General features: G+C 60.9%; 54 protein-coding genes and 3 tRNA genes (2 of these 57 running past the window's edge). 26 read left to right on the top strand and 31 right to left on the bottom strand.

Annotated features, from left to right (window positions below):
* Together prfA and hemA are read right to left on the bottom strand one after the other, a co-directional pair.
* Nucleotides 1-583, bottom strand: partial view of a peptide chain release factor 1 gene (gene prfA, locus ACFC20_RS04780; RefSeq protein ID WP_375192001.1) — the 5' portion only. The gene continues 506 nt to the left of window position 1, outside the view; the window shows 583 of its 1089 coding nt (coding positions 1-583); its start codon is at nt 581-583; its stop codon lies beyond the left edge, outside the window.
* Nucleotides 580-1869: a glutamyl-tRNA reductase gene (hemA, locus tag ACFC20_RS04775; protein ID WP_375192000.1), complete on the bottom strand. Its 1290-nt coding sequence runs from the start codon at nt 1867-1869 to the stop codon at nt 580-582. Before hemA ends, prfA begins: the two co-directional genes overlap by 4 nt.
* Before the next feature lie 244 nt (nt 1870-2113).
* Between hemA and ACFC20_RS04770 the strand changes: the two genes are divergently transcribed.
* The 9 genes from ACFC20_RS04770 (at nt 2114) to ACFC20_RS04730 (ending at nt 9220) form a co-directional block, all read left to right on the top strand.
* Nucleotides 2114-3862, top strand: a complete 1749-nt coding sequence (locus tag ACFC20_RS04770; protein WP_375191999.1) for a tetratricopeptide repeat protein — start codon at nt 2114-2116, stop codon at nt 3860-3862.
* Nucleotides 3859-4491, top strand: coding sequence for a lipoprotein insertase outer membrane protein LolB (gene lolB / locus ACFC20_RS04765; protein ID WP_375191998.1), 633 nt, complete (start codon nt 3859-3861; stop codon nt 4489-4491). Before ACFC20_RS04770 ends, lolB begins: the two co-directional genes overlap by 4 nt.
* Complete coding sequence (gene ispE, locus ACFC20_RS04760; protein ID WP_375191997.1) at nt 4488-5351, top strand: 4-(cytidine 5'-diphospho)-2-C-methyl-D-erythritol kinase; 864 nt, start codon at nt 4488-4490, stop codon at nt 5349-5351. Before lolB ends, ispE begins: the two co-directional genes overlap by 4 nt.
* A 19-nt stretch (nt 5352-5370) precedes the next feature.
* Nucleotides 5371-5445, top strand: a tRNA-Gln gene (locus ACFC20_RS04755).
* 52 nt (nt 5446-5497) lie between these two features.
* Complete coding sequence (locus ACFC20_RS04750) at nt 5498-6448, top strand: ribose-phosphate diphosphokinase (RefSeq protein WP_091991677.1); 951 nt, start codon at nt 5498-5500, stop codon at nt 6446-6448.
* Between the two features lie 165 nt (nt 6449-6613).
* Complete coding sequence (locus ACFC20_RS04745) at nt 6614-7258, top strand: 50S ribosomal protein L25/general stress protein Ctc (protein ID WP_375191996.1); 645 nt, start codon at nt 6614-6616, stop codon at nt 7256-7258.
* A 30-nt stretch (nt 7259-7288) separates the two neighbouring features.
* A complete protein-coding gene (gene pth, locus ACFC20_RS04740) occupies nt 7289-7879 on the top strand; it encodes an aminoacyl-tRNA hydrolase (protein ID WP_375191995.1) in 591 nt (196 codons plus the stop codon).
* Between the two features lie 81 nt (nt 7880-7960).
* Nucleotides 7961-9052: a redox-regulated ATPase YchF gene (gene ychF / locus ACFC20_RS04735; protein ID WP_091991681.1), complete on the top strand. Its 1092-nt coding sequence runs from the start codon at nt 7961-7963 to the stop codon at nt 9050-9052.
* A gap of 91 nt (nt 9053-9143) precedes the next feature.
* A tRNA-Met gene (locus tag ACFC20_RS04730) sits at nt 9144-9220 on the top strand.
* A gap of 80 nt (nt 9221-9300) precedes the next feature.
* Here ACFC20_RS04730 and ACFC20_RS04725 read toward each other — a convergent pair.
* Complete coding sequence (locus ACFC20_RS04725; protein WP_375191994.1) at nt 9301-10026, bottom strand: hypothetical protein; 726 nt, start codon at nt 10024-10026, stop codon at nt 9301-9303.
* Nucleotides 10027-10281: 255 nt separating this feature from the next.
* On the opposite strand from ACFC20_RS04725, the gene ACFC20_RS04720 reads away from it, so the two are divergent.
* From ACFC20_RS04720 to ACFC20_RS04700, 5 genes are all read left to right on the top strand, one after another.
* On the top strand, nt 10282-10464 hold the full coding sequence (locus ACFC20_RS04720; protein WP_375183424.1) for a hypothetical protein: 183 nt from the start codon (nt 10282-10284) through the stop codon (nt 10462-10464).
* Nucleotides 10465-10559: 95 nt separating this feature from the next.
* Entirely contained in the window at nt 10560-11837 is a 1278-nt protein-coding gene (locus ACFC20_RS04715; protein ID WP_375183423.1) for an O-acetylhomoserine aminocarboxypropyltransferase/cysteine synthase family protein, read from the top strand.
* Nucleotides 11838-12011: 174 nt separating this feature from the next.
* Nucleotides 12012-13067 carry a lipoyl synthase gene (gene lipA / locus ACFC20_RS04710; protein ID WP_375183422.1) on the top strand — a complete coding sequence of 352 codons (1056 nt, stop codon included), beginning with the start codon at nt 12012-12014 and terminating at the stop codon, nt 13065-13067.
* 8 nt (nt 13068-13075) lie between these two features.
* Nucleotides 13076-14296 carry a methyl-accepting chemotaxis protein gene (locus ACFC20_RS04705; RefSeq protein ID WP_375191993.1) on the top strand — a complete coding sequence of 407 codons (1221 nt, stop codon included), beginning with the start codon at nt 13076-13078 and terminating at the stop codon, nt 14294-14296.
* 48 nt (nt 14297-14344) lie between these two features.
* On the top strand, nt 14345-16846 hold the full coding sequence (locus tag ACFC20_RS04700; RefSeq protein WP_375191992.1) for an RND family transporter: 2502 nt from the start codon (nt 14345-14347) through the stop codon (nt 16844-16846).
* Nucleotides 16847-17264: 418 nt separating this feature from the next.
* Here the strand turns inward: ACFC20_RS04700 and ACFC20_RS04695 are convergent, their stop codons facing one another.
* Nucleotides 17265-17732 carry a Spy/CpxP family protein refolding chaperone gene (locus ACFC20_RS04695; RefSeq protein ID WP_375191991.1) on the bottom strand — a complete coding sequence of 156 codons (468 nt, stop codon included), beginning with the start codon at nt 17730-17732 and terminating at the stop codon, nt 17265-17267.
* Nucleotides 17733-17974: 242 nt separating this feature from the next.
* On the opposite strand from ACFC20_RS04695, the gene ylqF reads away from it, so the two are divergent.
* From ylqF to fnr, 3 genes are all read left to right on the top strand, one after another.
* Complete coding sequence (ylqF, locus tag ACFC20_RS04690; protein ID WP_375191990.1) at nt 17975-18844, top strand: ribosome biogenesis GTPase YlqF; 870 nt, start codon at nt 17975-17977, stop codon at nt 18842-18844.
* Between the two features lie 110 nt (nt 18845-18954).
* Complete coding sequence (fabB, locus tag ACFC20_RS04685; protein WP_375191989.1) at nt 18955-20169, top strand: beta-ketoacyl-ACP synthase I; 1215 nt, start codon at nt 18955-18957, stop codon at nt 20167-20169.
* 147 nt (nt 20170-20316) lie between these two features.
* Nucleotides 20317-21066, top strand: a complete 750-nt coding sequence (gene fnr, locus ACFC20_RS04680; RefSeq protein ID WP_375191988.1) for a fumarate/nitrate reduction transcriptional regulator Fnr — start codon at nt 20317-20319, stop codon at nt 21064-21066.
* Nucleotides 21067-21098: 32 nt separating this feature from the next.
* Here the strand turns inward: fnr and ACFC20_RS04675 are convergent, their stop codons facing one another.
* Nucleotides 21099-21977: a sugar nucleotide-binding protein gene (locus ACFC20_RS04675; protein WP_375191987.1), complete on the bottom strand. Its 879-nt coding sequence runs from the start codon at nt 21975-21977 to the stop codon at nt 21099-21101.
* A 166-nt stretch (nt 21978-22143) separates the two neighbouring features.
* Between ACFC20_RS04675 and ACFC20_RS04670 the strand changes: the two genes are divergently transcribed.
* A complete protein-coding gene (locus ACFC20_RS04670) occupies nt 22144-22500 on the top strand; it encodes a hypothetical protein (RefSeq protein WP_375191986.1) in 357 nt (118 codons plus the stop codon).
* A gap of 18 nt (nt 22501-22518) precedes the next feature.
* Here ACFC20_RS04670 and alr read toward each other — a convergent pair whose 3' ends face one another.
* The 8 genes from alr to rnr all read right to left on the bottom strand — a co-directional run bounded on the left by alr (nt 22519) and on the right by rnr (nt 30802).
* Nucleotides 22519-23595 carry an alanine racemase gene (gene alr / locus ACFC20_RS04665; protein ID WP_375191985.1) on the bottom strand — a complete coding sequence of 359 codons (1077 nt, stop codon included), beginning with the start codon at nt 23593-23595 and terminating at the stop codon, nt 22519-22521.
* The gene (dnaB, locus tag ACFC20_RS04660; RefSeq protein WP_375191984.1) at nt 23595-25001 is read right to left on the bottom strand and encodes a replicative DNA helicase; all 1407 of its coding nucleotides are present in this window, start codon (nt 24999-25001) and stop codon (nt 23595-23597) included. Before dnaB ends, alr begins: the two co-directional genes overlap by 1 nt.
* A 233-nt stretch (nt 25002-25234) precedes the next feature.
* On the bottom strand, nt 25235-25681 hold the full coding sequence (gene rplI / locus ACFC20_RS04655; RefSeq protein ID WP_091991708.1) for a 50S ribosomal protein L9: 447 nt from the start codon (nt 25679-25681) through the stop codon (nt 25235-25237).
* Between the two features lie 20 nt (nt 25682-25701).
* Nucleotides 25702-26568 carry a hypothetical protein gene (locus tag ACFC20_RS04650; RefSeq protein ID WP_375191983.1) on the bottom strand — a complete coding sequence of 289 codons (867 nt, stop codon included), beginning with the start codon at nt 26566-26568 and terminating at the stop codon, nt 25702-25704.
* A 26-nt stretch (nt 26569-26594) separates the two neighbouring features.
* Nucleotides 26595-26825, bottom strand: coding sequence for a 30S ribosomal protein S18 (gene rpsR, locus ACFC20_RS04645; protein ID WP_007154918.1), 231 nt, complete (start codon nt 26823-26825; stop codon nt 26595-26597).
* Between the two features lie 25 nt (nt 26826-26850).
* Entirely contained in the window at nt 26851-27267 is a 417-nt protein-coding gene (rpsF, locus tag ACFC20_RS04640) for a 30S ribosomal protein S6 (RefSeq protein WP_375191982.1), read from the bottom strand.
* A 244-nt stretch (nt 27268-27511) separates the two neighbouring features.
* Nucleotides 27512-28249, bottom strand: a complete 738-nt coding sequence (gene rlmB / locus ACFC20_RS04635) for a 23S rRNA (guanosine(2251)-2'-O)-methyltransferase RlmB (RefSeq protein ID WP_375191981.1) — start codon at nt 28247-28249, stop codon at nt 27512-27514.
* A gap of 15 nt (nt 28250-28264) precedes the next feature.
* Entirely contained in the window at nt 28265-30802 is a 2538-nt protein-coding gene (gene rnr / locus ACFC20_RS04630; RefSeq protein WP_375191980.1) for a ribonuclease R, read from the bottom strand.
* Between the two features lie 255 nt (nt 30803-31057).
* On the opposite strand from rnr, the gene ACFC20_RS04625 reads away from it, so the two are divergent.
* Nucleotides 31058-31144, top strand: a tRNA-Leu gene (locus ACFC20_RS04625).
* Between the two features lie 180 nt (nt 31145-31324).
* On the opposite strand, the gene ACFC20_RS04620 is transcribed toward ACFC20_RS04625, so the two are convergent.
* The 4 genes from ACFC20_RS04620 to mpl all read right to left on the bottom strand — a co-directional run bounded on the left by ACFC20_RS04620 (nt 31325) and on the right by mpl (nt 36699).
* Nucleotides 31325-33205 (bottom strand): hypothetical protein, encoded by a 1881-nt coding sequence (locus ACFC20_RS04620; protein ID WP_375191979.1) that lies wholly within the window; start codon nt 33203-33205, stop codon nt 31325-31327.
* Nucleotides 33206-33342: 137 nt separating this feature from the next.
* Nucleotides 33343-34482 (bottom strand): acyl-CoA dehydrogenase family protein, encoded by a 1140-nt coding sequence (locus ACFC20_RS04615; RefSeq protein ID WP_375191978.1) that lies wholly within the window; start codon nt 34480-34482, stop codon nt 33343-33345.
* Nucleotides 34483-34609: 127 nt separating this feature from the next.
* A complete protein-coding gene (locus ACFC20_RS04610; protein WP_375191977.1) occupies nt 34610-35257 on the bottom strand; it encodes a flavin prenyltransferase UbiX in 648 nt (215 codons plus the stop codon).
* Between the two features lie 47 nt (nt 35258-35304).
* Nucleotides 35305-36699, bottom strand: coding sequence for a UDP-N-acetylmuramate:L-alanyl-gamma-D-glutamyl-meso-diaminopimelate ligase (gene mpl / locus ACFC20_RS04605; RefSeq protein ID WP_375191976.1), 1395 nt, complete (start codon nt 36697-36699; stop codon nt 35305-35307).
* A gap of 155 nt (nt 36700-36854) precedes the next feature.
* Here mpl and ACFC20_RS04600 point away from each other — a divergent pair, with 155 nt between their 5' ends.
* The gene (locus ACFC20_RS04600) at nt 36855-38117 is read left to right on the top strand and encodes a 6-phosphofructokinase (protein WP_375191975.1); all 1263 of its coding nucleotides are present in this window, start codon (nt 36855-36857) and stop codon (nt 38115-38117) included.
* Between the two features lie 109 nt (nt 38118-38226).
* On the opposite strand, the gene ACFC20_RS04595 is transcribed toward ACFC20_RS04600, so the two are convergent.
* Nucleotides 38227-38481, bottom strand: coding sequence for a GrxA family glutaredoxin (locus ACFC20_RS04595; protein ID WP_375191974.1), 255 nt, complete (start codon nt 38479-38481; stop codon nt 38227-38229).
* Between the two features lie 154 nt (nt 38482-38635).
* Between ACFC20_RS04595 and ACFC20_RS04590 the strand changes: the two genes are divergently transcribed.
* Entirely contained in the window at nt 38636-39079 is a 444-nt protein-coding gene (locus tag ACFC20_RS04590) for a YqaA family protein (protein WP_091991730.1), read from the top strand.
* Here the strand turns inward: ACFC20_RS04590 and ACFC20_RS04585 are convergent.
* Nucleotides 39019-40464 carry an ABC1 kinase family protein gene (locus tag ACFC20_RS04585; RefSeq protein WP_375191973.1) on the bottom strand — a complete coding sequence of 482 codons (1446 nt, stop codon included), beginning with the start codon at nt 40462-40464 and terminating at the stop codon, nt 39019-39021. The genes ACFC20_RS04590 and ACFC20_RS04585 overlap by 61 nt on opposite strands.
* Nucleotides 40465-40714: 250 nt before the next feature.
* On the opposite strand from ACFC20_RS04585, the gene ACFC20_RS04580 reads away from it, so the two are divergent.
* A complete protein-coding gene (locus tag ACFC20_RS04580) occupies nt 40715-41806 on the top strand; it encodes a GGDEF domain-containing protein (protein ID WP_375191972.1) in 1092 nt (363 codons plus the stop codon).
* Nucleotide 41807: 1 nt separating this feature from the next.
* On the opposite strand, the gene lipB is transcribed toward ACFC20_RS04580, so the two are convergent.
* From lipB to ACFC20_RS04530, 10 genes are all read right to left on the bottom strand, one after another.
* Nucleotides 41808-42446 carry a lipoyl(octanoyl) transferase LipB gene (lipB, locus tag ACFC20_RS04575; protein WP_375191971.1) on the bottom strand — a complete coding sequence of 213 codons (639 nt, stop codon included), beginning with the start codon at nt 42444-42446 and terminating at the stop codon, nt 41808-41810.
* Nucleotides 42447-42451: 5 nt separating this feature from the next.
* Nucleotides 42452-42721, bottom strand: coding sequence for a YbeD family protein (locus ACFC20_RS04570; protein WP_375191970.1), 270 nt, complete (start codon nt 42719-42721; stop codon nt 42452-42454).
* Nucleotides 42722-42751: 30 nt separating this feature from the next.
* Nucleotides 42752-43918, bottom strand: a complete 1167-nt coding sequence (locus ACFC20_RS04565) for a D-alanyl-D-alanine carboxypeptidase family protein (protein WP_375191969.1) — start codon at nt 43916-43918, stop codon at nt 42752-42754.
* 66 nt (nt 43919-43984) lie between these two features.
* Nucleotides 43985-44878 carry a septal ring lytic transglycosylase RlpA family protein gene (locus ACFC20_RS04560; RefSeq protein WP_375191968.1) on the bottom strand — a complete coding sequence of 298 codons (894 nt, stop codon included), beginning with the start codon at nt 44876-44878 and terminating at the stop codon, nt 43985-43987.
* A gap of 159 nt (nt 44879-45037) precedes the next feature.
* A complete protein-coding gene (gene rodA, locus ACFC20_RS04555) occupies nt 45038-46180 on the bottom strand; it encodes a rod shape-determining protein RodA (protein WP_375191967.1) in 1143 nt (380 codons plus the stop codon).
* Nucleotides 46180-48075, bottom strand: coding sequence for a penicillin-binding protein 2 (mrdA, locus tag ACFC20_RS04550; protein WP_375191966.1), 1896 nt, complete (start codon nt 48073-48075; stop codon nt 46180-46182). The genes rodA and mrdA overlap by 1 nt, the downstream gene beginning before the upstream one ends.
* A 9-nt stretch (nt 48076-48084) precedes the next feature.
* A complete protein-coding gene (gene rlmH, locus ACFC20_RS04545; protein ID WP_375191965.1) occupies nt 48085-48555 on the bottom strand; it encodes a 23S rRNA (pseudouridine(1915)-N(3))-methyltransferase RlmH in 471 nt (156 codons plus the stop codon).
* Between the two features lie 2 nt (nt 48556-48557).
* Nucleotides 48558-48908: a ribosome silencing factor gene (gene rsfS, locus ACFC20_RS04540; RefSeq protein WP_375191964.1), complete on the bottom strand. Its 351-nt coding sequence runs from the start codon at nt 48906-48908 to the stop codon at nt 48558-48560.
* 70 nt (nt 48909-48978) lie between these two features.
* Nucleotides 48979-49629, bottom strand: coding sequence for a nicotinate-nucleotide adenylyltransferase (gene nadD, locus ACFC20_RS04535; RefSeq protein WP_375191963.1), 651 nt, complete (start codon nt 49627-49629; stop codon nt 48979-48981).
* A gap of 5 nt (nt 49630-49634) precedes the next feature.
* Entirely contained in the window at nt 49635-50891 is a 1257-nt protein-coding gene (locus tag ACFC20_RS04530) for a glutamate-5-semialdehyde dehydrogenase (protein ID WP_375191962.1), read from the bottom strand.
* Nucleotides 50892-51051: 160 nt separating this feature from the next.
* Between ACFC20_RS04530 and ACFC20_RS04525 the strand changes: the two genes are divergently transcribed.
* The 3 genes from ACFC20_RS04525 to ACFC20_RS04515 are packed head-to-tail and all read left to right on the top strand — an operon-like array spanning nt 51052 to nt 54511.
* The gene (locus tag ACFC20_RS04525) at nt 51052-52056 is read left to right on the top strand and encodes a GGDEF domain-containing protein (RefSeq protein ID WP_375191961.1); all 1005 of its coding nucleotides are present in this window, start codon (nt 51052-51054) and stop codon (nt 52054-52056) included.
* Nucleotides 52053-53051 carry a GGDEF domain-containing protein gene (locus ACFC20_RS04520; protein ID WP_375191960.1) on the top strand — a complete coding sequence of 333 codons (999 nt, stop codon included), beginning with the start codon at nt 52053-52055 and terminating at the stop codon, nt 53049-53051. Before ACFC20_RS04525 ends, ACFC20_RS04520 begins: the two co-directional genes overlap by 4 nt.
* Nucleotides 53048-54511, top strand: a complete 1464-nt coding sequence (locus tag ACFC20_RS04515; RefSeq protein WP_375191959.1) for a bifunctional DedA family/phosphatase PAP2 family protein — start codon at nt 53048-53050, stop codon at nt 54509-54511. Before ACFC20_RS04520 ends, ACFC20_RS04515 begins: the two co-directional genes overlap by 4 nt.
* A gap of 15 nt (nt 54512-54526) precedes the next feature.
* Here the strand turns inward: ACFC20_RS04515 and ACFC20_RS04510 are convergent, their stop codons facing one another.
* Both ACFC20_RS04510 and ACFC20_RS04505 read right to left on the bottom strand, forming a co-directional pair.
* Nucleotides 54527-55105, bottom strand: coding sequence for an LON peptidase substrate-binding domain-containing protein (locus ACFC20_RS04510; RefSeq protein ID WP_375191958.1), 579 nt, complete (start codon nt 55103-55105; stop codon nt 54527-54529).
* Nucleotides 55106-55157: 52 nt separating this feature from the next.
* The gene (locus ACFC20_RS04505; RefSeq protein WP_375191957.1) at nt 55158-56414 is read right to left on the bottom strand and encodes an HDOD domain-containing protein; all 1257 of its coding nucleotides are present in this window, start codon (nt 56412-56414) and stop codon (nt 55158-55160) included.
* 159 nt (nt 56415-56573) lie between these two features.
* On the opposite strand from ACFC20_RS04505, the gene ilvD reads away from it, so the two are divergent.
* Nucleotides 56574-56898, top strand: the beginning of a protein-coding gene (gene ilvD / locus ACFC20_RS04500; RefSeq protein WP_375191956.1) for a dihydroxy-acid dehydratase. The gene runs 1511 nt beyond the window's last position; 325 of the gene's 1836 nt are visible here — the first part of the coding sequence; the start codon lies at nt 56574-56576; the stop codon falls past the right edge of the window.

The raw sequence follows: 56898 nt of genomic DNA, 5'->3' as shown, positions 1-56898 counted from the left end.
GGGATTCGGTTTCAGGCACCCGCTGCACGCGGTGGGCGCCAGACTCGAACTTGAGAGTGCCGTAAACGCCGTCGCCGGCCACCCGGGCGATAATCTCCTTATAGCCCCCGTGCTCACCCTCGCTCTCGCTAAGCACTTCCACCTGCCAGCGCCGGCGCTCGGCATAGCGGCAGTACATCCGGAACAGGTCGCCGGCAAAAATCGCGGCCTCGTCGCCGCCGGTTCCGGCGCGGATCTCCAGGAACACGTTCTTGCCGTCATTCGGGTCCTTCGGCAGCATCAGGCGCTGGAGTTCCTCGTCCAGTTCCTCACTCTTCTGCCGGGCCAGAGTCAGCTCTTCCTCGGCCATCTCGCGCATGTCGGCGTCGCCGTCCTTGGCCAGTTCCCGGGCCGCCTCGATGTCGCTGAGCGAGCTGCGCCAGGCCTCGAAGCACTGCACGATGGGCTCAATCTCGGCAAATTCCCTGGAAAGCTCCCGGAACTTGTCCTGCTGGGCAATGATGGAAGAATCGCTGAGCAAAGCGCTGACTTCCTCGAAGCGGTCTGTCAGTTGCTCGAGGCGGGATTGGATCGATGGCTTCATAGTTTTTCCGGAGTGGTCGTCGCGTCCGCGTCCAGTGCATCCAGCTGGTGCAATTCACGCAGCCACTCTGTCACCTCGGTTCGACCTTCGGTTGTGGCCTTGCGAACCTGAACCGAGGGTTCGTGCAGAAGCTTGTTGGTCAGGCCCCGCGCCAGACTGCGCAGCACGGTTTCGGGGTCACCGCCGTTGCGCAGGGCTCTCAGGGCTTTATCGATTTCGTTGTCGCGCAGCAGTTCCGCACGCTGCCGGAACTGCTTGAGGGTGGAAACAGCATCCAGGGCCCGGAGCTGATTGAGGAAATCCTGAACCCCCGCAGCCACCAGGTTTTCCGCTTCCCGGGCCGCGCCCTCACGGGAACGGATGTTCTCTTCAATCACCTGGCGCAGGTCGTCAACGGTGTACAGGTACACATCGGCAAGCGAACCCACCTCCGGCTCGATATCCCGGGGTACTGCAATATCCACCATGAAATAGGGCCGGTGCTTGCGCCGCTTCAAGGCACGTTCAACGGCGCCCTTGCCCAGAATGGGCAGAGGACTGGCGGTGGAGGAGATGATGATATCCACATCCGGCAGGTGCTCCGGGATTTCGGACAGCACAATGCCTTTGCCACCGCGTGATTCCGCCAGCGCCTGCGCGCGCTCAAGGGTACGGTTGGCCACCAGAAAATCGCGGACGCCGGCATCGGCCAGATGGCGAGCCACCAGCTCGATGGTTTTGCCGGCACCGATCAGCAGCGCCTTGTTGCGGGACATGTCGGCAAAAATGTGGTGCGCCATGCTCACCGCCGCGTAGGCGACTGATACCGGATTCTCGCCGATGGCCGTCTGGGTCCGCACCCGCTTGGCCACCGAAAACGTATGCTCAAACAGACGTGACAGGAAGGAGCCACTGGCCCCGTGTTCCCGCGCCAGGGCATAGGCGTCTTTGAGTTGCCCCAGAATCTGGGGCTCACCCAGCACCATGGAATCCAGCCCGGCCGCCACACGCATCATGTGCCTCACGGCATCTCCATCCCGATGCATGTAGAGCGCTTCTTCAAGCTCGGCCGTCTCAAGGCCGTGGAAGCCTGCCAGCCACCGCAGCACCATGGGCGCACAGTCATCATCGCCCGCCAGGTAGAGCTCGGTGCGGTTGCAGGTGGACAGGATGGCGGCCTCGCTGGCGCCGGAGGTCGCGCGCAGCTCGGCAAACGCCTCGGCCATACGCTCAGGCGTGAACGCCACCCGCTCCCGAAGCTCTACGGGGGCGGTGCGATGATTGATGCCGAGCGTTAAAAGTGCCATGGGCGGGATGTACGACCTTTTACCGGAAAGATGTCAAAACCTTCACAATGCCTGCCATTTTAACGATCAGAAGGCCTTGCTGCCACCTGAAAGCTCGGACGCTTCGGCAAGTGCGGACAGGTTGGGCAAGATCAGACGCTTATGCCATTATAGGGGCTCGGCCTGAGCCCGAACCTTATCTATCCCGGTTCCACAGGTGGGGCGGCTATTCTGACGCGTTTTTCGACAGATCATGGGAAGTTGCATGCATAAATCCGTACCCTTGTTCCTCACCTCCCTTTTTGGCCTGACCCTGGCGGGTTGTGCAAGCCTGAACGGCACCGATGAGCCACCCGCCCCGGAGCCGGCGAGCGCCAAGGCTGAGCAGACCAAGTCGCCTGCACCCATTGAATACGCCGACTTCGAGCCGGAAACCCTCTACCTGCTGCTCTCTGCCGAAATTGCGGCCCAGCGGGGCCGCTTCGACATCACCCTGGTGAACTATCTCAATGCCGCCAAACAGTCCCGGGACCTGGGCGTTATTGAACGGGCCATGCGCATTGCCCAATCGCTGAACGGGGACAACGCCCAGAAGCAACTGGCGGAGCTGTGGCTTGAGGTGGATCCGGACAACCTGCAGGCCCACCGCATTTCCGCCATCCAGGCCGTCAAGGGCAGCGACCTCCAGACCGCCATGCACCACATGGAACAGATCATGAACCAGGGCGGCGATGCGGATTTCGACAGCCTTGCAGCCATGGCCAGCAACCTGCCAGAGGAGAACCAGCAGGAACTGCTCTCACTCTATAAAGAGATGGCGGACCGTCACCCCGACACGCCGGAACTCGAATACAGCATTGCCCTTTTGCTGAAGGTGACCGGCCAACCCCGGAAAGCCCTGGAACAACTGGAACCCCTGCTTGAGGAGAACCGCAACTTCCAGCCCGGCATCATCCTCAAGGGGGATCTGCTTTACCAGACCGGACAGGAGAATAAGGCACTCGATTACCTGCTCACCAACACCCGGCGGTTTCCCGCCAACCGCCAGATGGGCACCCTGTACGGCCGCATGCTGATCAACGAGGGCGAGCTGCAGGCAGCGCAGGACGAATTCGCCCGGCTGGTAACACGTTATCCCGACACTCCGGGGCTGCGCCTTTCCCACGCCCTGGTGGCCCTCGAAAACGGGCAAACCCAACTGGCCCGTGAGGAACTGACCCGCCTGCTGGAACAGGGCCACCACGTGAGCGAGGCCAACTATTACCTGGGGCGCATTGAGGACCAGGCAGGCAATACCGAGCAGGCCATCGGGTATTACCAGAGCGTGGAGGAAGGCAACTACTATTTCCCCGCACTGGCCCGTGCAAGCGCCTTGCTGGCCGAGAACGGCCAGCTCGAACAGGCCATCGACCGGATTCACCGGTTGCGCGAGGCCAACCCCCGGCAGGCCGAGAACTTCTGGCTTCTGGAAGTGAACCTGCTATTGGATGAGAAACAGCAGCAGGAAGCCCTGACCACTGCAACCGAAGCCCTTGAGCAGTATCCGGACAACATCGAGATCCGTTACGCCCGCGCCATGCTCTACGACACACTGGGCCAGACCGCCGAAGCGGAGGCGGATCTGCACCGCATCATTGAGCAGGAACCGCAGAACGCCGTGGCCCTGAACGCCCTCGGCTACATCCTGACCACGCGCACTGACCGGCTCCGGGAAGCCCGGGGGTATATCGAACAGGCCCTCAAACTGGATCCGGACAACCCGGCCATTCTGGACAGCATGGGCTGGGTCCTGTTCCTGGAAGGTCGACTGGATGCTGCTCTGGACTACCTGGCCCGGGCCTGGGATGCCTACCCGGATCCGGAAGTGGCGGCCCATTACGGGGAGGCCCTCTGGATGAGCGGGGCCGAGGACCAGGCCCGGATTATCTGGCAGGAAGGCCTGGAACAGGACAGCAGCCACGAGGTCCTGCGGGAGACCATTGACCGCCTGACCAACGGTAGCGAGCTGCAATGAGTCTGATCCGCTCACTGGCGGCCGCGGCACTGGCTGCCACGCTCGGCGCCTGCACCAGCATCCAGGTTGGACCCCTGCCGGAAGGCATGACCGACCAGCCGCCGGCAGAGTGGGCGGCCCGATCTGCCCGCCTGGCGCAACTGGACCAGTGGGAACTGAGCGGCAAACTGGCGGTGCGCCAGCCCTCGGACAGCGGCACGGCGATTATCAACCACTGGATCCAGGACGGAGAGGCCTACGACCTGGCCCTGTCCTCCTCCTTCCTCGGCATGGGCAGCACCACCCTCAGAGGCGTCCCCGGATTCATTGAACTCACCCTTGCCAATGGCGAAACCTACCGTTCGTCCGAACCCGAAGCGCTGGTAGCCGCTGCCACCGGCTGGCAACTGCCCCTGGACGACCTCGTCTGGTGGATTCGCGGCCTGCCCTCCCCGGCCAGCGACTACCGGCTGCTGTTCGAAGAACAGGGCAGACTGGCAATGATCCGCCAGGCCGGCTGGGAGATCCGTTACGACCGCTGGCAGCCCTTCCTGGCAGACTATCCTGAGCTGCCGGCCCGGATTACCGCGCTCAAGGACGACAAAAGAGTCCGGGTGGTGATCAGCGACTGGCAGGAGCAGGCGCCGTGACGCCGGATCTGGTCCTGCCCTCGCCGGCCAAGCTGAACCTGTTCCTGCACATTGTCGGTCGCCGGCCGGACGGCTATCACGAGCTCCAGACGCTGTTCCAGTTCCTCGACTACGGTGATGAACTTGGCTTTACGCTGACGCCGGAACAGCCCGGGGTGCGACTGGCGGAACCCCTTGCCGGCGTTCCCGACACCGACAATCTTGTTATCCGCGCCGCGCATGCCTTGATGAGGCAAGTCTCAGCTTCCCTGACCGGAGTCACCATCCATGTGCGCAAGCACTTGCCCATGGGCGGTGGCCTGGGCGGTGGCAGCTCCAATGCGGCCACCACCCTTCTCGGCCTCAATCATCTGTGGCAGCTGGGCCTCAATCTGGACGAGCTGGCCGACCTCGGCCTTAGCCTGGGTGCGGACGTACCGGTGTTCGTGCGCGGCCATGCCGCCTTCGGAGAGGGTGTGGGCGAAAAGCTCACGGAGGCCCATCCACCGGAGGACTGGTTCGTGGTTCTCAAGCCTGCATGCAACATCAACACTGGCAAGATTTTTTCCGAGCAAGGGTTGACAAGGAACACCCCTAGAATCAAAATAGCGCCCGCTTTTGAGGGAGACGCCTCGAGGTACCGAAACGACTGTGAGGATGTAGTTCGCAAACTGTATCCTGAGGTTAACCAGAGCCTGGACTGGCTTTCACAATTCGGACCTGCAAGATTAACCGGAACCGGGGCTTGCATCTTTGGACGTTTCCCGACAGAATCCGCAGCCCGGATTATCTGGGAAAGCAAACCCTCCGGCGTCACGGGGTTCGTAGCTAAAGGGGTGAACATCTCACCTCTGCACAAAAAGCTAACAGAGCTGGAATGATGCCAAAAAAGCACGATACTGGGGTGTCGCCAAGTGGTAAGGCAACGGGTTTTGATCCCGTCATGCGCAGGTTCGAATCCTGCCACCCCAGCCACCTTTCTCCCGCTTCTTCTGAATCAAACGCCGATACTGAGAAGGATGCCGTCGTGTCCAAACTGATGATCTTCGCAGGCAACGCCAATCCTGAGCTCGCCCAGGCCATTGCCCGCAAACTCCACATTCCCATGGGTCAGGCCACTGTAGGCCGTTTCAGCGACGGAGAAACCACCGTCGAGATCAATGAGAATGTCCGCGGCCATGATGTCTTCATCATCCAGCCGACCTGCTACCCCACCAACGACAACCTGATGGAACTGATCGTGATGGCCGACGCGCTTCGTCGTGCCTCCGCCACACGGGTCACCGCGGTTATCCCCTACTACGGGTATGCCCGCCAGGACCGCCGGGTACGTTCCACCCGCGTTGCCATCAGCGCCAAGGTGGTCGCAGACATGATTTCCAGCATCGGCGTTGACCGGGTTCTGACCGTTGATCTGCACGCCGACCAGATCCAGGGTTTCTTCGACATTCCGGTGGACAACATCTACGCCACGCCGGTGATGCTTGAAGACATCTTCAAGCAGCGTTTCGAAAATTTCGTAGTGGTCTCCCCCGACGTGGGCGGCGTGGTTCGCGCCCGGGCCGTGGCCAAACGCCTCGACGACGCCGATCTCGCCATCATCGACAAGCGTCGCCCGAAGGCCAACGTTTCCCAGGTCATGCACATCATCGGCGATGTGAAAGACAAGACCTGTATCCTGGTGGATGACATCATCGATACCGCCGGCACTCTGTGCAAGGCCGCCAACGCCCTGAAAGAGCACGGCGCCGCCCGGGTTGTTGCCTATATTACCCACCCGGTCCTCTCCGGCCCGGCCATTGATAACATCAATGCCTCACAGCTGGACGAACTGGTGGTGTGCGACACCATCCCACTGGGTGACAAAGCGAAGAATTGTGATAGAATCCGCGTCCTCGGAATGGCCGGACTGCTGGCGGAGTCCATTCGTCGCGTCAGCAATGAAGAGTCCATCAGCGCCATGTTCGAGAATGCCTGAGCGGCCTGCCGGCCCTATTATTCAGGCATAACAAGCAGTTACCGGGTCGGGAGCCTACACAGGCTCCCGACTCTTTTAGTCAGCCGGAAAAATCCGGCTTTTCGAGAACAGCATCCGGAGCCAGCCTGGTCGCGGGCCCTCCAGATGCCGATTGAGGTACATAGCATGTCTCAGGATTTTGTGATTGAAGCATTTCCTCGTGACGATCAGGGGAGAGGTGCGAGCCGCCGCCTGCGTCGCGAGGAGCGTAAAATTCCGGCCATCATCTATGGTGGCGGAAAAGACGCAACACCGGTTGCCATCTGGCACAACGAACTGAAAAAGGCCCTGGAAAACGAAGCATTCTTCTCGCACATTCTGACCATCGAGCTTGGTGGCAAGAAGGAAAGTGTGATTCTGAAGGATCTGCAGCGTCACCCGTACAAGCCGATCCTGACCCACGCTGACTTCCTGCGCGTCGACAAGGACCATGAGATCCACGTGAACGTTCCGGTTCACTTCCTCAACGAGGAAGCCGCTCCGGCCGTGAAGCTTCAGGGTGGCGTAGTTTCCCACCAGATGACCGAAGTGGAAATCATCTGTCTGCCGCAAGATCTGCCCGAGTTCATCGAAGTGGATCTGATGGGCGTGGAAATGGACCAGGTGGTTCACCTGAGCGACCTGAAACTGCCCAAGGGCGTGCGTATTGCGGCTCTGCAGCAGGGCGAAGACCACGACCTGCCGGTTCTCTCCATCCACAAGCCCAAGGGCGCCAAGGCTGACGAAGCCGAAGAAGGCGACGAGGGCGAGGAAGGCGAAGACAAGGAGTAATCACTCCTGCGCGAACGGGAGCGACGGTAAATGGCACAGGATATCCTCATGGTGGTTGGCCTGGGAAACCCGGGCCCTGACTACGAGAATACCCGCCATAACGCCGGCGCCCTGTTCGTCGATGCTCTGGCCCGCAGCGCGGGCCAGACGCTCCGTCCGGAAAAGAAGTATCATGGGCTCTACGCCCGCATTCAGTGGCAGGGCCTGGATCTGCATCTGCTCAACCCCACCACGTTCATGAATCGCAGCGGCCTGGCCATCAAGGCCCTGGCAGACTTTTTCAAGATTGCCCCGCACCAGATTCTTATTGCCCACGACGAACTCGACCTGCCTCCTGGCACCGCCAAACTCAAGAAAGGCGGCGGCCACGGCGGACACAACGGTCTGCGCGACGCCATCGCCCATCTGGGTACCAACGAGTTCCAGAGGCTGCGCATTGGCATTGGCCATCCCGGCGACAGCCGAAAAGTCACCGGTTTTGTACTTGGCCGCCTGGGCAAACAGGAAACCGAAGAACTCAACGCCGTGATCGATGAAGTCCTGCGGGTACTGCCGGATGCAGCCAATGGCAAACTCCCGGCCGCCATGAACCGCCTGCACAGTTTCAAACCCGGGGTCTGACATTCCCCTTACTCGCTTACGCACCCCCACACCGGTATAATCCGCGCAAATTTTCAGCACCAGCAGAAGCAGAGGCATTCCATGGGATTTAACTGCGGCATCGTCGGCCTCCCTAACGTCGGCAAATCCACCTTGTTCAACGCATTGACCAAATCCGGTATCGGCGCGGAAAACTTCCCCTTCTGCACCATCGAACCCAACGCCGGGGTGGTGGCCATGCCCGACCCACGACTGAACAAGCTGGCCGAGATCGTCAAACCCCAGCGGGTCGTGCCCACCACCATGGAATTCGTGGACATCGCGGGTCTGGTGGCCGGCGCCTCCAAAGGTGAAGGCCTGGGTAACCAGTTTCTGGCCAACATCCGCCAGACCGACGCCATTGCCCACGTGGTACGCTGCTTCGAGGACGGCAACGTGATCCACGTGGCCAACAAAGTGGACCCGGCCTCGGATATCGACGTGATCAACACCGAGCTGGCCCTTGCCGACCTGGAAACCGTGGAGAAAGCCATCAAGCGGGTGCAGCGCGTCGCCAAGAGCGGCGACAAGGAAGCCAAGGCCCAGCTCGAGATGTTCGAGAAACTGCTGCCGGTTCTGAATGAAGGCAAGCCGGTGCGCAGCATGAACCTCGACAAGGACCAGATGGCCCTGATCCGCGAGCTGTGCCTGCTCACCGTCAAGCCCACCATGTACATTGCCAACGTCAACGAAGACGGCTTCGAGAACAATCCGCACCTGGACACCGTGCGCAAGATTGCCGAATCCGAAAACGCCGTGGTGGTGCCCATCTGCAACAAGCTGGAAGCCGAGATCTCGGAACTGGAAGACGATGAAAAAGCCATGTTCCTGGATGAAATGGGCATGGAAGAGCCGGGGTTGGATCGGGTGATCCGCGCCGGCTACAGCCTCCTGGGCCTGCAGACCTACTTCACCGCCGGCGTGAAAGAAGTGCGCGCCTGGACCGTGAAAATTGGCGCTACCGCCCCCCAGGCCGCCGGCGTCATCCACACCGACTTCGAGCGCGGCTTCATCCGTGCTGAAGTGGTCAGCTACGACGATTTCGTGCAGTTCAATGGCGAAGCCGGCGCCAAGGATGCCGGCAAGTGGCGCCTGGAAGGCAAGGACTACATCGTCCAGGACGGCGACGTTATTCACTTCCGCTTCAACGTGTAATTTTTCAGGAAAAACCAGCCCCAAGTCTTGACAGACTGGGCCCAAATACTGAAAATACGCGCCTCGTTTGGGGCGTTGCCCGAGACGAAATGGCAAGGTAGCTCAGTTGGTTAGAGCACAGCACTCATAATGCTGGGGTCGGCGGTTCGACTCCGCCCCTTGCTACCAGTATTCTGAAAAGCCCGTCGCGAAAGCGCCGGGCTTTTTTTGTGCCATATCGGCTCGGGAACGGATTCCATAGCGGGACCTCAAAGCCCCATGCCGTCGGCGCCCAACGGCTTCTTTTCCGAGATGAACCGACACTCACGAACTGAACGCCTGATTTGATTGGTCAGATTGGTGCTGGCTCCTTCATGGGAAATGTAGAGTGACAGGTCGACCCAGGCAGCTGTTCGCTCGTAGTAGTCACCCTCAAAACCATCCATGTAATAATCAACGAGTACCCAGGGCAACACGACCACGTCCACGCGCCCACGGATCAGCATCTCAACGGCCTGCCCCCAATCCGAGACATGAGTTACGCTCGGATCCTCTCCCCTCAAGAGCTGGTCGCCCACAAACCGACGGACGAATCCGTAGCGGAGACCAATCAGACTATCGAGTGGGGGCAGGTCTTCAACCAGCAGATAGACATACTCCGTCTGAAATAGCAGACCGCCAAAGTCTGCGTATTCATCCCGTCGCGATGTCTGGACCAGGGGCAAGCCGGCTGCGATTCCACCCTTGTCGAGCTGGTAGAGGATCTGGGCGAGTGGCATCTCGACGAATCGGAAATTGCCTTCCACGCGGCTGAACACGCATTCGTAGTAAGGCGAGAAGCGTCCTACCAGCTCACCCTCGGCGACGGCAATCTCGCGCTCAATGCCCTCAAAAACCCCGACCACATAAGGTGTCTCGGGATTCGCAAATGAAAGCTTGGAGGCAACAAGCAAGACGAGAAACAGGACTGGCTTCAAACGGGAAACTCGATCCATGATAAGACTCCACGGCATGCGTTCCTTACATGCACTACGAACACTCGGTCAGGACGTCTTACTGCGATTGACGATCATCCGTTGGCGTCCTGCACACAACTGTAGTTGCCCCACCAGTAATTTCCACTGCCCCGAAGAGGGTGATCCAGAGACAGCAAGAAATGGAACGTGACTTAAACAAACTTTGACAATGTCCCGCCCCGTATTCGGATAGGATTGAATCTTTCTCCAATGCGATGAAAGGCAGTGCGCATTATGAAATCCCGCCACGCTCTCACGGTTTTCCTGGCCGTCGTTCTGGTGCCCGTCGCTCTCGGGTTCTCCGGCGCGAGCGTAAAGGCCGCCCTGCTGTCCATCGGCGTGTTCTGGGCCTGCCTGGGCATCTTCTTCTACCCCACCATAGCCGACTACGTGCGAGCCCGGAATCGTCACCGCTGACGCTGATGCCCCCCACGATGCTTAGCCGGTAAAGTCTGTGTCATACTCTCGGTCCTGAACGCCAGAACAACAAACCACCAGCAAGGATCGTTGACATGAAACCGGAAACTCTCGCCCTGCACGCAGGCTTCAAGAGCGACCCCACCACCCGGGCCGCCACCACGCCGATTTACCAGACCACGTCCTACACCTTCGACGACACCCAGCACGGGGCCGACCTGTTCGACTTGAAGGTCCAGGGCAACATCTATACCCGCATCATGAACCCCACCAACGCCGTGCTTGAAGAGCGGATGACCGAACTCGAAGGCGGCGTGGGCGCACTGGCGGTGGCCTCGGGCATGGCTGCCATCACCTATGCCCTGCAGACCATCTGCAAGGTGGGTAACAACATCGTCAGCACCAGCCAGCTTTACGGTGGTACCTACAACCTGTTCGCCCATTCGCTGCCAAATCAGGGCATCGAGTGCCGAATGGTGCGCCACGACGATTTTGACGCCGTGGAGAAAGCCATCGATGCCAATACCCGCGCCCTCTTCTGCGAATCCATCGGCAACCCGGCGGGCAACGTGGTGGATATCCAGCGCTGGGCGGAGATTGCCCACAAGCACGGCATTCCGCTGATGGTGGATAACACCGTGGCCACACCCTTCCTGTGCCGCCCCTTTGATCATGGGGCCGACATCGTGATTCACTCGCTCACCAAGTACATTGGCGGGCATGGCACCACCGTGGCCGGGGTGATTGTGGATTCCGGCAAGTTCGACTGGAAGGCCAGCGCCGACAAGTTCCCGATGCTCAATGAGCCGGACCCTTCATACCACGGCGTGGTCTACACAGACGCCCTGGGTCCGGCGGCCTTTATCGGGCGTTGCCGCGTGGTACCCCTGCGCAACACCGGTGCTGCCCTGGCGCCGTTCAACGCGTTCCTGATCATGCAGGGGCTGGAAACCCTGGCCCTGCGTATGGAGCGCCATTGCCAGAACGCCGAGAAGGTGGCCAATTACCTGCAGGAACACCCCGCGGTGGAGTGGGTCAACTACGCTACCCTGGCCAACAGCCCCTATAAGGCAACCTGCGACAAGATCTGTGGCGGCAAGGCATCAGGGATCCTGAGCTTTGGCATCAAGGGCGGCCGGGAAGCCGGCGCCAAATTCATCGACGCCCTGGAGCTGATTCTGCGGCTGGTGAACATTGGTGATGCCAAGTCCCTGGCCTGCCACCCGGCCACCACCACCCATCGCCAGCTGAATCCCGACGAGCTGAGAAGCGCTGGCGTGAGTGAAGATCTGGTGCGCCTGTCCATCGGCATTGAACACGTGGACGACCTGATTGCCGATATCAGCCAGGCCCTGGACAAAGCCCAGGCCTGAGGGACGCCCGCCGCCGTATACCCGCCCCGGAAACGGGGCGTATTTGACAAGGATCAAAGGGTACGACGAAAGTCGTGCCCTGCACCCCCGTGATTGCCACTACCCGCCTTGTATCTGATCTGGCAGCCCATTACTCTTAACGGTCCCCACGTTTTTATTGAGAGTCCGGTTGTAATGAGCGACAGCGCCAAGCCCCGCGTTACCAGTGGTTCCAAATTCCGCAGCGAGCACGGCTTTTCCGCCATCAAGGACGGCGTCAAGCGCTCCTCCAGACCGGAGGCCGAAGAGGCGGAGCAGAAGCCACAACGCAAACCCAAATGGTTGCGGGCACGCATGCCCGGTGGCGAACGCTACGAGGCCGTGCGCAAGAACGTCAGCGAACATCGCCTGAGCACCGTGTGCCAGGAAAGCCACTGCCCCAACATCGGTGAATGCTGGACCGCCGGCACCGCCACCATCATGGTGATGGGCTCGGTGTGCACCCGGGCGTGCAAGTTCTGTGCAGTAGACACCGGCAACCCCAAAGGCTGGCTGGATCCTGAAGAGCCGGAGAACACGGCCAAGTCGGTGGAGCTGATGGGCCTGCGCTACATCGTGCTCACCTCGGTTGACCGGGATGATCTGGACGACGGCGGCGCCGCCCACTACGCGGCCTGCGTGTCGGCCATCAAGCGGCGCACGCCGGAAGTGGCGGTGGAAGCCCTGACACCGGACTTCGATGCCGTCATGTCCGACGTCGAAAAAGTGGTGGATTCCGGCCTGGACGTGTTCGCCCAGAATGTGGAAACGGTCAAGCGCCTGACCCGCCGCGTGCGTGACCCGCGCGCTGGTTATGAGAAAACCCTGCGGGTTCTGGAACACGCCAAGAAGCATCGCCCGGACGTGCTCACCAAAACCAGCCTGATGCTGGGCCTGGGTGAAACCGAGGAGGAGATCCTCGAAACCATGGACGATCTGCGTGCCATCGGCGTGGACATCCTGACCCTGGGCCAGTATCTGCGCCCTACCCAAAATCACCTGCCGGTGGAACGCTACGTGACCCCGGAAGAGTTCAACCGCTATCGGGAAATCGGCCTTCAGAAAGGCTTCATGGAAGTGCCCTCTGGCCCCATGGTTCGCTCCAGTTACCGGGCCGACAAGGTATTCGACAAAAACAATCTTGGTCTCGCCGTGCCCGAGGTCCCCCAGACCTCCAACGCCATGCAGATACCGGTGAAGGCCATCGACTGAGACCCTCCATGCTCACATTGCTGCGAAATGCCCGGCTGAAGTACAAGTTCTGGTTGCTGAACATTGTCGTTTTTGCAGTTCTCTGCCTTCTGGTGCTCTACGCCATGGATACCATGGCCGGGCAAACCGGTCGGCCTTTTGCCGATGTCTTCCGCGATACCGCGCCGGGGTTTGCCCTCGTGGTCGCGGTGCTGATGGTTCTGGAGATGGCCGGCTCGCAGCTGTTGATCTCTTTTATCGAGCGGCATGTCAACCGCCTGAAAGACACCATGGTTTCTGTCCAGGGCTCGGGCAATCTCAGCGAGCGGGCCCACGTGGACTCCACCGATGAGATCGGCCAGATGGCCAGTGCCTTCAACGCCATGCAGGACCGCACGGGCACGGTGGTTCGAAGCATGAAGGAGGCCATTGATCGTCTGCATCACGAAGTTCAGGAACTCACCACCGCCGCCGAGGCCCGACGGGACGACCTTAGCCGGCAGCAGGCCGGTGCCGACCGCTCGGCGGAAGTCATCGAGACCATGCTGCAGAGCTTTACCGGCATTGCTGAACAGGCCGGTATTGCCAAAACCCTGTCCCACGAAGCCCGGGATACCGCACGGGATGGCAGCCAGCGGGTGGGCCAGAGTGCCGACAGTATTCGCCGGCTGGCGGACGTGGTGCGCAGCTCCGCCAGCAGTGTCGAGGCCCTCGCCGAAAACAGCCACGCGATCAGTCATGCCGTTACCGAAATTCGCGGTATCGCCGAGCAGACCAACCTGCTGGCCCTGAACGCCGCCATCGAGGCAGCCCGGGCCGGTGAGCAGGGCCGGGGATTCGCGGTTGTGGCCGACGAAGTTCGCAAGCTGGCCCAGCGGGTTCAGGACTCCACCGACCAGATCCAGGGCACCATTGACCGCCTGCTGGCAGCCATGGACACCGCCGTGCAGCAGATGACAGGCAGCTCCGAGGACGCCACCCGCTGCGTTGAGGAATCTGAACAGGGACGCCGCGCCCTGGAAGCCATCAACGAAGTGGTGGGCCGCATCGACCAGACCAACCAGGAAATCGCCAACGTCTCAGCGCACCAGACCGCCGGTACCGACGACGTGCTGGCCAATGTCCAGGGAATTCGCGAAACCACCCAGAACATGGTCACCCAGCTCGCCGAGAGCGCCGATATGAGTCTTCGGCTGAAGCAACTGATCGATTCTCTCGAAGAAGCGGGTTCAAAGGTCACGGTTCACTGAGGTTTGTGGCACACTCTGCACTCGTTTTCACCGGCAGAGTAGTGGTTCATGAATCGTCTTCGCGCCCTGTATGATCGCCTGATCCTTCCACACCCATTGCTTGTGCTGGCCGTTTTCGGGGCGCTGCTCGCCCTCGCGGCACTGCGGTTCAGCGAGTTCCGTCTGGACGCCTCCGCCGAATCCCTGGTACTTGAAAACGACCGGTCACTGGAACAGTACCGCCAGGTCAACCGCCGCTTTACCACCTCCGATGACTTCCTGGTGGTGACCTACACGCCCGATGGTGAACTGTTCTCCGAGGAAGGGCTTGCGCGGCTCGCCAGCCTGCGCGATGAACTGCAGGCGCTGGACGCCGTGGGCTCCACCAACAGCATCCTCAGCGTACCCCTGTTGCACAGTCCTGACCTCACCCTCGACACCGTCGACAGCGAGATCAAAACCCTTGACCAGCACGACGTGCCACCAGACACGGCCAGGCAGGCGTTGCTGAACAACCCGCTCTACCCCAACCTGCTTATCAGTGAAGATGGCCGCACCACCGCCATTCAGGTCAACCTGCCGACACCGGATCGCTACTTCGAGCTGCTCAGGGCACGCAATGATCTGCGGGACAAGGCCAGTACCGGTAACGCCTCGGAATCCGAACTGGCCGAGCTGGAGCGGGTCCAGCAGGCGTTCATCGACTATACCGAAACCCTGGGCGTGGAACGGGAAGCCACTATCCGGACCGTGCGGGACATTCTGGACAAGTACCGTGATCACGCCGAGATCCACCTGGGCGGCGTGCCGATGATCGTGGCCGACATGATCCGCTTCATCGAGAACGACCTGTCCACCTTTGGCCTGGGCGTGCTGGCCTTCCTGCTGCTGACACTGGCCATCATCTTCCGCCAGTGGCGCTGGGTACTGGTGCCCATGCTGTGTTGCGGCTTCACGGTATGGCTGATGATCGGCTTCCTGGGCTGGACCCAGTGGCCGGTGACGGTCATCTCATCGAACTTCATTTCCCTGCTGCTGATTATGACCCTGTCGCTCACCATCCACCTGATCGTGCGCTACCGGGAATTCCAGCACGACGAACCCCAGGCCAGCCCCCGGGAGACGCTGCGCAACACGGTGCTGGCAATGATCAAACCCTGCTTCTACATGGCCATCACCACCATCGTCGCCTTCGGCTCCCTGACTTTCAGCGGTATTCGCCCGGTCATTGATTTTGGCTGGATGATGACCCTTGGGCTGACCGTGGCGTTCCTGATCACCTTCCTCATATTCCCGGCGCTGCTGTCCCTGCTGCCACCGCCTATCGACAGCCATGTCACCGCCAACCGGGTGCCCTTTACCGACGCCTTTGCCCGCTTCACCGAACGCTTCGGCAATACTGTGCTGGTCGGATCTGCGGTGATTGCAGCATTGTGCGTGGTCGGCCTGACCCGGCTGTCGGTTGAGAACAGCTTCATCGACTACTTCAAACCCTCCACCGAAATACACCAGGGCATGATCACCATCGACAACCGTCTGGGTGGCACCACGCCTCTGGATGTGGTGATCACCGACGACCCGCCCCCCGAGGGCGCAGGCGGCGATCCGTTTGCCAGCGACTGCGACCCGTTCGTGGAGGACTGCGGCGCAGGCGAGGAATACCGGGACACCTGGTACACCTACCAGAAAATGCAGGAACTGGAGGCGGTTCACGAATACCTGGACGGCCTGCCGGAAACCGGCAAGGTGCTGTCCATCAACACCACCCTGAAACTGCTGGCGAGGATCAACGAAGGCGAACCCCTGAACGCCCTCGAGCTCGCCTTCGTACCGGCAGCCGTGCCCGACGATCTGCAGGATGTGCTGCTGACGCCGTACATCTCTGAGGAGCACGACCAGGCCAGGTTCAGCGTCCGCATTCTGGAAACCATGCCGGATCTGAAGCGGGAAGCCCTCCTGAACCGGATCCGCAACCACCTGACCACGGAACTGGGCTACGACCAGGACCAGATCATGCTGGCCGGCATGACGGTGATGTACAACAACATGCTGCAGAGCCTGTTTGATTCCCAGATCAAGACCATCGGCGTGGTGTTTGTGGCCATCATGCTGATGTTCCTGATCCTGTTCCGCTCCCTGAAACTGGCCCTGATCGGCATCGCTCCCAACCTCATCGCCGCCGGCTCGGTGCTGGGCCTGATGGGCTGGCTGGACATCCCCCTGGACATGATGACCATCACCGTGGCTGCCATCACGGTGGGCATCGCGGTGGACGACACCATCCACTACATCCACCGCTTCAAAACCGAGTTCCGGAAAGACGGCGACTACATCGCCACCATGCACCGCTGCCACCGAAGCATCGGCCAGGCGATGTTCTTCACCTCGCTGACGATCATCTCCGGGTTCTCGATTCTGGTGCTGTCGAACTTTATCCCGACCATCTACTTTGGGCTGTTTACCGGGTTTGCCATGTTCATGGCCCTGGTCGGAGCGCTTACCCTGCTGCCTCGGCTCATTGTTCTCGTTAAGCCCTTTGGCTTGGGTGGGGCTTCGGGCTTGGGCTCTTAGCCTTCTTGCTGGGTGGTAGCTCGGCGGGTGTAGGCCTTTGCCAGAACCGCTACGAGCACATCCATGTGCGCTTGACGTCGGCCATCCATGGCCGCCGACATTCTGGCAAAGGCCTACACCCGCCAAGCTCCGAACTTCAGAGTGATAGGAGACAAACGGACCAGCCAAGCTCCAGGCCGGCAAACCATTCGGTTGGTATAAACGTGGGCTCTGCAGAACAGGGGTGTTGGCCCCTCCCAAAAATGTCTGTGGCCAAGGATGGCCACAGCCAAGCGCACATGGATGTGCTCGTAGCGTTTTTTGGGAGGGGCCAACACCCCTGTTCCTCCCGCCAAACCAGCAGGCTACCAACCGAAAAAAAGGGCCACACCCAAGGATGCGGCCCTTCTCCAACAACAGGTCTGACTGAAAGTCAGGCTTACTGCATGCCCTGACCTTGCCCCTGCTGCATCTGCTGTTGCATCTGACGACGCTGCTGCATTTGCTGCTGCATCTGCTGCATACGCTTGTCCAGCTCGTCACGCTGCTCCTGGGTGAACACATTATCCACTTTCGCCTGCATGAGCGTGGACAGCGCGGCAATTTCACCGGTCAGGTCGCCCAGCTTCTCCGCTTTCTCGCGGATCGCTCCTTCATCAAAGTCCGACTTGATCTCGCTCTGCATCTGCTGCTGCAGCGCACGGGCTTCCTGGCGCAGTTCTCCGATCTCACCCTGCATCTCATCGATGATCGCGCGGATTTCCTTTTGCTGGTCTTCGGTCAGCCCCACCATCTGGGCCAACTGGTCAACCTGATCCGGTTGCCCGCCAGAGGCCTGCTGGGCCATGGCCGGAACGGACAGGCTCAGGGCAACCAGTGCGGTACCAAACAGTTTTCCAAGTTTCATAAATGTCTCCGTTACTGTTGGTGGTCGCTGCCTTGGGACCACCTCGGTGCGTTGGTTTCATCGTTCAGGACCTACACCCTAAAGCATACGCCTACCGGTTTTCACCCCGATCAGCCCTCTTTTTATACATACTTCGCAGAAACCCGGGCCAGATCCCGCCACACACGGGGGTTCAAACAAATGTGAAAGTTTGGTCATTCCGCTTCATAATGGCGCCGTTTATTCATTCCCGGAGCAACACAATGGCCATCAACTGGTTTCCAGGGCACATGCACAAGGCCCGCAAGGAGATCAAGAAAGTCATGCCGCAGATGGATCTCATCATCGAGGTTCTGGACGCGCGCATTCCGTTCAGTAGCGAAAATCCGTTGGTGCCGGCCCTGCGCGGCGATACCCCGCTGATCAAGGTGCTGAACAAGCGGGATCTGGCCGATCCGGAGGTGACCTCCCAGTGGCAGACCTGGCTGGAGAAAGAGCGCGGGGTGCGGGCGGTTACCCTCACCCACAACCAGCGCAACGAGGCCCTCGACATTCTGAAACTGGCCGAGGCCATGACCCCGACCCACGATCGGCAGAAGAGCGCGCTGCGGGTGATGATCCTGGGCATTCCCAACGTGGGCAAGTCCACGCTGATCAATACCCTGGCCGGTCGACCGGCTGCCAAGACCGGTAACGAGCCGGCGGTGACCCGGGCGCAACAGGCCATCAAATTGCCCCACAACATTCTGCTTTACGACACGCCCGGCTTTCTCTGGCCCAAGCTGTCGCCCGAGGCCTGCGGCTACCGGTTGGCGATCACCGGTGCAATACGAAGCGCGGTGCTCGATTTCGAGGATGTTGCCCTTTTTGAGGCCGACTTTCTGCTGGCCGCCTATCCGAAACTGGTCAAAGCCCGCTACGGCTTTGAGGAACTGCCCCGGGATGGACTGGCGCTGATGGACGGCATCGCAGCCAAACGCCGGTTTTTCAGTCGCGGAGGCGTGCCCGACCTGCACAAGGTGTCCGAGGTGCTGTTGAACGAATTCCGGGCCGGCACACTCGGGCGCATCTCCCTGGAAACGCCGGAGATGGTGGAGCGGGAGCGACGCGAACTGGAAGAAGCCGGCGAGTAACCGCCCCTTACCAAGGTCAAATATCGTATCCGGCGCAAACAGCCTAGACTGTCGGACAGGGTAAATGATCACAGGGTTGGCCAATCGGGTCGGCCGGTAAGGAGGAATGTATGAGACGCGTCGTCGTCACCGGCATGGGCATTGTGTCCTGCCTCGGCAATTCACTGGACGAGGTAACGCAGAGCCTGAAGCAGGGGAAATCCGGCATCCGCTTCAATGAAACCTACAGGGAGATGGGCTTTCGCAGCCAGATTGCCGGTTCCGTGGATGTCGATACCTCCGTTATCGACCGCAAGATCCGCCGCTTCATGGGCCCTTCGGCCATGTACAGTTTCCTGGCTATGGAACAGGCCATTGCCCAGGCGGGCCTGACTGAAGACCTGATCTCGAACGACCGCACCGGCCTGATCGCCGGATCCGGAGGCGCTTCCTGCTCCAGCCAGGTAGAAGCCACCGATATCATGCGCGAGAAGGGCGTGAAACGCATTGGCCCGTACATGGTGCCCCGGATCATGACCAGCACCGTCTCTGCGTGTCTCGCTACCGCCTTCAAGATTCGCGGCGTGAACTATTCCATGTCTTCAGCCTGTGCCACCAGCGCCCACTGCATTGGCCACGCCATGGAGCAGATCCAGGCCGGCAAGCAGGACATCGTTTTCGCTGGCGGCGGTGAAGAAGAGGACTGGAGCCTGACCATGATGTTCGACGCCATGGGCGCGCTCTCCACCAAATACAATGACGCCCCGGACACCGCCTCACGGCCTTTCGATACCGGTCGCGACGGTTTTGTCATTGCCGGTGGCGGAGGCATGGTGGTGCTCGAGGAACTGGAGCACGCGAAGAAGCGCGGAGCGACTATCATCGCGGAGCTTACCGGCTACGGTGCCACCTCCGACGGCTATGACATGGTAGCCCCCTCCGGTGAGGGTGCCCAGCGCTGCATGCAGCAGGCCATGGCCACCATCCGCAGCAAGATCGACTACATCAACGCTCACGGCACCAGCACGCCCGTGGGCGACGTTGCCGAGATGGGTGCGGTGCGCAAGACCTTTGGCACCGACATTCCGGCCATTTCTTCCACCAAGTCCCTTTCGGGCCACTCTCTTGGCGCCGCCGGTGTTCAGGAGGCCATTTATTCCCTGCTGATGCTGGAGCACGGCTTTATCGCTGGCACCAAAAACCTGGCGACGCCGGATGAGAAAATCGGCGACCTGCCGATTGTCGGGCCCGAGAGCAAAGAAGCGACCCTGAACACCGTGATGTCGAACAGTTTCGGCTTTGGCGGCACCAATGCGTCGCTGGTTTTCGAGAGACTCCAGGACTGAGCTGGGCGCGAGCGCTTTGATAAGGGCCTTCGGGCCCTTATGTTATAAAATTATAATCTAAGATCGTTCGTCTCGATCATTGGCAAGTACAGCGATCCGTATTAAGGTGAGAGCTTGATAAGGATCAATTCGGACACTGCTCTCCCCATGGCCCAGAGTATCCCCTTTCGTCAAGCGTCTCCCCTGAAAGCATCCTGCCACCAGTGCAGCCTGAGTAACCTCTGCCTGCCGCTGGCGATCGAGGAGAACGACCTCGACAGGCTGGAGGACATTGTCCAGCAGGGGCGCATCTTTAACCGGGGTGAACACATTTTTGATCAGAGCACGCCCTTTCGCTCCTGTTTTGCGGTCAAGAGCGGCTCGGTCAAGACCTCTATTATCACCGAGGGTGGTGAAGAGCAGGTAACCGGGTTCTTCATGCCAGGCGAGCTGATTGGCCTCGACAGCATTGGTGGCAGTCACTACGCCTGCACGGCAAAGGCCCTGGAGCGCACCAGCGTGTGCGAGTTTCCGGTGGACAAGCTCGAAGACCTGACCGTCAAGCTGCCGGAACTGCAGCACCACATGTACCACCTGATGAGCCAGGAAATCCAGAACAGTCACCAGTTAGCCATGCTGTTGAGCAAGAACACGGCGGAAGAGCGTATCGCGGCGCTGCTGCTGTCCCTGTCCAGCCGGTTCCGGCGTCGACGCATGTCACCCACCAACTTCAGCCTGCCGATGGCCAGAAACGACATTGCCAATTTCCTGGGATTGGCCGTCGAAACCGTCAGCCGGGTATTTACCCGGTTTCAGAATCAGGGAATCATCAAGGCTCGGGGGCGTGAAGTCGAACTGCTGGATGTCGAGGCACTGCAGATGGTGACTCGTGAGTTCTCCAGGCAGTGCAACACCTGAGAACCTGCTAACGGGCCCTTGCCACCAACTTTTCAGCTGGTGGCTTCTCCCTCCACTTCCCTGCCGTTGGTCTGCCTGAGCGTCGCCAGCTCGTCCACCAGCCCAGAGCGCCAGGGAAACTGCTTGATTCCGAAGGTATTGCGGATCTTGGTACACACCAGGGTTGTGTTCAGCGGCTCCAGGTTTCCCCAATCCGGCACTGCATCCACCACGCGGATACCCTCCGGAATTCCCGGCAATCCGGCAATGGCCAGGCCCAGCTCGTACAGGTTTATTTCCTCCGCCCCGGCGTATTGATAGGTACCCCAGACCTCTGCCCCGCAGTCGATCTGCAACACCATCGCCGCAATCACCCTCGCCAGATCCCGTACCGCCACCGGCTGTCCCCGACAGCGTCCCGGCAATGACAGGGTCACATTGGCACCGGTGCTGGCCTGCACCTTGCGGATGAACCGCGCCAGGCTCCATCCCGTGCGCAGGATGATGTGCCTGGGCAAGAGCGTCCTCAAGGCCTGTTCACACTCCCACTGCCAGTTGCCCAGCTCATTGACCGGCTGACCGGGGTTGGAGGTGATATAGCCGCTTTGCTTGCGACCGTCGAACACATAGCAGGACGACAGCTGGATCAGTGCCATGCCACGATCCCGGGCGAACTCGGCCATGGCCACCGGCAGCGAAAACGCAGCCAGGTGGGCACTCTCCGGGTCGCTCTCCGCCACTTCAGGATCGGCCATCCAGAGGGCATTTACAATCAGGTCGGTATCCTCGGGTATCCAGTTCTCCAGGGCCTTGAGATCGGCGTTGGAAGGATCGCTGACCAGCAGCGGGCTGACCTGCAGGTGCGTCTGTCGCAGGCGTTCCAGCAAAACCTTCCCCAAGGGGCCGTAATCGTGAACTACAAGTACATGCACAAGGAGTCAATGCCTCCGGATATCACTGATATGACGGTTGTCCGGAACCGGTCTGGCCAATGGCTTCCACCGTCCGGTCTCTAAACTGGAGCCCAGTCTGAAACTTTCGTGTCTGTGATAGGCGCTTTGCTATCGCTTTCAAGAGCATACAACAACAGGAACCGTCATGCTGAAACAACAAAGCCACATTGTCGCCCCGATTCCCGATGATCTGCGCACCCGCGCCCTGTATACCGTGAATGAGCTGCGCGAACGGGGCAAGGCCGACAAGGAAGCCATCGATAAACTGTTCAACCTGATCGTGGACATGACCGAACAAGGTCTGGACTTCTTTTTTCTTGAGCCGCTACGTCGTCTGCACGCCAGCAACATGATGATGGGCATGGCCAGGATGGGCATTGGCAGCATGCTCAAGGGCAGCAAGATGGTCGTTCACAAGGTGCTGAAAAAGCTCGACGACCAGAGCCTGGCCGCCATTCTCGATTTTATCGAGGATATCATTCACGAGCCGGAACCGGCCTGAACGCCCAGCCGGTGAACGCTAGCGGTATTGCCGTCTTACCCGGGCGGTAATACCGGTCAAAAGTTCGTAGGCTATGGTGCCGGCATAGGTGGCCACTTCATCAACGCCTACCGTGCTGCCCCAGAGCTCGACGCTGTCGCCCTCCTTCGCGTCTGGCGCTCCGGTCAGGTCCACCGCGAGCATATCCATCGATACCCGCCCGATCAGCCGGATGCGCTGGCCGTTGATCGCCGCCGGCGTGTTGGTGCCGGCATGCCGCGGGTAGCCATCGCCATAGCCAATCGCCACCATGCCCATCCGGGTGTCCCGGTCGGCCACCCAACTGGCGCCATAGCCCACCGACTCGCCAGCGGGCACCATTCGGGTACTGATCAGTGGTGCTTCCAGAGACATGACCGGCTCCAGGCCCAGCTGCCGACCGGTCTTGCCGATCATCGGAGAGCCGCCATACAGCATGATGCCGGGCCGACTCCAGTCGTACAGCGGTTGCCCCGGAAGGAAGTGGGCTGCCGAGTTGCCAACGCTGCGCATACGGTCCGGCCAGGCCGCCGTGGCCTGCTCGAACACCTCGGTCTGCCTTACCGTCATGGAGCTGTCCACGTCATCGGCGCAGGCAAAGTGAGTCACGAACCCCTCAAACGTTGCCAGCGCCCCGGCCCGATCAAGCCTTTGCATGACGTTTGCTAACTCTTCAGGGTGAAAACCCAGCCGGTTCATACCCGAGTTGACCTTTAGCCAAAGTCTGGGCCGGTTCCGGGAGTCGGCCAGCCAGGTCAGTTGCTGCCAACTGTGCAGCACCGGCTCGAAGCCCTGCTCTGCACAGTTGGCAAGGTCTGGTTCGGCGTGCACCCCCTGCAGCAACACCACCGGCTGTGCCAACCCCGCCTCGCGAATAGCCACGGCTTCCTCAAGACAGGCAACCGCGTATTTCGGCGCCAGATCAGCCAGCGCGGAAGCCACCCGGGCAATGCCGTGCCCGTATCCGTCGGCCTTGACCACCGCCATCACCCGGGCGTTACCGGCCCGCTGACAGGCAGTGCTGTAGTTGTGGCGCAGGGCCTCCAGATCAATCCGCGCGACGGTCGGGCGTGGCATCAATACTCCCCGCCGTAATCGCTGTAATCGCCGTGGGCCAGGTCCTCGAATTTGGTGTACTTGCCGATGAACGCCAGGCGGATGGTGCCGATCGGCCCGTTCCGCTGCTTGCCGATGATGATTTCGGCAATGCCCTTGTCGGGCGTGTCTTCGTTGTAGACCTCATCCCGGTACACGAACATGATGACGTCAGCATCCTGCTCGATGGCGCCGGACTCCCGCAGGTCCGAGTTGACCGGGCGCTTGTTGGGCCGTTGCTCCAGGCTTCGGTTCAGCTGCGACAGGGCCACCACCGGGCAGCTCAGTTCTTTGGCAATACCTTTGAGTGACCGGGAGATTTCCGAAATCTCGGCGGTCCGTCCCTCGGTGTTGCCCGGCACCCGCATCAACTGCAGGTAGTCGACCATGATCAGGCCAATCTTGCCGTCGTTCTCACGGGCAATGCGACGTGCCCGGGAGCGCATTTCCGTCGGGCTCAGGCCCGGCGTGTCATCAATGTACAGCGGTTTGTCCTTGAGCAGGCTGACCGCCGAGGTCAGCCGGGGCCAGTCGTCTTCCTCGAGCTTGCCGCCGCGCACCTTGGTCTGGTCGATTCGCCCCAGGGAGGAGAGCATACGCATGGCCAGGGCGTCCGCGGGCATCTCCATACTGAACACCAGTACCGGCGTGCCGGTGCTGATCAGGGCGTTCTCCACAATGTTCATGGCAAAGGTGGTCTTACCCATGGAGGGTCGACCGGCCACGATGATCAGGTCTGAAGGCTGCATGCCGGACGTCTGTTCGTCCAGGTCCTTGAAACCCGTGGTCAGGCCCGTGGTCTGCTCGCCGGATTCGAACAATTCCTCAATCCGGCTCAGGGTCTTGGCCAGAATCGGATTGATGGCCTGGGGGCCGGAGCCCTCCTTGACCCGGGCCTCGGCAATCTGGAACACACTGCGCTCGGCCTCGTCGAGGATCTCGTTGCTGTTGCGGCCCTGGGGATTGAAGGCGGAGTCAGAGATCTTGCCCGATACCTCCACCAGCTGGCGCAGGATGGAACGTTCCCGGACGATGTCGGCATAGGCCCGGATATTGGCTGCCCCGGGCGTTTTCTCGGCAAGTTCAGCCAGATAGGCCAGGCCGCCGGCATCTTCGATGTCGCCGGCCCGCTCCAGAAACTCCGCCAGGGTAACCACGTCCAGGGGTTCGTTTTCGCTGGCCAGGCGCTCCACGGCGCCGAAGATGAGCCGATGATCCTGGCGATAGAAGTCGGCGGCCGAGATCACTTCGGAGATTTCGTCGAAGCGCCGGTTATCGAGCATCAGGCCACCCAGGACCGCCTGCTCGGCTTCCACGGAATGCGGCGGAACCTTGATACGACTGGTTTCGAGATCGGTACTCGCGGGCTTGAGATTGGGCTTGGCCATGCACACTTCTTCAGTTGGACGTCGGAACCACAACAGTGTAAGCGACCTGTGGCGACAATGGGAGAGGGTTACAGCAAGGTAACAGGATATCAGACAGCAACAGGCCCGAAAGCCGCCAGGGGCGGATCGGGCCTGTTGGACCGGCCTGGTACCGCCTCCGCAGAGGCGGCTAGGGCCGCCAGCAATCTACCGGGTCGGGAGAGAGTCCCGATCCACCTTCCGGGGAAAGCGGATTACTCGGCAACAACCGCCAGCTTGATGGTCACTTCCACATCGGAGTGCAGCTGAAGCTCGATGTCGTACTCGCCAGTCACCCGGATCGGGCCTTCCGGCAGACGAACTTCGCTCTTCTCGATTTCAGTGCCACCGGCAGTAACGGCGTCAGCGATGTCACGGACACCGATGGAACCGAACAGCTTGCCTTCCTCACCTGCCTTGGAAGTGATGGTGAAGGAGGCGCCTTCCAGGGCTTCGGCACGGGCCTGGGCAGCGGCCAGCTTCTCAGCTGCAGCCTTCTCAAGCTCGGCGCGACGCTCTTCGAACGCCTTCAGGTTTGCTTCGGTGGCAGGAACGGCCTTGCCATAGGGAAGCAGGAAATTACGACCGTAACCGGCCTTGACCTTGACCTTGTCACCCAGGGCGCCAAGGTTTGCTACTTTCTCGAGCAGAATAACTTCCATCTCGTTAACCTCTTCGTGCTTTATTCAGCCGGCCCGGCGGGTTGTATACGCCTCCGGATATCCAGCCAGCTATCCACAAAAGCCAGAACTACTAACAGAATCATCAGGGTCGGGCCCAGCAGAACCAGTGCCACGTAAAACAGCGCCAACCACTGTCCGCTCAGCTTCTTGATACCAACCACGCCGTGAACCAGAGCCAGACTGGCCAGGAACAGCGGGGTTCCCGCAGCCCAGGCCAGCAGCATGGAGTTGAGCCCGAGTACCGGCCCTACCACCATGGTCACCGCGCACAACACCGCAATCGGGGGCGACAGACGCAGACCGTGGAATTCCTTGCGGAATCCGCCAGGGTTATAAAGCCCTGCCTGCCAGGCCCGCGCCAGCATGGTCATGCCCACACCTGTTGCCAGGTAGGTGCCCGCCATGCTCGCGTTCATCGTGTCCCGGATCACTTTCTCAAGATCATCTCCGAGACTCTTCGCAATTTCGGCATTGTACTGCTGGTAAAAGCTCACCCCGGCCTGGACCAGATCGTCCAGCAAACCCGGGTAGATCACAGGCAACATAAGACCTGTGACGATTCCGAGGAAACTCCCTCCAAGAAGGGCCTTTTCCCAGGACAGTGTGGTTCGCAAAAGCGCTGCCATCAGCATGACCTGAAGCAATACCGCCAGGGCGGTCGGGTCCTGCCCGAAAATGCTCCAGCCCAGGGCCGGTAGCAAGGCCCAGAGGCCAATATTAAGCCCCTGACTGATGCCAAGCCTGAGGATCACCAGGCCGACAACTGCTGCGCCAATCCAGAACAGCAAAGGTACCGCAGTCGTGACTGCTGCTACCCCGCCGGCCTGCAGGGGACCGCGCATTACATACTGTGCCAGTGCACGCATGGTCCCGGGTCCTGTGTTTCTGTTACTTAGTTATCGTGGCTGTCCGAGTACGGCAGCAGTGCCAGGTAGCGGGCGCGCTTGATAGCGGTGGCCAGCTGACGCTGATAACGTGCTTTGGTGCCGGTGATGCGGCTGGGCACGATTTTGCCGGTTTCAGTGATGTAGCCTTTCAGGGTGTCCAGATCCTTGTAATCGATCTCCTTGACACCCTCTGCCGTGAACCGGCAGAACTTACGACGTCTGAAAAAACGAGCCATATCTTAACTCCTCAACTCCGGTTGATTACTCTTCTTCGTCCTGGGATTCAGCCTGACGACGGTCGTCGGATTCGGCTGAACGGCGCGGACGGTCGTCTCCGCCGGAACGACGGTCCTCACGGGACTCGGCGGCTTTCATCGGAGACAGATCGGTAACGGCTTCATCGCGACGCAGGATCAGGTCACGGATGATGGCGTCGTTGAACCGGAAGTTGTGAGTCAGCTCGTCCATCGCAGCCTGTGAACACTCGATGTTCATCAGCACGTAGTGAGCCTTGTGGATCTTGTTGATCGGGTAAGCCAGGTGACGACGGCCCCAATCTTCCAGGCGATGTACCTTGCCGCCATCTTCAGTGATGACGCTGGTATAACGCTCGATCATCGCGGGCACCTGCTCGCTCTGATCCGGATGTACCATAAATACGATTTCGTAGTGACGCATGAGTTCTCCCTACGGTTTAAACAGCTTTCTTTTCACCTGCGGCGCAGGGCTCTGCACCCGGCGAACATGAAAGCAAGGAGTTGACAGCATCGGCTGCCGGTTTCTTTTTGCTTTATCAATAAGGCTTTACAAGAAAGGCTTGATCAAAAGCTCGGTTCAGCACCGCCCGCGTTCAGGCAATACAAAACCGCCCCTTGAAAAAGGGGTCACGTATTCTAGGCGGGTAACGGTCAGTGTGCAAGGGTTAACCAAGTCTCTGGCGCAGGGCCTCGTACAGACACACGCCAGTCGCCACCGAAACGTTGAGACTGTCAACATGGCCAAGCATGGGGATGTTGATCAACTGATCGCAGTGCTCACGGGTAAGCCGGCGCATGCCCTTGCCTTCCGCACCCATCACCAGGGCCACAGGCCCCTTGAAGTCCGCCTGGTACAGCGTTGCCTGGGCTTCCCCGGCAGTGCCGATCAGCCAGACACCCTGGTCCTGCAGGCTGCGCAGAAAGCGCGCAAGGTTGGTTACCCGCACGAAGGGCACGGTTTCTGCCGCGCCACAGGCCACCTTGCGGGCCACCGGGGTGAGCGATGCCGACTTGTCCTTGGGCACGATCACCGCCTGAACGCCCACGGCATCGGCGGTTCGCATGCAGGCGCCCAGATTATGCGGATCAGTCACCCCGTCGAGCACCAGCAGAAAGGGCGGTTTATCACTGGCGGCGAGCTGGGCCAGGAGATCGTCTTCGGTCCACTCCCGACTCTCACTGACCGCGGCGACGATGCCCTGATGGACGCCGGACACCCGCTCGTCAAGCTCGCGACGATGCACTACCTGCCAACGCACACCCAGACCGTCCAGGGCGTCGGTAATACTCTTGACGCGCTTGTCCTGCCGACCGGTCTGGATCCACACCTGTTGCAACCGCTCGGGCTCGCGCTTGAGCACTGCTTCAACCGCATGCCAGCCAAATACAAACTCTCCGGACACTGCTTCGATTTCCTTTTATTTGGCAGACTTGCGGGGTTTCCGGGGTTTTCCGCCCGACGGAGATTTGCCCCGACCTTTACCCGAGGGCTTCCTGGCAGCTTCCCGGGCCGCCTCGGCAACAAGCTTGTCCTTGGCACTGCCAGAGCCTTTCTGCCTGCCTGACTGGCCGGCGCGCGCCCTGTCCTGTCTCGAAGAGGCGCCGCCACCTTTCTTGCGGCTGCTTTTATCATGCGCACCACCGTCACCGCGCTGACCGCCCTTGCCGCGACGCTCGCGCTTGGACACATCCAGAGCGTCACGATCGGCCTTGCGCCGTTTGGGCGTACTGATCAGTTCCAGATCGATCTTGCGATCTTCCAGATCCACGCGCACCACGCGCACCCGCACCTCGTCGCCGAGCCGGAAGCTGACCGCCGTGCGCTCGCCAATGAGGCGGTGCTTGGCGGCATCGTGGTGGAAGTAGTCGCCGCTGAGCGTCGACACATGCACCAGCCCCTCGATGTAGATATCCGACAGCTCGACAAAGAAGCCGAACGGCACCACCGAGGCAATAATGCCGTTGAACTCCTCACCCACGTGATCCCTGAGGAACTCGCACTTGAGCCATGCCATCACGTCCCGGGTGGCATCGTCTGCACGGCGCTCGGTCATGGAGGCGTGCTCACCGAGTTGCTCCATCTGCGCATAGTCATATGGGTACACCGCCAGCTCCGGGTCAGTGACCTTCGGTGTGACCACATCCTTGGTGACTTCCGGCTTGTGGATACGGGACTTGATGGCCCGATGCACGATCAGGTCCGGGTACCGGCGGATGGGCGAGGTAAAGTGCGTGTAGCTCGCAAAGCCCAGTCCGAAGTGACCGCTCTCTTCAGGGCTGTAGACGGCCTGGCTCAGGGACCTGAGCATCACCATCTGGATCACATTGGCATCGGGCCGGTCGGCCACTTCGTTCAGAAGAGCCTGGTAATCGGCCGAAGTCGGCTTGTCACCACCACCCAACTGAAGACCCAGCTCGCCCAGGAACAGACGCACCGCGTTGAGGCGCTCCTCGGAGGGCCCTTCGTGAACGCGGTAAAGCGCAGGCACCTGGTGTTTCTTCAGGAAACGGGCCGTTGCCACATTGGCGCAGAGCATGCACTCTTCGACAATCTTGTGGGCATCGTTGCGGTGCACCGGCACGATTTCCTCAATCTTGCGCTCGGCGTCGAACACGATCTTGGTTTCGGTGGTCTCAAAATCAATCGCGCCACGTTCGGTACGCGCCTGACGTAGCAGCTTGTAGAGGTCGTACAGGTTGTGCAGGTGCGGCAGCAGGTCGGCATACTGGGCCGACAGCCGGTAGCCCTGTTCGCTGTCCGGATGCTCCAGCATGGCGCTGACCTTGTTGTAGGTCAGTCGGGCATGGCTGCGCATCACCGCCTGGTAGAAGGTGTAACCACTGATGTTACCAGCGGCACTGATGGTCATGTCGGCCACCATGCACAGGCGATCCACGTCCGGATTAAGGGAACACAGGCCGTTGGACAACTTCTCCGGCAGCATCGGCACCACGTGATCCGGGAAGTACACCGAGTTACCCCGACGAAGGGCTTCCTCATCCAGCGGCGACCCCGGCCGCACATAATGCGACACGTCGGCAATGGCCACCACCAGCCGGTAACCGCCCCGTGGCCGTGGCTCACAATAGATGGCGTCGTCAAAGTCGCGGGCGCTCTCATCATCGATGGTCACCAGACGCATGTTGCGGATATCCACGCGATTGGCCTTGTCCTTCTCCGCAACTTCCGAGGGAATCGAGGCCGCCTGCTCACCCACCGCCGGTGGCCAACTGTGGGGAATATCGTAGGACCGGATGGCGACGTCGATTTCCATGCCGGGTGCCATGTGCTCACCCAGTATCTCGATGACTTTGCCCGTGGGCTGGGTGCGGATGGTCGGCTGGCGCAGGATTTCCACTACCACGTACTGGCCGTGGTAGGCCTCGCCAATGTGCTCCTCCGGCACCAGCACTTCGTGGTTGATCCGTGCGTTTTCCGGCACCACAAACGCAATACCACTTTCCTTGAACAGGCGCCCGACAGTCTGGGTGGTTCGATGCTCAAGCACTTCCACTATCACGCCTTCACGGCGACCCCGGTCGTCGACGCGGTCTACCCGGGCGGCGACCCGGTCACCGTGAAACACCTGGCGCATTTGCCGGGCGGTCAGGAATAAATCAGAGCCACCGTCGTCGGGCACCAGAAACCCGAAGCCGTCCTTGTGACCGATCACCCGACCCGTCACCAGGTCGGCTTCCTCTATGGGCAGATAGGCGCCACGACGGTTGCAGATCAACTGACCATCCCGACACATGGCAATCAGGCGCCGGCGCAGGGCCTCAATGCCCTCTTCGGAGGTCTGGCCAAGCTCCTGGCACAGGGTTTCGTGGGTCGCGGGGGCGCCCCGCTCTTTCAGATGCCCGAGAATGAATTCCCGGCTCTGGATTGGATTTTCGTACTTCTGGGCCTCACGGCTGGCGTGAGGATCCCTGTCATTTTTCTTCCTGGAAACCATTCGGATCCTTGTTTTGATTCCGCGCCACTGCGGCGCGACTTACATTCATTTGCACGGAGTATAACGTCGGTACGGAGTTCCTGCCTATCAACCCCGGCAGAATAGGCACAAATACCTGCCCGGTTTTTTGCGAAAAAATGTTTGACAGCCCTGATCGGAATTATTAAAGTACGCGCCATCGGTTGAGGGGCAAACCTCAACGATCGCGGAAACGTCGAGTTTTCAACAAACTAACGGCAATTCTGTGAATCACCTGCCGAGGTGGTGAAATTGGTAGACACGCTAGCTTCAGGTGCTAGTGGGGGCAACCCCGTGGAGGTTCAAGTCCTCTCCTCGGCACCACTTCCTCCCTCAGGAAGTGGCGATAAAATCCAGCAAACCGGCTACCGACGCCCCATCCTGCTGCGATCACTCAACAGATTTGTTTACCGCCAGACACTCTTTATCCAGGTTCGATCCAGGCTCGATCCACGAAAATTCCGATGCAGACGGTGGCGCCGTTCGTTTTTCCGTGCCTGCTGACTATTGCAGCAGCCCTACCAGATAGTCCGACAACGTCTCATAACTGTAGACAACCCGCGCGTAGGCACTGCTGGCTTCAGCCTCGAACTCACGGCCACAATCACCGGGCAGGGTGTAGGCCCTGAGAAAAGCTTCCTGAATAAGATTCGGTTGACTGGCCACGAACCCGCTTGCACCGCTCACCGGGTAGCGCATGGCCCACTTGAAGCCGCCATTGCCCGTAACTCGTCCGTCGGCCAGCTTCAGGGGATCCAGAAACCCGTAACTGAGCAGGCGAAGATCTTCATGCTCGCCCGAGGCAAAAGTCCGGGTGTCGAACTGTACCTCAAGATTGGTAAAGCCCGAGGGCTGGGGTTCATAGCCTGCAAAGGCATAGCTCTGAACGCCCGTCACCACCTGATCCGCACCAACTGCCTGTTCATCCACCGCACAGGTGACAACGTCAGAGAGAAACCTGACCGACTCCTGCTCCGCACCGCCCTGCTCAATACCATACCCCGGGAAAACCTCGGTAGCATTGGTAAGCCGGGGCGTCAGGATGCGCTCGGCGCCATTGGCGTATCGGGCCGTCACTGACGCCAGCACGCCGTTTTCCCGGGTCCAGCTGTAGACAATCTCCGGAGTGCCTCCCAGTTCGCTGGACTCAGGCTCTGCGCCCTGCGACAGATGGCAAGAGGTAACGGTATCAAAGGTGATGGTCTGCGCGTCCCAGTCAAACACCAGACGCTCGTCCGTGCCGGCCGCCTCATAGCTGACCCGGCTCTGGGCCGAGAGCGAGGCCGATGGCAACCACTGGGTTTCAAGAACCCCCATGCGGCCGTTCACCCGGATTACCCGGGCAAGTTCACGAAGCGTAGGTGCCATACACCCCTGGGCTGAGACGGAGCGGATTCGGCCATCCTCGGTGTAATCGAATGCCAGTTCCGCGGAAATCTCGAGCCCCGAGGTGCTCGCCGGGAGCGTGCCCCCGGAAGCCGGCTCGGCATACACTAACTGTCGGGTCAGCAGCACTGGATCTGTCAGCTCCAGCGTCACCTCCGGGAGTGCGAGGGCATCCGCATCCACGTTGGCATAATTGCCGCCGCCAGCGGCAGCATCCACCACGTCAGCCACACTGCCTGCGTTCTGCACCAGCGACACACCCAGAAGGAAGGCCGCCTCCTTGCTCAGGAAACGCTCTGTACCAGCGCTGCCGGGCTGCGCCAACAGCGTGTTGTACTCGTCGGGAAGCTGGCTGGCCATGAACCGGGCCAGGGCCCGCGCATAGGCGTGGGCGCGCTCATCCCCCGCAAGAATATAGTCACGCACCAGGTTCAGGCCCGCCAGGCCTTCCAGTGAAGGTATGTCTGATAGCGAGGCCAGACCAACCATCTGACGGTACCGGTCGAGCGTGGTCAGGGGGGTTAGGTTACGGTTACCGGGTGCTGCCGACATCAGATAGGCCCGGGCAACCGGAACATCTCCATTGCGGGTTTCTTCCAGTGTGGTGCCCGGTATGGCCACGGCAAACAATGGGTAATCCCGGGGATCAAGATCCGGCCCTACCCCGGGCGGAAGCACCAGCCCGGAAATATCCAGCGAAAATACACCGCCGGGGCCACTCATGGCCGTGGGTTCGCCAGCGGTCAGTGTCACCTCCCGGCCGTTGTCCAGCTCGAGGACCAATGGCCCCGGGGTGTACTGGCTGTCGCCGTCCATGTCCAGCCACACCCGCGCCCGGTTGAGGTAACCGTCGATAACCTTGCCGGTATAGGGCGCAGGCTGGCTGTACTCAACGCCGTCGAACTCACGACCATCCACGGGCAACTCGTCGGATTCCTTGCCGCAACCGGCAAGCGTGAGGGAGACAGCAGTAACAGACAGGCAGATCAGGCGTTTCATCGCGGCAACCGTTTATCCTTGTTTGATGCCGCTACTTTAGGGGATGTCCTGGCCGGAGACCTTGATAGGTTTGGCAATTTGTAAAGTTAGGTAACCGGGCATCCCGGAGCCGCCGTAGTACCGGGATGCCCTCAGGCTCAGAAGGAGCGGGCCACGATTTCCTTCATGATCTCGTTGGTACCGGCATAGATGCGCTGCACCCGAGAATCCGCCCAGGCCCGGGCAATCGGGTATTCCCACATGTAGCCATAGCCGCCGTGCAGTTGCACGCACTCGTCCATGACCTTGCATTGCAGGTCGGTGGTGAGCTGCTTGAGCATGGCGGCGGTCGGAATATCGAGTTTTTTCTCCAGGTGCAGTTCCAGGCAGCGATCGGTGAACACCCGGGCGGCGGTAATCTCCGCTTTCATTTCCGCCATCTTGAAGCGCGTATTCTGGAAGGCGATGACCGGTTTACCGAAGGCCTTGCGTTCCTTCACGTAATCCAGGGTCCACTGCCAGGCGGCTTCCGCCGCGGCCACCGCAGCCAGTGCTACCTGCAGGCGCTCGGCGGGCAGTTCCTGCATCAGCTGGAAAAAGCCCTGCCCTTCCATGCTGCCCAACAGGTGAGTCGTTGGCACCTTCACATCCTGGAAGAACAGCTCCGAGGTGTCCTGGGCCTTCATGCCTACCTTGTTCAGGTTCTGGCCCTTCTGGAAGCCCTCCCAGGCTGTCTCCACCAGCAGAAGGCTGGTGCCCTTGGCGCCTTCCTTGGGATCGGTCTTGGCCACCACGATCACCAGGTCGGCCATCTGGCCATTGGTGATGAACGTTTTCGAGCCGTTGAGGATGTAGTGGTCGCCGTCCTTGACGGCCGTGGTCTTGACGCCCTGCAGGTCGGAACCGGCACCGGGCTCGGTCATGGCGATGGCGGTGATCATTTCGCCGGACACCAGCTTGGGCAGGTAGTGCTGCTTCTGTTCCTCGGAGCCGTAGTTGAGGATGTAGGGGGCAACGATGTCCGAGTGCAGGCCCCAGCCGATTCCGGAAAGCCCCAGCCGGGACACCTCCTCCATGACCACAGCACTGTAGCGGAAGTCGGCGCCCACGCCGCCGTACTCCTCGGGAATGGTTGGACACAGGAAACCGAGCTCGCCGGCCTTCTGCCAGAGCTCCCGGCTGACTTGCCCGTCTTTCTCCCACTGGTCATGGTAGGGCACGGCTTCCTGTTCCAGAAACTTGCGAACGGAATCGCGGAAACCTTCCAGGTCAGCATCAAAGAGAGTACGTGGAATCATGGTGAACCTCAGTGAATAACGGGTGTTGTGATTGTCGTTCACCAAGTCTCGGCCCAGAGGCCCGCACGCTCAATGATGAAAAGCATCAATCGGGCTGACCAAAACCATCGTTGACCCGTTGGGAGAATCAGCGGTCGCGACGGGCCTCAGCGCGCGCCTCGCCCCAGCGGGGCATCAGATCCTGGGGCAGGTCCAGATGGTCGAGTATGCGGGCAACGATGAAATCCACGAGGTCATCCACCGACCCCGGCTTGTGATAGAAGCCCGGGCTGGCAGGCATGATAACGGCCCCCATGCGGGTGAGCCTGAGCATGTTCTCCAGGTGCACTTCCGAGAAAGGCGCCTCCCGGGGCACCAGGATGAGGGTGCGGCGCTCTTTCAGGGCAACGTCGCCGGCCCGCTCGATCAGGTTGTTGCTGGCGCCGGTGGCCAGCGCAGAGAGCGTGCCGGTACTGCAGGGACAGACCACCAGCGGCGCTTTTTCTCCGGAGCCGGAGGCCGGTGGCGCGAACCAGTCTTCCCGACCGAACACCAGCACCTGACCCGGTTCGGCATTGGCATAGGCCGAGAGCGTCTCCTGCATGGCCGGAGGGGTGCCCGGCAATTTAAGTTCGGTTTCCGTGGCGATCACCACCTGGGCTGCCCGGCTGACCATGACATTCACCCGGCAACCAATCGCCACCAGACATTGCAGCAGGCGCAGGCCGTACTGGGCGCCCGAAGCGCCAGTAAAGGCCAGATTAACGGTTTTCGCCTGTGACTGCTTGTCTGTCATGACCTTTGTATCCGTGGAATTCTCAGGTGGTAACCGGCGGGGCCGGATCAGCTTCCAATACGCTCGAGCTCGGCCACCAGTTTAGCGTGAATACCGCCAAAACCGCCGTTGCTCATGATGACAATGTGGCAGGGCCGGGGCAGATCCGCCAGAGCAGAGGCGATGAGCGACTCCACCGAAGCCTCCACCCGGTGCCGGCCCGAACCCTCGTTTTGCTTCTGCCAGTTGCTGACCAGCGTCGGCAGCCAGTCCATATCATTCAGGTTGGCCCAGAGCACCCGGTCAGCCGCGGCGGCGCTGGGCAGCAGTGCCTGCTGGTGAACGCCCTGCTTCATGGTGTTCGAACGTGGCTCGATCAACGCCAGAATTGGCTCGTCCCCGACCCGATTGCGAAGCCCCTCAAGCGTGGTGGCAATAGCGGTGGGATGGTGGGCAAAGTCGTCGTAAACCCTCACGCCGTCAATATCCGCCAGCAGCTCCATCCTGCGTTTGACCCCGGAGAACCGGCACAGGGCCGCCACCGCATGGTCGGGCGTGATACCGATGTGGCGGGCCGCTGCAATGGCCGACAGGGCATTGCGGACATTGTGAAGGCCGGTGTGCTCCCAGCTCAGGGTGGCTACCGGCTGTTCGTGATGGATGACCATGAACCGGCTGCCATCCTCGGACAGCAGTTCGGCCCGCCAGTCGGTGGTGCGAGGAGTTTCGCTGCCAATGGCGGTATCCTGCACCGGGCTCCAGCAGCCCAGTTGCAGGGCGTTATCCAGGTGGCCGTCGACCGCGGGCCGGATGATCAGCCCCTGGGAGGGCACAGTGCGCACCAGATGATGGAACTGGCGCTCGATGGCTTCGACATTTTCAAAGATGTCGGCGTGGTCGAATTCCAGGTTGTTCAGGATCAGAGTGTGGGGCCGGTAGTGCACAAACTTCGAGCGTTTGTCGAAGAAGGCGCTGTCGTACTCGTCCGCCTCGATCACAAAGAAATCGCTGGTGCCCAGTCGGGCCGAGACGGCGAAATCCCTGGGCACACCGCCCACCAGATAGCCGGCATCAAAGCCCGCCTGCTCCAGTATCCACAGCAGCATGGCCGTGGTCGTGGTCTTGCCGTGGGTTCCTGCGACCGCGAGTACCCAGCGGTGCCTCAGCACTTCCCGGGCCAGCCACTCCGGCCCGGACATGTAATCGATATTCCGGTTGAGTACCGCTTCCACTTCCGGATTGCCCCGGGACAGGGCGTTGCCGATCAGCACAAGATCCGGCCTGGGCTCCAGGTTGTCCGGGCCGTACCCTTCCATCAGGCTGATGCCCTGGGCCTGCAACTGGGTACTCATGGGCGGATAGACGCCATGATCGGAGCCGGTCACGGTGTGGCCGAGCTCCCGGGCCAGCACGGCCAGGCTGCCCATAAAGGTGCCACAGATTCCAAGGATATGAATGTGCATTCGGCAACTGCTCCGCGTGTTGAAACCCGACAAGCCTCCCGTATCCGTTCCACCCCGTCAAGAGCCACGCCATCCGCAATCCTGCCCATGAAAAATCGCGTTGTTTGGCGTATCATCAGCGCCATTGTCGAACCAGCAGGAGGCCCCAGCCCGAGATGGCTATCAAGAACGCATTCTACGCTCAGTCCGGCGGTGTCACCGCCGTCATCAATGCCAGTGCCTGTGGCGTTATCCAGACCGCCCGCAAGCATCCGGACAAAATCGGCAAGGTGTATGCCGGGCGCAACGGCATTATCGGAGCGCTGAAGGAAGAGCTGATCGACACCAGCCTCGAGAGCGACGACGCCATCCAGGCCCTCATCCATACGCCCGGCGGCGCCTTCGGCTCCTGCCGGCACAAGCTCAAGAACATTTCGGAGAACCGTCGCGAATACGAGCGACTGATCGAGGTGTTCCGGGCCCACGACATCGGCTACTTCTTCTACAACGGTGGTGGCGACTCCCAGGACACCGCCTACAAGGTGTCCCAGATTGCCGACCGCATGGGCTATCCGATTACCTGCATCGGTGTTCCCAAGACCGTCGATAACGACCTGCCGTTCACCGACTGCTGTCCGGGCTTTGGCTCCGTGGCCAAGTACATTGCCACCTCCACTCTGGAGGCCAGCCTCGACATCAAATCCATGTGCGAAACCTCCACCAAGGTGTTCATCCTGGAAGTGATGGGACGCCATGCCGGCTGGATTGCCGCCGCCGGTGGCCTTGCCGGACAGGGTGAGGGCGAGCCGCCTCACATCATCCTGTTCCCGGAGATTCCGTTTGACCGGGAGACCTTCCTGGCCCGCGTGGATCACTGCGTGAAGGAATACGGCTACTGTGTGGTGGTCGCCTCAGAGGGCGCCCAGTACGAGGATGGTCGTTTCCTGGCCGACGCCGGCGCCAAGGACGCCTTCGGGCACACCCAGCTTGGCGGCGTGGCACCGGCCCTGGCCAACATGGTGAAGCAGGCACTGGGGCACAAGTATCACTGGGCCGTGGCGGATTACCTGCAGCGGAGCGCGCGGCACATTGCCTCCGCCACTGACGTCGAGCAGGCCTATGCCGTAGGCAAGGCTGCGGTGGAGATGGCGCTGGACGGCAAGCAGGCCCTCATGCCCACCATCGTGCGCGAGCAGGCCAAACCCTACCGCTGGAAGATCGGAGAAGCGCCGCTGAGCGAAGTGGCAAACCAGGAAAAGAAAATGCCGATCCACTACATTACCGATGATGGCTTCGGCATCACCCAGGACTGCCGGGATTATCTGGCACCGCTGATTGCTGGCGAGAGCTTCCCGCCGTTCGACGATGGCCTGCCCCGCGTGGCCAGGCTGAAAAACCAGCTGGTGGAACGGAAACTGAAAACCGAGTTCCAGCTCTGAGGCACTCACCCCAAACCCGGGGGCCGAGTTTTCGGAAAGATGAGTCGATCAGGGCCTGGCGGAGTTTACGCCGGGCCCGTTTCCTGAGTCGCTTCGGACTGTATAGCCGCTAGCGCGTCAGTTCCGTCTCATGATCGCGGACCCAGGCATAGAACTGGTCAAAACCGCCCACGTAGTCCCTGCCCACCAGAATCTGTGGCACGGTGTGGACCGGCCGGCCAATCTCGTTCGCAATGTCCTGCTTGCTCATGCCCTTCTCAACCATATCAATCCAGACATAGGGAATGTTCCTGGCCTCACACAGGTGCTTCGCCCGCACACAGAAGCCACAACTCGAACGGCCGTAGATGGTCACCTGCTCCATAAAGCCCTCCGCAAGAATTGGCGGTGAATGTAACGCGTAAATCTGTTGGAATGATGACACGGAGCCGGTTATTTGAAAATTAAGGCTTTGAATCGACACCATAGCGGCCAGCCATGAGGCTTTGGCGCCATTCATTGCGTGAACGGAGGAAGCGGTGGCATACCTGACGTTATTCCTGACCGCGTTTGCTGCCGCCACACTGCTGCCTGCCTATTCGGAAGTCCTGCTTGGCACCCTGGTTACCCAGGGTTTTTCCTGGTGGTGGCTCTGGTTCTGGGCAACGCTCGGCAACACACTGGGCTCTGTGGTTAACGGCATCATCGGCAGACAGGTGGATCGCTTCAAACACAAACGCTGGTTTCCGATCAGCGAGCTGCAGCTGCACAAGGCGCGGAACCGGTTTAACCGTTACGGCCAGTGGTCACTGCTGATGGGGTGGCTGCCCCTGGGCGGCGACGCGCTGACCCTAGTGGGTGGAATCATGCGCGTACCCTGGCTGAACTTTGTCATTCTGGTGGGTATTGGCAAGGGGGCTCGCTACGCCTTCGTACTCTGGCTGGTTGCCGAGGCATCCGGCGCATCGTCGCCCTCGCCGTAGAGGTATTTTCGCAGCAGTGGCTCGCCATTGAACTCGGAATGCAAGACCGCCACGAACGTGTACACGCCGATCAGCTTGCGATTCAGGAACACGAATTCCTTTGGCGGCACCCGGAAATAGCGGCTGATCGCGGAACGAGCAGCGTGACGCGCCACCCTGGACGGCAGATCGCTCTGTTTCCAGCGGTACTCACCGTGACTGTTCACCGCGTAATCGGGCCAGGCCGACCGGTCCGACGACAGCGGCTCCAGTACCGACATGCACACCGCTCCGAACTTCTCCAGGACATCGTCAGGCCAGTCCCGGCTCATGAAGCGCAGCTTGACACCGCCGTCGATCACACCCTGCAGGTCGTTCTCATAGGACGCCCGGATCATCTGGATCACCGGCTGCAGGAACTGGTCAGAGTAGGACTGCACCGCCCCGAAATCGAGCAGCACGATGCGATCATAGCCGGGGTCCTCACCCTCCTCTCCGGCAATCCGAATGCGGTAATTACCGAAGTTGGGATCGGTCTGGATCTCGCCCCAGACGAACAGCTCCCGGAAGAACAGTTCCAGAGCCGCCTCCCCGAGGGCACTGCGACGCGCCAGAGGCAGCTCTCTCACGGCCTGGGAACTGACCGAGTGTCCATGCTCGTAGGTTGAGGCAATGACATGGGCCGTCGAGTACTCGGGCAGCACCCTGGGTACGATAAACCTGGGATCCGAGGCCAGCATCTGCCGGAACTTCTCGGTGGTCTTGGCCTCGAGCCGGTAATCCACCTCCCGGTGCATCATTTCGCGGACTTCCTCGAGCCAGTCATTGAACTCGGGGCCGAAGCTGACCAGCCTCGCTACCCGCAACAGCTGCGCCACCGCGTTCAGGTCGCTGTCCACCGCATCGGCCACGCCGGGGTACTGAACCTTGAGCACCAGCTCAAGACCGTCACTTCGACGCCAGGCGCGATGCACCTGCCCCAGAGATGCCGCCCCGATCGGCTCCGGCTCTACTTCCAGCTGGGCCAGGCGGTCGGCACCCAGCTCGCTTTTGAGTACCCGCTCGATGGCCGGCCACTCAAGGGAGGTGGTCTGGTCTTCCAGTGTGTGCAGGGCCTCGGTGACTTCCTCAGGCAGGAAATGCTCGCCGTACAAGGCCATGACCTGACCGATCTTGACCACACTGCCCTTGAGTTGTCCGAGCTCATCCACCAGGAAACGGGCCTGGCTCGAGAGCATGGCCCGATGGCGTTTCTCGCGGTTTTCGCGACTGCTGAACCAGTTGGTGGCCATGTGGGATGCCATGCGGGTGCCGGCGAACAGGCCCGCACGGGTGAGGCTCAGTCGGCGTTCGAAACTGCCTGTCTTGATGCGGGCTACCGATTTTCCTGAACGTCTGGAAGACATAGTGACCTGTTTGGATCGGAGAATTTCACCAGCTCTGGCGCCTACCCCATTATACGGATGTAACGCGAGGCTGACCTAACCGGGCAGACCATCGATCTCCGGCCCTTGGGCCAATGTCCGGCCAATTCGGGCCATGTCGACCAAAGCAAACGATTGTTTACGATTCGACACAGTTTTGGCCCCTGTTCCGGTCTAGTATTCCAGTATTCATAAGGTCAAAAAACGGCTATCACAAGAACAAGATCCGAACATGTCGACTGCTGCGCGCAAAACGCCGGACACCGAACTGTCCCAGTTCCGGGTCAAGGGCGAAATCCCGGTACCGGTCCTGATCAACTGGCTGACCATGGTCGCCGTGCCTCTCTTATGCTTCTTCGCCTGGCGTTCGAGCTTCCGCGAGGACCCCGTGGTGCCTCCATTGCTGGTGGGCTTCGCGGCGCTGCTGGCCGTCAACTCGATTGTGTACTGGATCTCGGGGCATCGCACCCTGCAGCGGCGGGGATTCATCACCATCATCACCGTCCTCTTCACCTACCTGGCGGTGCATGCGGTGGAAGACGGTTCGGCCATCATCTGGCTGTTTGCCTACCCTCCGATCATTTTCTACATCAGCGAATCGCGTATTGGCGTGATCGCCTGCGGCGGGGGTTTCGCTGCCGTTATCCTGCTGTTCAGCCCCCTGGGTGAGCTGCTGTTCTCGCCGCCCTACAGCACCAGCTTCCGCCTGACCATGATCGCCGTATTGGGTTTCGAGATGGTGACCTGCTACATACTTGATCAAAGCCGCCGGCGAAGCAAACTGGGCCTGCTGAAACTGGCGGCGGAGTTCGAGTACGCCGCCAAGCATGACGCACTTACCGGGCTTGCCAACCGTCGGGAAGCCCTGGAGCAGCTCGAGGCCGAGTACCAGCGCTACCTCCGCCATGACCGGACGTTTTCGGTGCTGCTGCTGGATATTGATCTGTTCAAAAGTGTCAACGACAACCATGGCCACCACATTGGCGATGAGCTGATTGTGCAGGTGGCAAACACGCTGCGGGAGGAATGCCGCCGGGTGGATACAGTGGCTCGCTGGGGCGGTGAGGAATATCTGGTGGTGCTGCCAGAGACTGGCCCGGCGGATGCGCTGAACTCCGCCAATCGCATCCGGGAGGCTTTTGCCCGCAAGACAGTGGCCACTGAACAGGGCCCGATTCAGGCCACACTGAGCGTGGGCGTCGCCTCAATCAGGCGCGCCGAATCCATCGACCGCCTGCTACAGCGTTGTGATGAGGCTCTCTACCGGGCGAAATCCCGGGGCCGCAATCGGGCCTGCGGCGACGAGGAGACTGTCGCCGCCTGATTTACCAGCCGTTCCGGAATTCGACGTCAGACTCGCCAAGACCGGCCACCAGCTCGGCCGCCAATCTCTCCTGAACGTCCGCGACGGTCGTACCGGGCACAAAATCCCGCACCTGGCACATGGCCATTCCGGCGTAGCCGCAGGGGTTGATGCGCTGGAACGGCTCCATGTCCATGTCCACGTTCAGAGCCAGGCCATGGAACGAACAGCCGCGACGAACCCGTAACCCCAGGGAGGCAATCTTGGAGCCGTCCACGTACACGCCCGGAGCATCCGGCCGTGGCGCCGCCTCGACTCCGAGGCCTGCCAGTGTGCGAACAATGCCCTGCTCGATCTGGTCCACCAGGGTACGCACGCCCATCTTGCGCCGTGGCAGGTTGATCATCAGGTATACCACGAGCTGTCCGGGGCCGTGATAGGTCACCTGCCCACCACGATCCACCTGGATAACGGGGATATCGCCCGGCGCCAGAATGTGCTCGGCCTTGCCGGCCTGGCCCTGGGTGTAGACCCTCGGGTGCTGCAGGCACCAGAGCTCGTCGGCGACCGAATCATTCCGCTCTGCCGTGAACGAACTCATGGCCTCCCAGGTTTCTTGATAGGGCTGCTCGCCCAGTGACCGGACAATCAGTTTTGCCATGGCGTTCAGAGCACCATGTGGACCCGGCCACTGGCCTTGAGGTCCTCAAACAAGGCTTTCAACTGGTCTTCGCCGGTGGCAACAATTCTGAGCTGGACCGAAGAGAAGCGCCCTTTACTGCTCTGGTTGACCGTTATGTCGGTTTCGCTGATGCCGGGTGCGTGCTGCTCCACAACTTCCACGACGAACTCGGTGAAGTCCGGCGCGGCATTGCCGATCACCTTGATCACGTAGTCACAGGGAAATTCGATTTTTGGCGCTTTCGGCTGGCTCATGCCGCAGGACTCCCGGGGATTCACGTCACCCTATTGAAACAACTGAACGAAAAAGAGCTTGATGGCGTCCCACAGGCGCTTGAAGAACCCGCCCTCGGGAACGTCGGTCAGTGCCAGTACCGGCTGGTCCACCAGCACTTCGCCGTTGAACGATACTTTCACCTGCCCAAGCTCGTCTCCCACCTTTATGGGTGCCTTGATCACGGAATCAAGCTCAACGGTCGATTCGAGGCTGTTTCTGGAGCCCCGGGGAATAGTGACGAACACATCGTCTGTCATGCCCACGGAGATCTGCTCTGACTGGCCACCCCAGACCCGGGCGGTCATCAGTTCCTGCCCTGCCCGGAACAGATGCTCGCTCTCATAGTAACGGAAACCGTAGTTGAGCATTTTCTGTACTTCCTGGGACCGTGCCTCGGGACTGCTGGTGCCCATCACCACGGCGATAAACCGGGTGTCCTGACGCTTGGCCGAGGCCACCAGACAATAGCCCGCCTCTTCGGTGTGGCCGGTTTTCAGGCCATCCACACTGTCGTCCCGCCACAGCAGGCTGTTGCGGTTGGGCTGGCGAATGTTGTTGTAGGTGAAATGTTTCTCGGCGTACAGCGGGTAGTTCTCGGGATAGTCGTTGATGATCGCCCGGGCCAGCAAGGCGAGATCGTAGGCGGTCGAGAAATGATCCGGTGACGGCAGCCCCGTGGCGTTCTCGAAGTGGGTATCCTTCATGCCAAGAATCTGCGCCTGCTGATTCATGATATCCACAAACGCCCCTTCACTGCCGGCCACAAACTCTGCCAACGCCACTGAGGCGTCGTTACCGGACTGGATGATCACGCCTCTCAGCAGATCTTCCACGGATACCTCGGTGCCTTCCCGCACGAATGTCCGCGACCCCTCCGTTTTCCAGGCGTTTACGCTGATGGGCACCATATCGCTCATGGAGATACGGCCTTCATCGAGCTCGCGCTCGACAATGTAGGCAGTCATCATCTTGGTCAGACTGGCCGGCGGCAGCCGCTCATGGCTGTTCTCCTCCATGATGATGCGTCCGCTCTTCGGATCCATCAGCACGTAGGAACTGCCGGCAATCTGGGGTGGCGACGGGATCAGCACCGACTGGGCCACTGCCTTTCCCACCAGGGCGAGCATGAGCGCAAACACGAGAGTCAGGTTTCTGAAAACAGGATTCAAAGCCATGGGTCCATTCATTCGTCGTTAGGTGTATTTTCTGGTTTATGGCCGGGTTCTCCGCCCGACACGTTTTTAATGGGTATCGGTCAGCAGGATTGACCTGTCGAACCCTCGGGCTTCCAGCACGCTCTGGGTTTGCCGCGCGCTGTGCTCGTCGCTGAACGGCCCCACCTGCACGCGATGGAACCGCCCCTCAGCCGTATCAACAGCCCGCACCCGCATAGGATTCTCCAGTACCGAGCGAACCTGGCTGAGAAGTTTTTCCGCCGGATCACGGCTGCTGAAAGAGCCGAGCTGGACAAACAGAGCCCGGTTTTCCATGGCGATGTCGCCGCTGGCTCGCACCGGGTTTTCCGCGTACATCGCGGTATCTCCGGGGACAAAAGGCTTGCCGGCAAGAAACATCGAACCGTCCGACTTGACGGTAATGGCCGCCACTTCCACCCTCGCGGTACCACGTGCCTGATACCCGAGTTTTTTGGCCGCCGCGTAGGAAAGATCAATGATCCGATCGCTGTGGAACGGCCCCCGGTCATTCACCCGCACGATCACCGACCGTCCGTTGTCGAGATTGGTTACCCGGGCATATCCGGGAATGCGCAGGGATTTATGGGCGGCAGTCATGGCGTACATATCGAAGGTTTCGCCGTTGGATGTCTTATGGCCGTGGAACTTCTCGCCGTACCAGCTCGCAGTGCCCCGCGCCACGTAGCCATCGTTGCTGGCAAGTACCCGGTATTCCTTGCCCCAGACCGTGTATGGCGACTTGTTTCCGGCCCGGCGGGGGGCCTCGTACTTCGGCACAGCGTCGTCGAGCCCCGAGACATCAAAGCTGCCGGACGGTGCCCGATCCTGCGCAATAGTGTAGCGGGAGGAATGGTCCGTTTGCGGCGCGGAAGCGCAACCGACAAGCAGAATGGCCGCGAGCAGCGCCAGCAGGACGTTCGGGAAAGACAGGCTGTTCACAGTCCGGAGATCCTCATACACACGCGATATCGACCATCGTTTTCATTTGTGGGTCTTGCCTTCGTCATTGTAACGGGTTCCTTCGGCGAATCTCCATTACCCGGCCTCCATACTTCCACGGGCTACACACGCCCAAGGGCATCGGGCAACCCCGACTCGTCACGCACTGATCATTCTTCGGTGGGTGTGGATCGACATGAGAACCCCGAACGCCGCCATCAAGGTGACGCTGGAGGTGCCCCCGTAACTGATCAGCGGCAAGGGCACACCAACCACCGGGAGCAGGCCGCTCACCATGCCCACGTTCACGAAGATGTAGATAAAGAAGGTCATGGTCAGGGCGCCCGCGAGCAGGCGACTGAATGAATCCTGCGCGGTTGAGGCAATGTAGAGGCAGCGCACAATGATCAGGAAATACACAGACATCAGGACCAGCATACCGATAAAGCCGAACTCTTCGGCCAGCACCGCCACAATGAAATCGGTGTGGCTCTCGGGCAGGAATTCCAGATGGGACTGGGTGCCCTGCAGCCAGCCCTTGCCATCAACTCCGCCGGAGCCAATGGCGGTCTTGGACTGGATAATATTCCAGCCGGCTCCGAGAGGGTCGCTCTGGGGGTCGAGCAACGTCAATACCCGCTGCTTCTGGTAGTCACGCATGACGAAGAACCACATCAGTGGCGCCGACACCGACACCATGGCGACGAACGCGGCGATCAGCTTCCAGCTGATGCCAGCAAAGAACACCACAAACAGGCCGGCCATACCCACCAGCAATGAGGTGCCCAGGTCCGGCTGCTGGATGATCATCACCATCGGCACCAGGACAATGGCGAGCCCGACGGCCACCTGCCGGAGCCTTGGTGGCAGGAAGTGCCGGGACAGGTACCAGGCGGCCATCATCGGCACCACCAGTTTCATCAGTTCCGAAGGCTGGAACCTCGGCAAACCCGGAACGGCCAGCCAACGCTGGGCCCCTTTTGCACCCACACCCACCAGCAGCACCGCGACCAACGCCAATAGGCCCACACCGTAGAGCCAGGGCGCCCAGCGGCGGAATACCGAGGGATCAAGCTGCGCAAACACCAGCATGACCACAAACGCGACCGCGAGACGGATACCCTGTGCCTTGACCACCTCCAGGTTTCGATCGGCACCGCTGTAGAGCACGAACAGACCACCGGATACCAGCAGAATCAGAAGCCCCAGCAGAATGGGATCAATGTGCAGCGCCGACCACAGACTTCGCTGCCTGCCCAGGGGGTTCGTGGCCGTCGGATCCAGTATTGCCTTGAACGCCATCAGTCGCTTCCCCGTGCCCGGACATCGCTGACCAGCGTTGCGTCGGCCTCTTTACCGAATTCCAGTAGCCAGGAATCGAACATGGCCCTGGCTACCGGCGCTGCAGTACCACTGCCGCTACCGCCATTCTCGACAATCACGGCAACAGCAATCTGGGGGTCATCCACCGGGGCGAAACCGACAAACAGGGCGTGATCGCGCAGCCGCTCCCTGACTTCCTCGGCGTCGTACTCCTCGTCCTCGGCAAGACTGAACACCTGGGCCGTGCCGGTTTTCCCGGCCATCCGATAGGATGCTCCGGCAGCCGCGCCGCGGGCCGTACCCTTGCGGCCATGCATGACCTCGACCATGGATTCGACCACGTACTCCCAGTCGTTCGGGTTTTTCAGGGTGAGCGGCTGGTGGGTTTCCTCGGGCAGGAACTCATCGACCGGATGATCGCCCCTGATGTCTTTCAACAACCGTGGCTCCACCCACTCGCCCCGATTGGCGATCAACGCGGTCGCGGTTGCCAGTTGAAGTGGCGTCGCCAGCATGAATCCCTGGCCAATACCCAGGTTGACCGAATCGCCCGGATACCAGGGCTCATTGCGCACCGCACGTTTCCACTCCCTGGACGGCAGCAGACCGCTCAGGGCACCGGACACATCCAGTGCCGCGTCTTCTCCGAAACCGAACCGGGACAGATAGCTGTACATGGTGTCCACCCCCATCTCGGTGGCCACCTCGTAGAAGTAAACGTCGCAGGATTCGGCAACGGCGTCCTTGAGATCCACCCAGCCATGACCGGTTCGCTTCCAGTCGCGCCAGACCCGACCACCCTCGTTCAGGCGGAAATGACCAGGGTCCCAGATGGTGTAATCGCGGGTGGTGGCGCCGCTGTCGAGGGCGGCAACGGCAAGCATGGGCTTGAGTGTGGAGCCGGGCGGGTATTGCCCTCTGAGGGCCCGGTTGAACAGGGGCTTGTCCTTGCTGTCGCTCAACTCCCGATAATCATCCACGCTGATGCCGGTGACGAACTTGTTGGCATCAAAGCCGGGCACACTGGCAAGGGCCAGGATCCCGCCGGTGTCGGGCTGGATGGCAATGATGGCGCCGCGACGCCCGTCCAGCAGTTCGTGGGCGCGCTGCTGGAGGCGCAGATCCAGGTGTAGCTGGAGATCCTCGCCAGGCACAGGATTTTCCCTCTCCAGCACCCGCAGAGTTCGACCCCGGGCGTTGGTTTCCACGTGCTGATAGCCTACCTTGCCGTGCAGGATTTCCTCGTAGAAGCGCTCAATGCCGGACTTGCCAATGTAGTTGGTACCGGCGTAGTTGACCGGATCGATCCGCTGCAATTCTTCGCGATTTATGCGACCAACGAAGCCCAGGGCATGGGCGGTCAGCTCACTGTGCGGGTAGTAGCGCACCAGTTCCGCTTCCACTTCCACGCCCGGGAGCTCATGCCGATGCACGGCCAGCCGGGCCATTTCCTGCTCGGTCAGGTCGTACCGCAGGGGGATCTCCTGAAAGGGCCGACGGGGCTCTTCCAGGCGCCGGTGGAAACGTTCCAGATCCTCGGGAGAGATGGCGAGAAATTCGCCCAGCCTGGCCAGGGTTTCGTCCATGCCTTGCACCCGTTCAGGCACGAGCGTGACACTGAACACCGGGCGGTTCTCAGCCAGCAGCACGCCATTTCGGTCGTACACCAGGCCACGGGGCGGTGGCACCGACTGCACCTGCACCCGGTTCTTGTCCGAGAGGGTGGTATACACTTCGTGTTCGACAACCTGGAGCTGGTACATGCGGGTGAGCAACAACCCCACCGCCAGGATGACACACACCAGCATAACCACCGTCCGGCGTTGGAAAAGCCGGCGTTCCGCTGCGGTATCCTTGAATTCGCCCCACGCCATGACAGCCCCCTAAGCCCGGTGGTACGGGTGGTTGCGGGTGATTGACCAGGCCCGGTATAACTGCTCAGCGAGCACAATGCGTACCAGCGGATGGGGCAGCGTAAGCGGTGACAGCGACCACTGCTGGTCGGCCCGTTTCCGGCAGTCGTCCGCCAGGCCATCGGGGCCACCCACCAGGAAACTGACATCCCGGCCGTCCTGCTGCCAGCTTTCAAGCTGGCTCGCCAGTTTTTCGGTAGACCAGGGGCGCCCGCCAACTTCCAGAGCAACCACCCGATCACGGGGACCGGCGGCGGCCAGGATGGCATCACTCTCTCGCTGCATCAGTCTGGGTATGTCAGGATTCTTGCCCCTGTGGGCCACGGGGATCTCAACCAGGTCCAGGGGCAATTCCGGTGGCATTCGACGGGCGTATTCTGCAAACCCGGTACTGACCCAGTCGGGCATTTTCTGCCCCACGCAGATCAGACGTAACCGCATGATTATTCGCTGCCTGCAACACCAAGATCAGGAGCATCGCGCCAGAACCGCTCCAGATCGTAGAATTCCCGCGTGGCTGGCATCATGACGTGGACAACCACATCGCCCAGATCCACCAGAATCCAGTCACTGGCGGCACCACCCTCGACATTGCTGGCACGCACGCCTTTGTCCTTGGCTTCGCCAACCACGGAATCAGCAAGGGATTTGACGTGTCGATTGGAGGTTCCGGATGCCAGGACCATGAAGTCGGTCACGCTGGTACGGTCTCGGACATCGATGACGCTGATGTCCTGTGCTTTCACATCTTCTAGCGCGTTGATGACCAGTTCTTTCAGTTGCTCTGCCTGCATAATCACCCTGTTGATCGGGCGTTTGCCGGTATGGCCGCCCGATGTCTGCTGTTCAGACGCGATTGTAGCACTAAAAGTTCCCGTCAGGGCAGGCGCCATACAGCCCCAGGCGACGAATTTCCGCCCATACCGGATCTGGAAGGAGGTAGCGTGGTGAACGCCCATCGGCGATGCGCTCACGGATGGCCGTGGCCGAGATATCCAGCAACGGCGGCTCCAGTTCGAGGAGGCAGCCGGCAGGCTGGGAATGCAGGCGATGGGGATTGGTTACGCGCCGCTCGGCCAGCAGCTTGCCGGGCAATCCGGAGGCGGACACCTCCGCGCCCGGGCGACGCACCACAATCACATGCGCCAGCTCCGGAATCCGCTGCCAGTCACGCCAGCGGTCGAAATCCGCGAAAGAATCGGTGCCCACCACCATGGCCAACGGCTCGTCGGGGCCGAGCTCATCGCGCAACTGGCGCAGAGTGTCCGCCGTATACGATGCACCCTGGCGCCTGAGCTCCCGGTCGTCGATCTTCAGCCCGGGCTCCCCGGCAACGGCCAGCCTGAGCAACGCGAGCCGCTGATCCGGGGTTGCTCCGGTTTCGTCCCGGTGGGGCGGAATGTGGCAGGGTACCAGGCTGATGGTGTCCACCCCGATGCGATCCCACACCTCGAGAGCCAGCCTCAGGTGACCGTGGTGGATCGGGTCGAAGGTGCCGCCATAGATCACATGCATGACGATCAGGTCCGGATGTGGCCGTCGCCGAACACCACGTATTTCTGGGAGGTTAGTCCTTCGAGCCCCACTGGCCCACGCGCGTGAATCTTGTCGGTGGAAATACCGATCTCTGCCCCCAGTCCATACTCGAAGCCATCGGCAAACCGGGTGGACGCATTGACCATCACCGAACTCGAGTCCACCTCGGTCAGGAACCGCCGGGCCCGGGTGTAGTTCTCGGTGATGATGCTATCGGTGTGCTGGGAACTGTAACGGTTGATGTGCTCGATGGCACCGTCGAGACCATCAACGACGCGGATGGCCAGAATCGGCGCCAGGTACTCCGCCTCCCAATCGGCCTCGGTGGCTGCCGCCAGGCCCTCTACGAATGCACGGGTCTGCTCGCAGCCGCGGAGCTCCACGCCTTTCTCAACAAAGGCCGAGGCCAGCAGCGGCAGGATATCTTCGGCAATCTCCCGATCCACCAGCAGGGTCTCCATGGTATTGCAGGTGCCATAGCGCTGGGTCTTGGCATTGACCGCCACCTTCAGTGCTTTCTCGGGATCTGCATGGCTGTCGATGTAGACATGGCAAACACCGTCGAGGTGCTTGATCACCGGAACCCGGGCGTCGCGACTGATTCGCTCGATCAGGCCCTTGCCGCCCCGGGGCACGATCACATCGACATAGGCCGGCATGGTGATCAATTCGCCAACCGCGGCGCGGTCTGTGGTCTTGATGACCTGCACCGCCGACTCGGGCAAACCGGCGCTGGCCAGCCCCTCAGCCAGGCAGCGGGCGATGGCCTGGTTGGAATGTATGGATTCGGAACCGCCGCGCAGGATGGTGGCATTGCCGGATTTCAGGCACAGGCTGGCGGCCTCCACTGTCACATTCGGCCGGGACTCGTAGATGATGCCGATGACCCCCAGCGGAACCCGCATCTTGCCCACCTGGATACCGGAAGGCCGATAGGTCATGTCGGTGATGGCGCCGATCGGGTCGGGCAGCGAAGCCACCTGGCGCAGTCCCTCGATCATGGCGTCAATGCGCTGGCCCGTCAGCTCCAGCCGGTCAAGCATCGCCGCATCCAGACCGTTTTCCCGGCCGCGCTGCAAATCCTTGGCATTGGCCAGGGCCAGCTCCTCCCGGGCCGAATCAAGGGCCTCCGCGGTGGCCAGCAGAGCCTGATTGCGCACGGCGGTGGTCGAGCGGGCGACCCGGGTGGCCGCTGCACGCGCCTGTTGCCCCACCTCGGCCATGTAAGCTGCAATATCCATTCTGTTACCTTTCTGTTTCAAAGCGGAATCGGGAATAAGGGCCTAACTTTACCTTTCCCGTTTCAAGTACGCATCCCAAACAGATATTATACCGCTGCGGTATGCCATACTCCGGCATTACCTGACGTTTTTTCAGGGAGTTCAAAAAAGGAAGGACACCATGGCCCAGATGGCCGAAAAATTCCTGTTGAGCAAGCTGTCCAGGACAGGGTTTGTGGCACTGGTTGCCGTCGCAGCCGCCTGCGCACTGCTCGGTGAGCCCCTGGTTTCTGCCGCAGCGGCAGCAGCGGCAGGGATGGTTGTTTCCGGGAGGACCTTTCACCCGGGCCGTGCGAGGCAGCCGTGGCCCAGGGTTCAGCAGGGTTTTTTCGTGGTTCTTCTGCTGATTCTGCTGGTCAGTTTCTGGACCGGGCCCTGGGTGCTCAGCCACTGGCTCTACGCTCTGCCACTGGTTGCCTTTGCCCTGGTTCCGCCGCCCGTAGCGGCTGTGGTAGCCCTGGTTGTGATTGGCCTGGCCGTCAGTGCAAGCCAGTGGGCCGTGGGGCTTGCCGACCGGCACCAGATGATCAGCGCCTTTTTGCTGACGGTGCTTCTGTCCGCACTGCTGATCTTCCTGCGCGAGTACAAGAGCCGCCAACTGGCGCCGCTTCGCCGAACCGATGAACTTACCCAGGCCGCCAGCCGGGAGTACCTCTCTGCCGACCTGCACAAGGAAATCCAGCGCAGCGAGCGTGAAGGCACCGACATGTCGATTCTGATGATCGGGCTGGATGCGCATCTGAGCGAGAGTGAGCCTGACGAAGATATCCGCTCCATCCTCCCCCGGATCGGCCGGTATCTGCACTCCCAGATCCGGGATTTCGACACCTACTACCGGGTGGCCGATCTCCAGTTTCTGGTGATCCTGCCAGGCATTTCCACGGGCGACGCCCTCACCAGGGCGGAGATTATCCGCAAGGGTCTGGCGACCCTGCTTGAGTCGCACGGCATGAATCTGACTGTCAGCACCGGGATTGCCGGACTGAATATCGGCGATGACGCCAACACCCTGCAACAGAGTGCCGCCAACGCCCTGCGCCGGGCGCAACAACAGGGCGGCAACCGCAGCCAGGCCTACAGCGCCTGGTCGAAGCCCGCACAGCCAAGCCGGGGACAGGCATCATGACCGAGACCCGCCTGCGTACCTGGACCCATGCCTTCGGCTACGGCCTCGCCTGCGTGTTCATCTTCACGCTGGCAATGCAGAACCTGCGCTATGGCTTCTATGAGCTCTTCTATCTGGCCGCCGGCATGGCAGTCCTCACCTTCGCCGGTGCGGTCTACACCGTGATCTGCCGGCGCCACCAGCTATCGGCGCCAGGCCACCTGATCATCCTGGCCGGCCTGAACAGCGGCCTTCTGGCGGCCCTGCTCAGCCTGGAAGCGCCCGGCATCAGCCACTGGGCCATGCCCCTGGTGGTACTCAACCTGCTGATTCTGCCCCTGCGCCAGGGGCTGGCACTGTCACTCGTGCTGCTGGTGCCGATGTCAGTTGTGCTGCTATTTGACCTGGCCCCGGCCGAAGCTCTCACGGTGATCAGCGGGCTGTTTCTGCTGTTGGCTGTGGCCTCGCTTTACATCTGGCACTACGGCCATATGGCCCAGTCTGCAGAAGACCTCGCCATCACAGATCCGGTGACCGGCGCCCACAATGCCCGGTTCCTGGACGAGACACTGCAGAAGGAAATCAGCCGCGCCATCGCCACTGGCCATTGCCTGTCCGTGATCAACCTGCGCATTGACTACGCGGACGACATCAGCGACCTCCATGGCCGGGACCAGGCCCAGGTGCTACTGCGCAACATGACCGAGCACCTGTTCGGCGTCATTCGCGCCGGCGACAGCCTCTACACGCTCAAGGATGCCGAGTTTTTCCTGATTCTGCCCTTCACACCCGAGGAAGGTTTGCGGGTAATCGCTGAACGGATTCGCCGAACCATTGCCGAGCACCAGTGGCCAGTGGTGGGCCGTGTTACCGTCAGCCTGGGCTGCACCACTCGCGGCAGCGGCGACACCCGCACCGACACGCTCCGCAAGCGGGCGCACCAGGCCATGGAGGAAGCCCGCAGGCGTGGCGCGGATTCGGTCTGGTTCAGCCCCGGAGAAACCATCACGACATGAGCAGTGGCTGGCTGAACGAGCTCTCGGCCTGGCTCGGCGCCAACCCCGGCTGGCTGGCCCTGGCGCTGTTTGTTACCGCGTTCATTGAGTCCCTGGCCCTTGCCGGGATTGTGGTTCCCGGCGTCGCTATCCTGTTCGCGGTGGCCGTTCTGGCCGGGGAAACCGGCATGCCCCTGCCCGAGGCGCTGCTCTGGGCCGGACTTGGCGCCATCGCCGGGGATACCGCAAGCTTCGCTCTCGGCCGTCTGCTTCAGGGCCGACTGACCGACCTCTGGCCACTCAGCCGCTACCCCGTGCTGATTGGCAAGGGGGAGAGGTTTTTCCACCGGCATGGCGGCAAGAGCGTCATTATCGGGCGCTTCGTTGGCCCGTTGAGACCCATCATTCCTCTGATAGCTGGCGCACTGATGATGTCCTGGCGCCGCTTCCTGGCTTTCAATGTCGGTTCCGCGCTGGCCTGGGCACCGGTCTACATTGTTCCGGGCTTCGTCGTCGGCAGCGCTCTGGCCAGTGACATCCGGCCGCCGGCTCACTTCTACGCAGTAACAGGCGTCAGCATCCTGGTGCTGGTGCTGGTCTATTTCCTGGTGCTACGGTTCCAGATGGGACTGGGCGAGGACAGCTGGCTGTATCAGTGGCTTAAACGATGGATGGCACAGTACGAAGCAACCCATCGGTTCTGGCGGCTTTATACCAATCATCGCCCCGCAAGCGAGGGCGAGTTCCCCCTCGCCTCCCTGTTGCTTGCCCTGGGCGCCTCGTCACTCTGCCTTCTGTGGGGCCAGCTCGCCACCTCAACCCACCTGCTGGACGGTTTCAACCAGGCCACGCTTCAATGGTTCGATCAGCTGCGCCAGCCCCTGCTGGACGCTCCCTTTATTGCCCTGACCCTGCTGGGTGATCCGCCGGTGCTGATTGCCGCCGGGGTACTCGCGTGCGCCGCCCTGGCGTTCAGGGGTTACTACGCGGCGGCATTGCACATAGCACTGGCTGCGGCGGTGACCATCCTGCTGGTGTGGAGTCTGAAATCACTGCTCGCAGTGCCCAGGCCCCATGAGGTCCTGCTACCGCCGTCGTCGGGCGCGTTTCCGAGCGGCCATGCCGCAGGCATTACTCTGTTGGTGACGCTGGCTGCGAGCTTTGTTGCGGGCGAAAGCCGGCACCGCAAGCGCTGGCAACACTACGTGCTGCTGTCCCTGCCCCTGATTCCGGTGGCTCTGAGTCGACTCTACCTGGGGGTTCACTGGTTTACCGATGTGATCGGCGGACTGTTGCTGGGGCTTGCCGTGACCGGCGCGGTGAGGGCCAGTTACAGCCGCTACGACCGTGTACCACTGGCGCCGGACATCACCCTGGCGGCGGCCGTCGTGCTCTGGCTGTTGTTCGCCGGCGCCTACGTAGCGCATTCCTGGGAAGAAGCGGTGGTCGGTTTCCAGCCCGCCCCCGCCGAGATCCGCTAGGCGGCTCCCGACCTGCTAGCCTTCCTCCAGGGCTTCCAGCAATCCCTGGAGGCGGTCGAGGCGTTCCAGGGGGTCCTGCAGCTCAACCAGCTTCTGTTTTTCCTGTTTGTCCAGCGGCAGCAGTTCGGTCAGCCGCCAGCCAACGTCCCGGGCATCCTCGTAGTCGATGTCCATGTTGAGATCGCGGATCACCGGGTGCCGAAACAGGGCCCGCAGCACCGAGGGCAATTCGCTGTAGCGTTCCGGCACCTCGCTTCCGGCCTCTTCCACCAGACACTCGACATCGCCCACATTGAGACCGTCCTCCTGTTGCCAGCTTCGCACCACGGACACCTTGGATTCGCCCTCCACCGTGATTCCCAGCAATCCGTTCTCCAGCTGCTGAAAGTCGATGATGCGCACGTAGGTGCCGATGTCGTAGAAAGCCGCCACCGGCCCGGTCTCGCCGCCCTCGCGCAGCAGCACAACAACAAATCCACGGTCTTCCTTGAGACAGCGGGTCAACATGTCGATGTACCTTGGCTCGAACAGCTGAAGGGGAATCCGCCCCCTGGGCAGGACAATGGAATTCAGGGGGAACAGAGGTACGTTCATAAGTTCAACAGTCACCGGCATTCAGGCTCCACAGTCCACGCTGTCCGTTACGCTATCGAATGGACAGCAATTGCTGCACTTCGTCGACCCGGGCCCTGGCCTCTGTCAGAAGCTGCAAACTGCGCGAAGCGTTCAATTCAAGTTCTCCCAGACGCCGGTAGGCAGGCACACGGTCGAACGGGGGCAGGTCTGCATTCTGGCTGGAACCGATCATCGAATGCAATTGCGCCACGATCACCACGTCCACCAGCTGGGGATTGCTCTCCCGGCACTCGTAGTCCCAGTCCTCGGCATGGCGAACCGCCTCGACAAACGCCGGCGGGAACGACCAGTTCTCCAGCACCGCGGTGCCCACGTCAGCCCTGAGCTCATCGATGGCGTGGCGCAGGTTGGCCTCATCGGCAAAGAGGTTCACGTGATGCTCGGCCTGTACCAGGATGGGCACTACACCGATGTCGTGCAGCAGGCCCGCCAGCAGCGCTTCCTCAGGGTCCAGACGGGTGGCGTGGTCTGCCAGCACCCAGCTCAGTGCCGCCACCTCACGGGAATGGCGCCAGAGCTTCTCCATTTCTTTCTGCAGCGCCGGCTGCCGGGTCTTGAACACTTCTCGCATGGAAAACACGGTCACCAGCTGCCGGGTAGTGCGCATGCCCAATCGGACGACGGCCTCACGCACGTTGCGCACATCGCTGAAGCCCCGGTACAGGGGGCTGTTACAGGCACGCACCAGTTTCGCCGCCATGGCCGGGTCGGCCGAGACTGCCAGCGCCACCTGATCCGCGGTGGAGTCTTCTCGGTCCACAGCGCGGCGCACTTTCCAGGCAACATCCGGAACGCTTGGCAACTTGATCTGATTCGACCTCAGCTCCGAGTAGAACTCCATCAGCAGGTGATGTTCCTCACTTTCGCCACTCCCCAGGCCCTCGCCGGAATCCATCTCCACCTGTGCCACCGGTGCGGCCCGTAGTAGTTGGTTCAGGATCTCCTGCTCCACCACCAGGAACTCGCAGGGCTTGACGGCGGTAACGTGGTACATGCGTGGCTGCAGGCGCGCAATGGGGTTCAGGGCCTTTTCGGTCTCCGCCTCGATCACCGATTTTCGACCATCCTGGGATTCCAGTTCGATCTTGCCGGCAATCAGGAAGAAATCCAGGCCGTCGCGCACGCCCCGCTCCAGGACCCGCTGCCCGGGCCCGTGGGTCCGGCGCTCGGCCCGACTGGCCAACAGCACCAACTGATCATCGGTCAGCCGGTTCAGGGGCTGGAACTCTTTCAGACGACGAAGCGGCAGGCTTTCCTGGCCAGCCATAGGCATACTCCTTGCCGGTTCAAACCGGAACAAAAATGAACACTGTGTTAACTATTGTAAACAGCACCCCTGAAAACAACCATGCGCCTGGAGTCTAATCTGGTATCCTCTGTTTTTTTGATCGACGTCATCAGGCCCCAACAGAGAGACCAGACCACCATGCCTCAGTATCGTTCGCGGACTTCCACCGCCGGTCGCAACATGGCCGGCGCCCGCGCCCTCTGGCGCGCCACCGGTATGAAAAACGAAGATTTTGGCAAGCCGATTATTGCGGTTGCCAACTCCTTCACCCAGTTTGTACCGGGCCACGTGCACCTTAAAGACCTGGGCCAACTGGTGTGCCGCGAGATCGAGGCGGCCGGCGGCGTTGCCAAGGAATTCAACACCATCGCCGTGGACGATGGCATCGCCATGGGCCACGACGGCATGCTGTATTCCCTGCCGTCCCGGGAAGTGATCGCCGATTCGGTGGAATACATGGTCA

Origin of the sequence: Marinobacter sp., assembly GCF_041984545.1 — a bacterium.
GTDB lineage: Bacteria > Pseudomonadota > Gammaproteobacteria > Pseudomonadales > Oleiphilaceae > Marinobacter.
This window is presented reverse-complemented; position numbering and strand designations above follow the sequence as displayed.

What these genes read in the sequence shown, in the direction of transcription:
- hemA (WP_375192000.1), bottom strand. Translation starts at nt 1,869, where the DNA reads ATGGCACTTTTAACGCTCGGCATCAATCATCGCACCGCCCCCGTAGAG.
- ACFC20_RS04770 (WP_375191999.1), top strand. Translation starts at nt 2,114, where the DNA reads ATGCATAAATCCGTACCCTTGTTCCTCACCTCCCTTTTTGGCCTGACC.
- lolB (WP_375191998.1), top strand. Translation starts at nt 3,859, where the DNA reads ATGAGTCTGATCCGCTCACTGGCGGCCGCGGCACTGGCTGCCACGCTC.
- ACFC20_RS04745 (WP_375191996.1), top strand. Translation starts at nt 6,614, where the DNA reads ATGTCTCAGGATTTTGTGATTGAAGCATTTCCTCGTGACGATCAGGGG.
- pth (WP_375191995.1), top strand. Translation starts at nt 7,289, where the DNA reads ATGGCACAGGATATCCTCATGGTGGTTGGCCTGGGAAACCCGGGCCCT.
- ychF (WP_091991681.1), top strand. Translation starts at nt 7,961, where the DNA reads ATGGGATTTAACTGCGGCATCGTCGGCCTCCCTAACGTCGGCAAATCC.
- ACFC20_RS04725 (WP_375191994.1), bottom strand. Translation starts at nt 10,026, where the DNA reads ATGGATCGAGTTTCCCGTTTGAAGCCAGTCCTGTTTCTCGTCTTGCTT.
- ACFC20_RS04720 (WP_375183424.1), top strand. Translation starts at nt 10,282, where the DNA reads ATGAAATCCCGCCACGCTCTCACGGTTTTCCTGGCCGTCGTTCTGGTG.
- ACFC20_RS04715 (WP_375183423.1), top strand. Translation starts at nt 10,560, where the DNA reads ATGAAACCGGAAACTCTCGCCCTGCACGCAGGCTTCAAGAGCGACCCC.
- lipA (WP_375183422.1), top strand. Translation starts at nt 12,012, where the DNA reads ATGAGCGACAGCGCCAAGCCCCGCGTTACCAGTGGTTCCAAATTCCGC.
- ACFC20_RS04705 (WP_375191993.1), top strand. Translation starts at nt 13,076, where the DNA reads ATGCTCACATTGCTGCGAAATGCCCGGCTGAAGTACAAGTTCTGGTTG.
- ACFC20_RS04700 (WP_375191992.1), top strand. Translation starts at nt 14,345, where the DNA reads ATGAATCGTCTTCGCGCCCTGTATGATCGCCTGATCCTTCCACACCCA.
- ACFC20_RS04695 (WP_375191991.1), bottom strand. Translation starts at nt 17,732, where the DNA reads ATGAAACTTGGAAAACTGTTTGGTACCGCACTGGTTGCCCTGAGCCTG.
- ylqF (WP_375191990.1), top strand. Translation starts at nt 17,975, where the DNA reads ATGGCCATCAACTGGTTTCCAGGGCACATGCACAAGGCCCGCAAGGAG.
- fabB (WP_375191989.1), top strand. Translation starts at nt 18,955, where the DNA reads ATGAGACGCGTCGTCGTCACCGGCATGGGCATTGTGTCCTGCCTCGGC.
- fnr (WP_375191988.1), top strand. Translation starts at nt 20,317, where the DNA reads ATGGCCCAGAGTATCCCCTTTCGTCAAGCGTCTCCCCTGAAAGCATCC.
- ACFC20_RS04670 (WP_375191986.1), top strand. Translation starts at nt 22,144, where the DNA reads ATGCTGAAACAACAAAGCCACATTGTCGCCCCGATTCCCGATGATCTG.
- alr (WP_375191985.1), bottom strand. Translation starts at nt 23,595, where the DNA reads ATGCCACGCCCGACCGTCGCGCGGATTGATCTGGAGGCCCTGCGCCAC.
- dnaB (WP_375191984.1), bottom strand. Translation starts at nt 25,001, where the DNA reads ATGGCCAAGCCCAATCTCAAGCCCGCGAGTACCGATCTCGAAACCAGT.
- rplI (WP_091991708.1), bottom strand. Translation starts at nt 25,681, where the DNA reads ATGGAAGTTATTCTGCTCGAGAAAGTAGCAAACCTTGGCGCCCTGGGT.
- ACFC20_RS04650 (WP_375191983.1), bottom strand. Translation starts at nt 26,568, where the DNA reads ATGCGTGCACTGGCACAGTATGTAATGCGCGGTCCCCTGCAGGCCGGC.
- rpsR (WP_007154918.1), bottom strand. Translation starts at nt 26,825, where the DNA reads ATGGCTCGTTTTTTCAGACGTCGTAAGTTCTGCCGGTTCACGGCAGAG.
- rpsF (WP_375191982.1), bottom strand. Translation starts at nt 27,267, where the DNA reads ATGCGTCACTACGAAATCGTATTTATGGTACATCCGGATCAGAGCGAG.
- rnr (WP_375191980.1), bottom strand. Translation starts at nt 30,802, where the DNA reads ATGGTTTCCAGGAAGAAAAATGACAGGGATCCTCACGCCAGCCGTGAG.
- ACFC20_RS04620 (WP_375191979.1), bottom strand. Translation starts at nt 33,205, where the DNA reads ATGAAACGCCTGATCTGCCTGTCTGTTACTGCTGTCTCCCTCACGCTT.
- ACFC20_RS04615 (WP_375191978.1), bottom strand. Translation starts at nt 34,482, where the DNA reads ATGATTCCACGTACTCTCTTTGATGCTGACCTGGAAGGTTTCCGCGAT.
- ACFC20_RS04610 (WP_375191977.1), bottom strand. Translation starts at nt 35,257, where the DNA reads ATGACAGACAAGCAGTCACAGGCGAAAACCGTTAATCTGGCCTTTACT.
- mpl (WP_375191976.1), bottom strand. Translation starts at nt 36,699, where the DNA reads ATGCACATTCATATCCTTGGAATCTGTGGCACCTTTATGGGCAGCCTG.
- ACFC20_RS04600 (WP_375191975.1), top strand. Translation starts at nt 36,855, where the DNA reads ATGGCTATCAAGAACGCATTCTACGCTCAGTCCGGCGGTGTCACCGCC.
- ACFC20_RS04595 (WP_375191974.1), bottom strand. Translation starts at nt 38,481, where the DNA reads ATGGAGCAGGTGACCATCTACGGCCGTTCGAGTTGTGGCTTCTGTGTG.
- ACFC20_RS04585 (WP_375191973.1), bottom strand. Translation starts at nt 40,464, where the DNA reads ATGTCTTCCAGACGTTCAGGAAAATCGGTAGCCCGCATCAAGACAGGC.
- ACFC20_RS04580 (WP_375191972.1), top strand. Translation starts at nt 40,715, where the DNA reads ATGTCGACTGCTGCGCGCAAAACGCCGGACACCGAACTGTCCCAGTTC.
- lipB (WP_375191971.1), bottom strand. Translation starts at nt 42,446, where the DNA reads ATGGCAAAACTGATTGTCCGGTCACTGGGCGAGCAGCCCTATCAAGAA.
- ACFC20_RS04570 (WP_375191970.1), bottom strand. Translation starts at nt 42,721, where the DNA reads ATGAGCCAGCCGAAAGCGCCAAAAATCGAATTTCCCTGTGACTACGTG.
- ACFC20_RS04565 (WP_375191969.1), bottom strand. Translation starts at nt 43,918, where the DNA reads ATGGCTTTGAATCCTGTTTTCAGAAACCTGACTCTCGTGTTTGCGCTC.
- rodA (WP_375191967.1), bottom strand. Translation starts at nt 46,180, where the DNA reads ATGGCGTTCAAGGCAATACTGGATCCGACGGCCACGAACCCCCTGGGC.
- mrdA (WP_375191966.1), bottom strand. Translation starts at nt 48,075, where the DNA reads ATGGCGTGGGGCGAATTCAAGGATACCGCAGCGGAACGCCGGCTTTTC.
- rlmH (WP_375191965.1), bottom strand. Translation starts at nt 48,555, where the DNA reads ATGCGGTTACGTCTGATCTGCGTGGGGCAGAAAATGCCCGACTGGGTC.
- rsfS (WP_375191964.1), bottom strand. Translation starts at nt 48,908, where the DNA reads ATGCAGGCAGAGCAACTGAAAGAACTGGTCATCAACGCGCTAGAAGAT.
- nadD (WP_375191963.1), bottom strand. Translation starts at nt 49,629, where the DNA reads ATGCATGTGATCTATGGCGGCACCTTCGACCCGATCCACCACGGTCAC.
- ACFC20_RS04530 (WP_375191962.1), bottom strand. Translation starts at nt 50,891, where the DNA reads ATGGATATTGCAGCTTACATGGCCGAGGTGGGGCAACAGGCGCGTGCA.
- ACFC20_RS04525 (WP_375191961.1), top strand. Translation starts at nt 51,052, where the DNA reads ATGGCCCAGATGGCCGAAAAATTCCTGTTGAGCAAGCTGTCCAGGACA.
- ACFC20_RS04520 (WP_375191960.1), top strand. Translation starts at nt 52,053, where the DNA reads ATGACCGAGACCCGCCTGCGTACCTGGACCCATGCCTTCGGCTACGGC.
- ACFC20_RS04515 (WP_375191959.1), top strand. Translation starts at nt 53,048, where the DNA reads ATGAGCAGTGGCTGGCTGAACGAGCTCTCGGCCTGGCTCGGCGCCAAC.
- ACFC20_RS04510 (WP_375191958.1), bottom strand. Translation starts at nt 55,105, where the DNA reads ATGAACGTACCTCTGTTCCCCCTGAATTCCATTGTCCTGCCCAGGGGG.
- ACFC20_RS04505 (WP_375191957.1), bottom strand. Translation starts at nt 56,414, where the DNA reads ATGGCTGGCCAGGAAAGCCTGCCGCTTCGTCGTCTGAAAGAGTTCCAG.